This is a genomic window from Vicinamibacterales bacterium, assembly GCA_036504215.1.
Classification (GTDB): Bacteria; Acidobacteriota; Vicinamibacteria; order Vicinamibacterales; family Fen-181; genus FEN-299.
On the sequence record DASXVO010000070.1, the window covers coordinates 115,344 to 173,014 of the forward strand.

General features: G+C 67.7%; 51 protein-coding genes (2 of these 51 cut by a window edge). 20 read left to right on the top strand and 31 right to left on the bottom strand.

The window, feature by feature from the left end; translation table 11 throughout:
- Positions 1-643, top strand: the 3' portion of a protein-coding gene (locus tag VGK32_19515) for an MFS transporter (GenBank protein ID HEY3383958.1). Its footprint begins 518 nt before the window's first position; only the last 643 of its 1,161 coding nucleotides appear in the window; the start codon falls outside the window, past its left edge; its stop codon occupies positions 641-643.
- Positions 644-648: 5 nt separating this feature from the next.
- Here VGK32_19515 and VGK32_19520 read toward each other — a convergent pair whose 3' ends face one another.
- The 3 genes from VGK32_19520 to VGK32_19530 all read right to left on the bottom strand — a co-directional run bounded on the left by VGK32_19520 (position 649) and on the right by VGK32_19530 (position 4,721).
- Positions 649-1,692 carry an amidohydrolase family protein gene (locus VGK32_19520; protein HEY3383959.1) on the bottom strand — a complete coding sequence of 348 codons (1,044 nt, stop codon included), beginning with the start codon at positions 1,690-1,692 and terminating at the stop codon, positions 649-651.
- A gap of 73 nt (positions 1,693-1,765) precedes the next feature.
- Positions 1,766-3,910: a S46 family peptidase gene (locus tag VGK32_19525; GenBank protein HEY3383960.1), complete on the bottom strand. Its 2,145-nt coding sequence runs from the start codon at positions 3,908-3,910 to the stop codon at positions 1,766-1,768.
- A 118-nt stretch (positions 3,911-4,028) separates the two neighbouring features.
- Complete coding sequence (locus VGK32_19530; GenBank protein HEY3383961.1) at positions 4,029-4,721, bottom strand: hypothetical protein; 693 nt, start codon at positions 4,719-4,721, stop codon at positions 4,029-4,031.
- A gap of 170 nt (positions 4,722-4,891) precedes the next feature.
- Here VGK32_19530 and pgm point away from each other — a divergent pair, with 170 nt between their 5' ends.
- The 4 genes from pgm (at position 4,892) to VGK32_19550 (ending at position 9,420) form a co-directional block, all read left to right on the top strand.
- Positions 4,892-6,544 carry a phosphoglucomutase (alpha-D-glucose-1,6-bisphosphate-dependent) gene (gene pgm, locus VGK32_19535; protein HEY3383962.1) on the top strand — a complete coding sequence of 551 codons (1,653 nt, stop codon included), beginning with the start codon at positions 4,892-4,894 and terminating at the stop codon, positions 6,542-6,544.
- The gene (locus tag VGK32_19540) at positions 6,541-6,759 is read left to right on the top strand and encodes a hypothetical protein (GenBank protein ID HEY3383963.1); all 219 of its coding nucleotides are present in this window, start codon (positions 6,541-6,543) and stop codon (positions 6,757-6,759) included. The genes pgm and VGK32_19540 overlap by 4 nt, the downstream gene beginning before the upstream one ends.
- A gap of 5 nt (positions 6,760-6,764) precedes the next feature.
- Complete coding sequence (locus VGK32_19545; protein HEY3383964.1) at positions 6,765-7,430, top strand: HAD family hydrolase; 666 nt, start codon at positions 6,765-6,767, stop codon at positions 7,428-7,430.
- A gap of 352 nt (positions 7,431-7,782) precedes the next feature.
- Positions 7,783-9,420 (top strand): ABC-F family ATP-binding cassette domain-containing protein, encoded by a 1,638-nt coding sequence (locus VGK32_19550; protein HEY3383965.1) that lies wholly within the window; start codon positions 7,783-7,785, stop codon positions 9,418-9,420.
- A gap of 57 nt (positions 9,421-9,477) precedes the next feature.
- Here the strand turns inward: VGK32_19550 and VGK32_19555 are convergent, their stop codons facing one another.
- From VGK32_19555 to VGK32_19570, 4 genes are all read right to left on the bottom strand, one after another.
- The gene (locus VGK32_19555) at positions 9,478-10,197 is read right to left on the bottom strand and encodes a polysaccharide deacetylase family protein (protein HEY3383966.1); all 720 of its coding nucleotides are present in this window, start codon (positions 10,195-10,197) and stop codon (positions 9,478-9,480) included.
- Positions 10,194-11,333 carry a glycosyltransferase gene (locus VGK32_19560; protein HEY3383967.1) on the bottom strand — a complete coding sequence of 380 codons (1,140 nt, stop codon included), beginning with the start codon at positions 11,331-11,333 and terminating at the stop codon, positions 10,194-10,196. The genes VGK32_19555 and VGK32_19560 overlap by 4 nt, the downstream gene beginning before the upstream one ends.
- A 69-nt stretch (positions 11,334-11,402) precedes the next feature.
- On the bottom strand, positions 11,403-12,398 hold the full coding sequence (locus VGK32_19565; protein ID HEY3383968.1) for an NAD-dependent epimerase/dehydratase family protein: 996 nt from the start codon (positions 12,396-12,398) through the stop codon (positions 11,403-11,405).
- Between the two features lie 8 nt (positions 12,399-12,406).
- Entirely contained in the window at positions 12,407-13,366 is a 960-nt protein-coding gene (locus VGK32_19570; protein ID HEY3383969.1) for a phosphatase PAP2 family protein, read from the bottom strand.
- 89 nt (positions 13,367-13,455) lie between these two features.
- On the opposite strand from VGK32_19570, the gene VGK32_19575 reads away from it, so the two are divergent.
- Positions 13,456-14,586: a hypothetical protein gene (locus VGK32_19575; GenBank protein HEY3383970.1), complete on the top strand. Its 1,131-nt coding sequence runs from the start codon at positions 13,456-13,458 to the stop codon at positions 14,584-14,586.
- 32 nt (positions 14,587-14,618) lie between these two features.
- Here the strand turns inward: VGK32_19575 and VGK32_19580 are convergent, their stop codons facing one another.
- Positions 14,619-15,680: a hypothetical protein gene (locus VGK32_19580; GenBank protein HEY3383971.1), complete on the bottom strand. Its 1,062-nt coding sequence runs from the start codon at positions 15,678-15,680 to the stop codon at positions 14,619-14,621.
- A 46-nt stretch (positions 15,681-15,726) separates the two neighbouring features.
- Positions 15,727-16,233: a 3-hydroxyacyl-ACP dehydratase FabZ family protein gene (locus VGK32_19585; protein HEY3383972.1), complete on the bottom strand. Its 507-nt coding sequence runs from the start codon at positions 16,231-16,233 to the stop codon at positions 15,727-15,729.
- A 171-nt stretch (positions 16,234-16,404) separates the two neighbouring features.
- Here VGK32_19585 and VGK32_19590 point away from each other — a divergent pair, with 171 nt between their 5' ends.
- Both VGK32_19590 and fabF read left to right on the top strand, forming a co-directional pair.
- Positions 16,405-16,671 (top strand): acyl carrier protein, encoded by a 267-nt coding sequence (locus VGK32_19590; protein ID HEY3383973.1) that lies wholly within the window; start codon positions 16,405-16,407, stop codon positions 16,669-16,671.
- A 1-nt stretch (position 16,672) separates the two neighbouring features.
- Positions 16,673-17,899, top strand: coding sequence for a beta-ketoacyl-ACP synthase II (fabF, locus tag VGK32_19595; GenBank protein ID HEY3383974.1), 1,227 nt, complete (start codon positions 16,673-16,675; stop codon positions 17,897-17,899).
- A gap of 10 nt (positions 17,900-17,909) precedes the next feature.
- Here fabF and VGK32_19600 read toward each other — a convergent pair whose 3' ends face one another.
- The 4 genes from VGK32_19600 to VGK32_19615 all read right to left on the bottom strand — a co-directional run bounded on the left by VGK32_19600 (position 17,910) and on the right by VGK32_19615 (position 22,218).
- A complete protein-coding gene (locus tag VGK32_19600; GenBank protein HEY3383975.1) occupies positions 17,910-19,196 on the bottom strand; it encodes an aminotransferase class I/II-fold pyridoxal phosphate-dependent enzyme in 1,287 nt (428 codons plus the stop codon).
- Positions 19,197-19,202: 6 nt separating this feature from the next.
- The gene (locus tag VGK32_19605) at positions 19,203-20,990 is read right to left on the bottom strand and encodes a fatty acyl-AMP ligase (GenBank protein ID HEY3383976.1); all 1,788 of its coding nucleotides are present in this window, start codon (positions 20,988-20,990) and stop codon (positions 19,203-19,205) included.
- On the bottom strand, positions 20,990-21,250 hold the full coding sequence (locus VGK32_19610) for a phosphopantetheine-binding protein (GenBank protein ID HEY3383977.1): 261 nt from the start codon (positions 21,248-21,250) through the stop codon (positions 20,990-20,992). The genes VGK32_19605 and VGK32_19610 overlap by 1 nt, the downstream gene beginning before the upstream one ends.
- Positions 21,251-21,327: 77 nt before the next feature.
- Positions 21,328-22,218, bottom strand: a complete 891-nt coding sequence (locus tag VGK32_19615; GenBank protein ID HEY3383978.1) for a lysylphosphatidylglycerol synthase transmembrane domain-containing protein — start codon at positions 22,216-22,218, stop codon at positions 21,328-21,330.
- 89 nt (positions 22,219-22,307) lie between these two features.
- Here VGK32_19615 and VGK32_19620 point away from each other — a divergent pair, with 89 nt between their 5' ends.
- The 3 genes from VGK32_19620 (at position 22,308) to pta (ending at position 27,264) form a co-directional block, all read left to right on the top strand.
- A complete protein-coding gene (locus tag VGK32_19620) occupies positions 22,308-24,797 on the top strand; it encodes a TonB-dependent receptor (GenBank protein HEY3383979.1) in 2,490 nt (829 codons plus the stop codon).
- 91 nt (positions 24,798-24,888) lie between these two features.
- On the top strand, positions 24,889-26,136 hold the full coding sequence (locus tag VGK32_19625) for an acetate kinase (protein ID HEY3383980.1): 1,248 nt from the start codon (positions 24,889-24,891) through the stop codon (positions 26,134-26,136).
- 144 nt (positions 26,137-26,280) lie between these two features.
- Positions 26,281-27,264 carry a phosphate acetyltransferase gene (gene pta / locus VGK32_19630; protein ID HEY3383981.1) on the top strand — a complete coding sequence of 328 codons (984 nt, stop codon included), beginning with the start codon at positions 26,281-26,283 and terminating at the stop codon, positions 27,262-27,264.
- Between the two features lie 85 nt (positions 27,265-27,349).
- Here the strand turns inward: pta and VGK32_19635 are convergent, their stop codons facing one another.
- Positions 27,350-30,076 (bottom strand): serine/threonine-protein kinase, encoded by a 2,727-nt coding sequence (locus VGK32_19635; GenBank protein ID HEY3383982.1) that lies wholly within the window; start codon positions 30,074-30,076, stop codon positions 27,350-27,352.
- 119 nt (positions 30,077-30,195) lie between these two features.
- On the opposite strand from VGK32_19635, the gene VGK32_19640 reads away from it, so the two are divergent.
- Positions 30,196-30,840: a DsbA family protein gene (locus VGK32_19640; GenBank protein ID HEY3383983.1), complete on the top strand. Its 645-nt coding sequence runs from the start codon at positions 30,196-30,198 to the stop codon at positions 30,838-30,840.
- A gap of 58 nt (positions 30,841-30,898) precedes the next feature.
- Here VGK32_19640 and VGK32_19645 read toward each other — a convergent pair whose 3' ends face one another.
- The gene (locus tag VGK32_19645) at positions 30,899-33,856 is read right to left on the bottom strand and encodes a carboxypeptidase regulatory-like domain-containing protein (protein HEY3383984.1); all 2,958 of its coding nucleotides are present in this window, start codon (positions 33,854-33,856) and stop codon (positions 30,899-30,901) included.
- A gap of 623 nt (positions 33,857-34,479) precedes the next feature.
- On the opposite strand from VGK32_19645, the gene udk reads away from it, so the two are divergent.
- Together udk and VGK32_19655 are read left to right on the top strand one after the other, a co-directional pair.
- Complete coding sequence (gene udk, locus VGK32_19650; protein HEY3383985.1) at positions 34,480-35,103, top strand: uridine kinase; 624 nt, start codon at positions 34,480-34,482, stop codon at positions 35,101-35,103.
- Positions 35,104-35,107: 4 nt separating this feature from the next.
- A complete protein-coding gene (locus VGK32_19655) occupies positions 35,108-35,533 on the top strand; it encodes a thioesterase family protein (GenBank protein HEY3383986.1) in 426 nt (141 codons plus the stop codon).
- On the opposite strand, the gene VGK32_19660 is transcribed toward VGK32_19655, so the two are convergent.
- The 6 genes from VGK32_19660 to VGK32_19685 are packed head-to-tail and all read right to left on the bottom strand — an operon-like array spanning position 35,489 to position 41,945.
- The gene (locus VGK32_19660; protein ID HEY3383987.1) at positions 35,489-36,718 is read right to left on the bottom strand and encodes an AMP-binding protein; all 1,230 of its coding nucleotides are present in this window, start codon (positions 36,716-36,718) and stop codon (positions 35,489-35,491) included. The genes VGK32_19655 and VGK32_19660 overlap by 45 nt on opposite strands.
- Positions 36,718-37,617 (bottom strand): 1,4-dihydroxy-2-naphthoate octaprenyltransferase, encoded by a 900-nt coding sequence (menA, locus tag VGK32_19665; protein HEY3383988.1) that lies wholly within the window; start codon positions 37,615-37,617, stop codon positions 36,718-36,720. The genes VGK32_19660 and menA overlap by 1 nt, the downstream gene beginning before the upstream one ends.
- A 2-nt stretch (positions 37,618-37,619) precedes the next feature.
- Positions 37,620-38,450, bottom strand: a complete 831-nt coding sequence (menB, locus tag VGK32_19670; protein ID HEY3383989.1) for a 1,4-dihydroxy-2-naphthoyl-CoA synthase — start codon at positions 38,448-38,450, stop codon at positions 37,620-37,622.
- A 2-nt stretch (positions 38,451-38,452) separates the two neighbouring features.
- Positions 38,453-39,208 carry a hypothetical protein gene (locus tag VGK32_19675; GenBank protein ID HEY3383990.1) on the bottom strand — a complete coding sequence of 252 codons (756 nt, stop codon included), beginning with the start codon at positions 39,206-39,208 and terminating at the stop codon, positions 38,453-38,455.
- Positions 39,205-40,884: a 2-succinyl-5-enolpyruvyl-6-hydroxy-3-cyclohexene-1-carboxylic-acid synthase gene (menD, locus tag VGK32_19680; GenBank protein ID HEY3383991.1), complete on the bottom strand. Its 1,680-nt coding sequence runs from the start codon at positions 40,882-40,884 to the stop codon at positions 39,205-39,207. Before menD ends, VGK32_19675 begins: the two co-directional genes overlap by 4 nt.
- 2 nt (positions 40,885-40,886) lie before the next feature.
- Positions 40,887-41,945: a chorismate-binding protein gene (locus tag VGK32_19685; protein HEY3383992.1), complete on the bottom strand. Its 1,059-nt coding sequence runs from the start codon at positions 41,943-41,945 to the stop codon at positions 40,887-40,889.
- Between the two features lie 124 nt (positions 41,946-42,069).
- Here VGK32_19685 and aroF point away from each other — a divergent pair, with 124 nt between their 5' ends.
- Positions 42,070-42,849 (top strand): 3-deoxy-7-phosphoheptulonate synthase, encoded by a 780-nt coding sequence (gene aroF, locus VGK32_19690; protein ID HEY3383993.1) that lies wholly within the window; start codon positions 42,070-42,072, stop codon positions 42,847-42,849.
- 291 nt (positions 42,850-43,140) lie between these two features.
- Positions 43,141-43,332: a hypothetical protein gene (locus tag VGK32_19695; protein HEY3383994.1), complete on the top strand. Its 192-nt coding sequence runs from the start codon at positions 43,141-43,143 to the stop codon at positions 43,330-43,332.
- A 6-nt stretch (positions 43,333-43,338) separates the two neighbouring features.
- On the opposite strand, the gene VGK32_19700 is transcribed toward VGK32_19695, so the two are convergent.
- A complete protein-coding gene (locus VGK32_19700; protein ID HEY3383995.1) occupies positions 43,339-45,279 on the bottom strand; it encodes a sulfatase-like hydrolase/transferase in 1,941 nt (646 codons plus the stop codon).
- Between the two features lie 110 nt (positions 45,280-45,389).
- Between VGK32_19700 and VGK32_19705 the strand changes: the two genes are divergently transcribed.
- Positions 45,390-46,553 (top strand): pyridoxal phosphate-dependent aminotransferase, encoded by a 1,164-nt coding sequence (locus VGK32_19705; protein HEY3383996.1) that lies wholly within the window; start codon positions 45,390-45,392, stop codon positions 46,551-46,553.
- On the opposite strand, the gene VGK32_19710 is transcribed toward VGK32_19705, so the two are convergent.
- Genes VGK32_19710 through VGK32_19720 form a run of 3 tightly spaced genes read right to left on the bottom strand, consistent with a single transcriptional unit; the run spans position 46,550 to position 49,022 of the window.
- The gene (locus tag VGK32_19710; GenBank protein HEY3383997.1) at positions 46,550-47,371 is read right to left on the bottom strand and encodes a hypothetical protein; all 822 of its coding nucleotides are present in this window, start codon (positions 47,369-47,371) and stop codon (positions 46,550-46,552) included. The genes VGK32_19705 and VGK32_19710 overlap by 4 nt on opposite strands.
- A 9-nt stretch (positions 47,372-47,380) precedes the next feature.
- On the bottom strand, positions 47,381-48,406 hold the full coding sequence (locus VGK32_19715; GenBank protein ID HEY3383998.1) for a carboxypeptidase regulatory-like domain-containing protein: 1,026 nt from the start codon (positions 48,404-48,406) through the stop codon (positions 47,381-47,383).
- A 16-nt stretch (positions 48,407-48,422) separates the two neighbouring features.
- A complete protein-coding gene (locus tag VGK32_19720; protein HEY3383999.1) occupies positions 48,423-49,022 on the bottom strand; it encodes a hypothetical protein in 600 nt (199 codons plus the stop codon).
- Between the two features lie 129 nt (positions 49,023-49,151).
- Here VGK32_19720 and VGK32_19725 point away from each other — a divergent pair, with 129 nt between their 5' ends.
- Entirely contained in the window at positions 49,152-49,538 is a 387-nt protein-coding gene (locus tag VGK32_19725; GenBank protein HEY3384000.1) for a BlaI/MecI/CopY family transcriptional regulator, read from the top strand.
- Positions 49,539-49,651: 113 nt separating this feature from the next.
- On the opposite strand, the gene lpxB is transcribed toward VGK32_19725, so the two are convergent.
- The 5 genes from lpxB to VGK32_19750 are packed head-to-tail and all read right to left on the bottom strand — an operon-like array spanning position 49,652 to position 55,467.
- Positions 49,652-50,803, bottom strand: a complete 1,152-nt coding sequence (lpxB, locus tag VGK32_19730) for a lipid-A-disaccharide synthase (protein ID HEY3384001.1) — start codon at positions 50,801-50,803, stop codon at positions 49,652-49,654.
- Positions 50,804-52,312 (bottom strand): pitrilysin family protein, encoded by a 1,509-nt coding sequence (locus VGK32_19735; protein ID HEY3384002.1) that lies wholly within the window; start codon positions 52,310-52,312, stop codon positions 50,804-50,806.
- 21 nt (positions 52,313-52,333) lie between these two features.
- Entirely contained in the window at positions 52,334-53,704 is a 1,371-nt protein-coding gene (locus VGK32_19740) for a pitrilysin family protein (protein HEY3384003.1), read from the bottom strand.
- A 7-nt stretch (positions 53,705-53,711) separates the two neighbouring features.
- The gene (gene lpxD, locus VGK32_19745; GenBank protein HEY3384004.1) at positions 53,712-54,755 is read right to left on the bottom strand and encodes a UDP-3-O-(3-hydroxymyristoyl)glucosamine N-acyltransferase; all 1,044 of its coding nucleotides are present in this window, start codon (positions 54,753-54,755) and stop codon (positions 53,712-53,714) included.
- Positions 54,756-54,771: 16 nt separating this feature from the next.
- A complete protein-coding gene (locus VGK32_19750) occupies positions 54,772-55,467 on the bottom strand; it encodes a hypothetical protein (GenBank protein ID HEY3384005.1) in 696 nt (231 codons plus the stop codon).
- 107 nt (positions 55,468-55,574) lie between these two features.
- On the opposite strand from VGK32_19750, the gene VGK32_19755 reads away from it, so the two are divergent.
- Positions 55,575-56,648, top strand: a complete 1,074-nt coding sequence (locus VGK32_19755; GenBank protein ID HEY3384006.1) for a metal-dependent hydrolase — start codon at positions 55,575-55,577, stop codon at positions 56,646-56,648.
- Positions 56,649-57,578, top strand: coding sequence for a deoxyribonuclease IV (locus tag VGK32_19760; GenBank protein HEY3384007.1), 930 nt, complete (start codon positions 56,649-56,651; stop codon positions 57,576-57,578). It abuts the gene before it with no gap.
- Here the strand turns inward: VGK32_19760 and amrA are convergent.
- A protein-coding gene (gene amrA, locus VGK32_19765) for an AmmeMemoRadiSam system protein A (protein HEY3384008.1) crosses the window boundary here: on the bottom strand, positions 57,511-57,671 show its final stretch. 373 nt of this gene lie beyond the right edge of the window; 161 of the gene's 534 nt are visible here — the last part of the coding sequence; its start codon lies beyond the right edge, outside the window; the stop codon is at positions 57,511-57,513. The two genes, VGK32_19760 and amrA, sit on opposite strands and share 68 nt — an antisense overlap.

The following is a 57,671-nucleotide window of genomic DNA, read 5'->3' on the forward strand; positions in this document are numbered from 1 at the left end:
GGTGGTGCTTCTCGTCTCGTTCCTGCACCGCATCCCCGATGTCCGGCTGACGCACGGCAACGCGCCCGCAGGTTTCGGGGCGCTGAGGCCATACGCCCTGCCGCTGGCGCTGCTGTGGACAGCCGTGGTCGTCCGCACGATGGTCGCGCTCGGCTTCTCGACGTTCCTTCCCGTGCTCATGACCGGTCGTGGCCTGTCGGTGTCGCAAGCCGGTCTCGCCGTGGCCTTGTACCTGGGCGCTGGCAGCTTCGGCGGCCTGGCCGGCGGGCCCATCGCCGATCGGTTCGGCCCGCGCCGCGTCATCGCGTGGTCGCTCTTCCTCGCGGTCCCGCTGCTCGCCCTCGCGCTCATCATTCCGGGCCCTGCCGCGATGGTCGTCCTCACTGCGGGCGGCTTCTTCCTCGGGTCGACGCTGCCGGTGAACATCACCTACGCGCACGCCATCGCCCCGGTTGCGACCGGCACGGTGTCGTCGCTGATGCTCGGGGTCGCCTGGGGAGTCGGCGGCCTGGCCGTCCCCCTGGTGGGCATGCTGGGTGACACGATCGGCCTGCAGCCGGCGCTGGGGATGCTGGCATTCCTCCCGGCGATCGCAGCGCTTCTCACGCTCCGCCTCCCGGAGCGCGCTTCGCACGCTTTGTGATCCCGTCAGAAGCAGGGCGCCACGTTGCTGAAGATCTGCGTCAGTTCCTTCCTGGCGATCGGAAGTTGGCGCCTCATCGCGTCCTGCGCGTCGAGGGGGGACATGCCCGGCCAGTCGCTGCCGAACACGATGCGGTCCACCCCGATCTTCCGGATGTGCCGCACGAGGCGTTCGTTGGCATCGGGAAGATCGCGCTGCGCATCGGCGAGCGAGCGCAACGACGACCCGGGGGTGGCATCTGCGGCACCGGCGGGTAGCACGGTGAAGGCCAGGTCGAACAACAGATGCCGGCACACGGGTGATCGGGCAGCACACGCCGCCGAAAAGGCGCCGAGCGACCCGTCCGTTGCACGGTCGAAGCCGCCCCACCCGCTCATGTGCGCGAGAACGACAGGCACGTCCGGGGCGGCAGGCAGGACCTGTGCGAGAACGGTCTCGGCTTCCCGTGCGCCGTAGCTTCTGGCGCGCGTGCGCATGTGAACGAGCATCGGCAGCCGATTGGCGTTGGCGGCCGCGAACACGCGTCTCACGCGTTTCACGTGATCCGCGTCTCGCAGGTCCACCGCCGAATTGGTGAAGTGGAGCTTGAGACCACCGAGGCCGATCGCCGCGCAGCGCGACACCTCGACCTCCGCATAGTCCTTCAGCGGGTTGACGCTGCAGAACCCGACCAGACGCCCCGGATAGCGCCTGGCCTCCGCAGCCGTCCAGTCGTTCTCCTCCTGCACCGCCTGGTATTCGTCGGCGACCACGATGTCCGACGTACCGAGGAGATAGGCGGCGGACACGACGACACCCTTCCGAATCAGCGCCGCATCGAGCGCGCCAATCGCCTCGGCGGCGCCCACGACCATGCGATCGCCTGGCTCGACCGGTTCCTTGAACTGCAGCTTCAACCGGACCAGCACGTCGGCCGCCCTTCGGCTCTGCAGGTGCAGGTGATGGTCGGCCGCTGGAGCGACCGGCGCCTGGCTCTCCACGCAACCGGCGGTGAGCAGTCCGATCAGCGTGAGCAGAATTGGCGGGAGGAAGAATCCGCGCGGGCACATGGCCGGAAGGATACCATCGCAGGCATGCGGCCGGGAGGCGTGAACCTCCCGGCCCCACGCGACGCTGGCGCGTCTACTTCTTGACGGGCTTGGCGGCCGGCTTCGTCGTCTTCCCGACAATCTCGTCGACCAGACGGTCGGCCTTGTAGACCTTCCTCATCGCCTCGAGGATGAGCCGTGAGTCCACCGACACGGCGCGGTTGATGGTCTCTTCATAGATGAAGTAGCCGGGCAGCATCTGGATGTTGCCGTCGAAGATCAGCCCCACGAGTTCGCCCTTCTTGTTCACCATCGCCGAACCGCTGTTGCCGCCAACGATGTCGTTCGTGCTGACGAGGTCGAACGGCACCTTCGGATCGAGCGTGGCCTTGGCCTCGGCCCAGCGCGGCGACAGGTCGTAGGGCGGCTGGCCGTTGTGCTGTGCCGACCGCTCGTAGAGGCCCCCGATGTAGGTATAGGCCGGGATCGGCTTGCCGTCTTCCACGTAGCTCTTCACGGCGCCGTACGACAGGCGCAGCGTGCCGGTCGCATCCGGATAGGCCTTGGCGCCGTCCACCACGAACACGGCCTGGCCGATCTTCGGATACGCCGCGGCCTGAACGGCCGTGACGTCGTCTTCATACTTCTTCGTCACCGCCTGCGCGTCGGCCTCGAGCGACCGGGCCAAGACGATCATCGGATCGGTGGAGGCGTCGATCGTCGCCTTGCCGCCGGCCTTCAGCAGGTTGGCGATCTCCGAGTCCGTGATCCGGGTTGCGTCCACGAGTTCGGCGGCACGGGCCTCGGGCGTCTTGTCACCGAGGATCCGCTTCACGATCGCGTGGTCGGCGCCCAGGTACTTCTTCATGAAGGCGAGCGACTCGGTGAGATTGACCTTCTCGCGCGCCGGGGTGATGGCCTGCTGCTGCCCGCCACGGGCCATCGGGCCGCCCTGGGCAGCCGGAGTGCCGGCCGGCGGCGGCTGTCCGCCGCGAGCGCTCGAACGGCCGCCGCGCTGCCCTTCGTCCGGAGCGGGGCTGTACGCCGCCCGCACCAACTGCCGCGCCTGCTGGAACAGCTGGGAGTTCAGACCGGCGGCGTTCGCGATGAAGTTCCGGTCGGCGTCGAGCTCGCGGGCGCGCTGGATGGACTTCTCGACGATGTCCCATGCGTCGCCCAGCTCTTTCTGCTTCGCGGGGTTCTTCGCCAACTCGGTACGCAGGCGCTTCTCGGCCGCTTCCTTCTTCGCCATCAGCGCCGCGTCCTGGAGCCCCTTCACGCGGCCGCGATTCGACTTGAGGCCGTTCTGGACGCCGAACAGCTCGCTCGTGGTCTGGCGCGCGTTCTCGGCGCTGATCGCCGCCCATTTCTTGATTGCCGCCTCTCGCATCTCGGCCTGGGCGATCGAGAACGGCACGGCCACGTCGCGCTGGTATTTCAGGTGCGCGACGGTGTTCAGCCGCTGCGTGGAGCCCGGATGGCCCGTCGTGAAGACCAGTTCGCCTTCCTTGGTGCCGGCTGCCGACCACTTCAGGTAGTTCGTCGTCTGGGCCGGCTTGTCGTTCTCGTAGAGCCGGAACATCGACACGTCCATCGCGTAGCGCGGGTACGTGAAGTTGTCCGGATCTCCGCCATAGAACCCGGTCTGGTATTCGACACCGAACACCAGGCGGACGTCCGTGTAGGTCTTGTAGATGTAGAGGTTGTAGATCGCGCCCGCATACAGCGATACGACCTGCCTGGTGACGCCCGTCTGCGCCTCGCCCTGGATCTCGACGATGACTTTCTGCCGCGCCGCTGCCGCGTCCCGCGGCGCCATGGCCGGCGTCACCGCCGCGTTCACCCTGGCCGTGACATCTTCAATCGACTGCAGCACGCTCAGCGACATCCCCGGCACTTTGAGTTCGTCGGCTGCCGTCGCCGCGTAGAACCCGTTCTTCACGAAATCCTTCTCGGGCGTACTGAGGCGCTGCAGGGAGCCGAGCCCGATGTGATGGTTGGTCAGCACGAGGCCGTCGGGCGACACGATCGACCCTGTGCCTCCGCCGAACCGGACGGTCGCCGTCTGGAGGTGGTTCAGCCAGGCGTCGGTGGGTTCGAACTTGTACTTGGCCTTGATCGCGGCCTTTGGAATGCTGTTGTACGGCCAAAAACCTTCATCGGCGCGCGTGGCGACGCCACAGGCGAACGCCACGAGCACCAGCGCCAGCAGGGGCGCGCGGAACTGTTTCACTGTCATGCACGGCCTCGTCATCAACGGTTGAGAAAGATGCCAGATGTACGCGGAGGACACCAGGAGCCAGAGCCAACGGCTGACTCTATGTGCGGCAGCGTGTCGTGTCAAGCCGGCCGCCGGGCTACTTCTTTCCAGCCATCAGCTTCATGGCGTCGAAGTGCTGCTTGGCGAGGATGTCGGCATATTTCAGGACGGCGTCAGCTGACTTGTCGCCATATTTCTGGCGGATGTCGAGGCCGTCACGGACGCTCGTGAGGCTCTTCGTCATGTCGGCCATCTGCGCGGCGGCGGCCTCGCGCTGAGCCGCCGGCAGCGCGGCCAGCTGCTTCTTCGCATCGGCCTCCATCTTGGCAAGCTGCGCATCGCCGCCCATCTGCTGGTACAGCATCCGGCCGTTGGCCACGGTCTCCGCCGCGTCCTTGACCGCTTCGAATTCCGCGTCGCCCAGGCCGAGCGCCTGTCGCTTCGCCTTGAGCTTGTCGTCCATCTCCTTGCCCAGCTTGTCGTTGATGGTCACCTGCTGGAGCATCTTCGCCGTGTCGCCCTTCGCCGACTCGATGTTCTTCCTCGTCTCCTCGACGAACTTCGTCACGAGCACCAGATTCTCCTTCTGGTACTCGACGTACTTGGTGACGAGGTCCTCGGTGATCTCCACCTTCTTCGGCTCGGCCGATGCGGCTGGCACCGCGGCTGGCTGCGCGGCAGCAGCCGGTTGTCCGGCAGGCTGGCTGGCGGTTGCACCGGAATCGGCAGGTTTCTTCTGGCACGCGACAACGAGGATCAGGCACGCGGCGGCGATCAGCAGGCGCTTCATATCGGTCTCCAGGTTGTGAGTCGGCGACTGAGCGGCGAACGAGCGAGACTAGCTCCGCCAGCTGGCGACGTCAAGCGAGGATGGGCCACGTGGATGGGCCACGTGCACAGACTCCTTGCGCCTGCCGTCGTGCGGTGGCAGATTGGAGGGAACGCTGAACAGGAGGATACGTGCCGACCAGCCCCCTCGCCGGTCAACCGGCACCCGCATCGACGCTGGTGGATCTCTCTCGCCTGGTTGCCGCGTACTACGACGAGAGGCCGGATCCCGGCCTTCTGGAACAACGGGTTGCCTTCGGCACGTCGGGCCATCGAGGCTCGTCGCTGAACCGTTCGTTCAACGAGTGGCACATCCTGGCGATAGCCCAGGCGATTTCCGACCACCGTTCGGCGACGCGGACGGACGGGCCCCTCTTCCTCGGCATCGACACGCATGCCCTGTCGCGCCCCGCGTCCCAGAGCGCGATCGAAGTGCTGGCGGCCAATGGCGTCACCCTGATGCTGGCCGAAGCCACGGAGTACACGCCCACCCCGGCGGTGTCTCACGCGATCCTCACCTACAACCGGGGGAGACGCGACGGGCTTGCCGACGGAATCGTCGTGACGCCGTCCCACAATCCTCCCGAGGACGGCGGCTTCAAGTACAACCCGCCGCACGGAGGCCCGGCTGGGGCGTCCGTCACGAATGTGATCGAAGCGAGAGCCAACGACCTGCTGGGGCAGCACCTGCGCGGCGTCAGGCGAATGCCCCTGGAACAGGCCCTGCAATCACCTGTCGTCCGACGCCACGACTTCCTCGGCGGCTATGTCGGCGACCTGCCGAGCGTCATCGACCTCGACCTCGTCCGCGCGTCCGGACTCGAGCTCGGCGTCGACCCGCTCGGGGGCGCCGGCGTGGACTACTGGCCGGCCATCGCCGACCGGTATCACCTCGACCTGAAGGTGGTCAACGAGGTCGTCGACCCCCGGTTCGCCTTCATGACGATGGACTGGGACGGCCGAATCCGCATGGACCCGTCCTCGCCGTATGCGATGCAGCGGTTGATCGGCCTCAAGGATCGGTTCGACGTGGCGTTCGCCTGCGACACCGATCACGATCGCCACGGCATCGTGACGAAGACCGCGGGGCTGCTGCCGCCCAACCACTACCTGTCCGCCTGCGTCCAGTACCTGTTCGCGAACCGGCCCGAGTGGCGGAGCGACATGGCCGTTGGCAAGTCGGTGGTGAGCAGCTCGATGATCGACCGCGTCGCCGCCAGGCTGGACCGGCGGCTCCACGAGGTGCCCGTGGGCTTCAAATGGTTCGTCGACGGCCTGCTGAGCGGATCGCTGGGCTTCGCGGGCGAGGAGAGCGCCGGCTCGTCGTTCCTGCGCCGCGACGGCACGGTGTGGACGACCGACAAGGACGGCATCATCGCGGCGCTGCTGGCGGCTGAGATGACGGCGCGCACGGGCCGTGACCCGGGTGAAGTCTACGCGACGCTCACCGCCGAATTCGGCAGCTCTTCCTACGAACGGCTCGACGCGCCCGCGACGGCCGGAGAGAAGCGGACGCTGCAATCGTTGTCGAGCCGGGACATCGGCGCCACCCGGCTGGCGGGCCAACCGGTCCAGGTCATCCTGACGCGGGCCCCCGGTGACGGCGAGCCTCTCGGCGGCGTGAAGGTGGTCGCCGAGGGCGGCTGGTTCGCCGCCCGACCCTCGGGCACCGAGGAGATCTACAAGCTCTACGCCGAGAGTTTCGTCGGGCCAGATCACCTCGCCCGGATCCAGCACGAGGCTCAGGCGATCATCTCGGCCGCGTTCGGCAGGCAGCCCCGATGAGCCATCCCACCTGCAGCCACGGGCCTTCGGAAAGTGGCGCCCATTCACATGCGCACATGGCGGGCCCGCCGGAGCTCTTCGAGGTGGTGGTGACGGCACTCGCGCAGAACGGGCTCGCGGCCAACGCCCGCCTGGTCATCGAGAAACCGTTCGGCCGCGACCGCGTCGGCGCGGGTGGCCCCTGGCTGAATCCGCAGCCTCCGATCGCGAGGTAGCCCCGATGGATGACGTCGCGTTCCTGTTCGACGTCGACAACACGCTGCTGGACAACGACCGCGTGCAGGCCGACCTCAGCACGCACATGACCCACTGCTATGGGGCCGCCGCTCGGGACCGGTATTGGGCGATCTTCGAGGATCTACGCCGAGAACTCGGCTACGCCGACTACCTGGGCGCTCTCGAGCGCTACCGCATCGAGGCGACCCGCGACCCGCGCGTGCTGAGGATGTCGAACTGGCTGGTCGACTATCCCTTTGCCGACCGCCTCTACCCGCACGCGTTGGACGCGGTGCGCCGCGTGCGCCAGCGGGGCAGGCCGATCGTCCTGTCCGACGGCGATGCCGTGTTCCAGCCGCGCAAGGTGCTGCGGTCCGGGATCTGGGAGGCGGTCGACGGCGACGTCCTGATCTACATCCACAAGGAGCAGGAACTGCACGAGGTCGAGCGTCTCTATCCCGCGAGGCACTACGTGCTGTTCGACGACAAGCTTCGGATCCTCAACGCCGTGAAGAAGGACTGGAAGACACGGGTCACGACGGTGTTCGTGCGGCAGGGGCACTACGCCACGGACCCGGGGATCCTGTCGGCGTACCCGCACGGGGATCTGGAGATCGATCGGATCGAGGACATCCTCGATCTCGACCTGCCGCGTCTCGAGCAGGGCTGAGGGCGCTGCCGGAGGTCCGGCGGCTCGGCGTGGGCTGGATCACCGGGCGCCCATGAAGCCCCGAGGCGGTTACCCGGCTTCCCATACCGCGGGCGCCACCGATACTTCCTGACCATTCGCGCCAGGCGAGCGGAAGCGCCGCCAGGTTCGCCGTCGGCTGGCATTCGACCAGGGTGGCGCGGCGACTCCGAGGCCGATGGTCAACGGTTGGAGCCGGGCTTCAGCGCCTGCTCGCCGGTGACAGCCTGAACGCGATGCGTTGCAGTTCGGAGGAAGTTGTGATCGCGCCCGGCCCGACGAATCCTGGCGGACGCCGCTCAGCGACCCGGCGTGATACGCTGGGAGATTCGTCATGATTGCCTTTTCGCGCATCAGCAAGCAGTACGGCCGCCAGGTCCTGTTCGTGGACGCCTCGTTCCAGCTCAATCCCGGTGAGCGGGTCGGTCTCGTGGGGCCCAACGGCTCGGGGAAAACCACGCTCTTCCGGATGATCGTCCGCGAGGAGTCGCCGGACGAAGGTGAGGTGTCGGTCCCGAAGCGGATCACGATTGGCTACTTCCGGCAGGACATCGAGGAGATGTCCGGCCGATCCGTGCTCGACGAGACCATTGCCGGCTGCGGACGGGTCGGACTCCTCCATCACGAGCTCGAGGCGCTCCAGCACGCGATGTCGGATCCCGATCAGGCGGACGACACCGACGCCATCCTCGACCGGTTCGGCGAGGTACAGGAGGAGTACGACCACCTCGGCGGCTACGCGCTCGAGGCGCAGGCGCGCGAGGTGCTGCACGGCCTCGGCTTCGATGACGACTGGATAGACGGCGATGTCGGCGCACTGTCCGGCGGATGGAAGATGCGCGTGGCGATGGCGCGCACGCTGCTCGGACGCCCCGATGTCCTGCTGATGGACGAGCCGACCAACCACCTGGACATCGAGTCGATCATCTGGCTCGAGTCCTTCCTCGAGTCGTTCAGGGGCGCGCTGCTGATGACCTCGCACGATCGCGAGTTCATGAATCGGATTGTGACGAGGATTGCCGAGATCGACGACGGCGAGATCACCGTCTACTCGGGCAACTACGACTTCTACGAGCGGGAACGCGCCATCCGCGAGGCCAACCGCGAGGCGGCCTACGCCCGCCAGCAGGCGATGCTGGCGAAGGAGCGCCGGTTCATCGAGCGCTTCGCGGCGCACGCCGCCAAGGCCGCGCAGGTGCAGAGCCGCGTCAAGGCGCTCGACAAGATCGAGAAGATCGAACTGCCCAAGAAGCGGCGCGCGGTCAAGTTCGACTTCCGGACGCCCCCGCGCTCCGGCGATCTCGTGGCCACGCTGGAAGGCGTGTCCAAGGCCTACGGCCGACGCGTGGTGTACGACGGCCTGAACCTGACGATCCGGCGCGGCGAGCGCTGGTGCGTGATGGGGCGCAACGGGGCCGGCAAGACCACGCTGCTGAAGATGGTCGCCGGTGTCCTGCCGTCGGACGCAGGTGAGATCCGGCTCGGGGCCAGCTTGAAGATGGGGTACTTCGCGCAGCAGGCGCTCGATCTGCTCGATCCGGACCTGACGATTGAAGAGCAGCTCCAGCAGGACTTCCCGCACGAGTCGATCGGCATGCTGCGAAACCTGGCCGGGGCGTTCCAGTTCTCGGGTGATGAGATCGACAAGAAGATCCGCGCGTTGTCGGGCGGCGAGAAGACCCGCCTCGTGATGGCCGTGATGCTGCTCGATCCGCCGAACTTCCTGGTTCTCGACGAGCCCACGAACCACCTGGACCTGGCAACGAAGGAGATGCTGGTGGACGCCCTTCGAAACTTCGACGGCACCATGCTCTTCGTCTCGCACGACCGGACGTTCCTGCGCGGCCTCAGTAACCGCGTGCTCGAACTCGGCGGCGAGAGCGGGCACGACACCCACCCCCATCTCTATCCGGGCAGCTACCTGGACTACGTGCAGCGTACCGGCCACGAGGCACCCGGCGTGCACTCGTAGGCCCGCGGCCACGGTCTGCCCCGCCGAAGCCAGGCGGCGAAGGCTGAGGGGCGGCGACTACCGTGGCGTCTCGATGTCGCGCATTCTGACGAACCGCGGCGCGCGGCGCTTGAGCACGCGGATGGTTTCTCGCAGGCAGTCGCGGGCCGGTTCACCGGTCTTGAAGCGGCAGTCGAACCGCAACCGCTCGCCCGTCAGATCGACGAATTCCCACGGATGCACGAACACGACGGCCGGTTCCCGGAGTCGCGCCAGCAGCAGGTCGCGCGGCCACGCCGGCCAGCGCAGCGTCGAAGAGGTGACGGAGGCGGGCACCCGGATGACGCCGCCCTCTCGCACGACCGACGCCCCGGGATACTTGTAGCGCGCGGCCGACGAATCCAGCCGGTATCCGCGCTCCTCGAGCATCGGCACGTATCCGGCGGGAAATGTCAGGTACGGCGCCCGAAAGGACGAGACGTCGCAGAACTCCCGGAGCGTCATCGTCGAGCGGGCGATTTCCTCACGCGCGGCGTCCGAGCCGATGCGGCCGAAATTGGCGTGCGTGTCTCCGTGCGATCCGACCTCGTGACCCGCGGAGAGGATCGCGCGTACCGCGTCGGGGAACCGCCGCGCCAACTCGCCAGTGACGAAGAAGGTGGCCGGTACCTGCTCCTCGGCCAGCAACTCGAGCAGCCGTGGCAGGCCCTCGGTCACGCCACGCCAGGTATTGAGATACGGCGGGCAGTCCTGTTCCATGTCCACCGTCACACACACCGTGGTGGCACGTCCCGTCATGCCGCCGCCTCGCTACGGCCGCGAGCCCGGCGTGCGATCGCCAACCGGTAGACCTCCTCGTGCCGCTCGCACGCCGCGTCCCACGAGAATTGATCGATGCCCTCGCGCGCCCCGGCCGCCAGCCGCTCCCGCAACGCGTCATCGTCGATCAGGCGCACGATGGCCGCCACGAACCCAGATCTCGTCGACGTCAGCAGCCCGTGGCGATCGTGCTCGATGACCTCCGACACCCCGCCGCCGTCAATCGCCACGCACGGCACGCCGGCCGCCCGGGCTTCGAGCAACGCGAGGCCGAACGCCTCGGCGCGCACGGGTGAGACGAAGATCGAGGAGTCCGCCAGGATGCGATCGACCTCCGCGCGGGACCGCTCGCCGCAGAACTCGATGTGTTGCCGAAGTCCGAGCAGCGCCGCCAGCCACTCCACCCGCCGCCGCTCAGGGCCGTCCCCCACGACGGTGAATCGGACGCGAGACGGATCCGCGGCCCGGGCAAGCACGCGAGAGAACTCCCACATCAGATGATAGGGCAGCTTCTTCAGCTTCAACCGAAGCACGCTCGTGATCCGGATCGGGTCCTCCGCGCCACGGCGGCGAACCGGGACAGGGCCCACGTCCATCCCGTTGGGCAGCATCAGCACTTCGTCGCGACCCGATGCGCGCCGTGCATCACGGGCTGCCGCCGCACTCACCGCGGTGACGACATCCGCGTGGTGCGACGCGAGCACGTAGACCATCCGCGCGAGCGGCAACGACGCCACCCGGATCAGCGAATGGTGCGTCGTCACGCTCGGAATCCCCAGCGCATGGGCCGCCAGCAGTCCGCCCATCGCCAGCGTCGAGAACAACCCGTGGACGTGCACCACGTCGGGCCGGTCGGCTGCCAGTTCCTCGACGAGCCGGCGGTAGTTGGCGAGCGACGGCACGCCGACGCGCGTCCGGGGCACATACGCGAACGGGAGGCGGACGACGGTGAGGCGATCGCCGGGGATCTCACCGCGGGAACTGGTGATGACGCAAACGCTGTGCCCTCGCCGTTCGAGGGCGCGCGCGAGGCCGTGCACCTGCACCTCGACCCCACCCACCGCAGGCGGGAAGAAGTCGGTCACGAGCGCGATGCGGAGCGGACGGTCGGGCATGTCAAAGGGCTCTCGGCTCTGGGCTCTGGGCTCTGCGCCCTGGACGCTTTGCGGCGGGTCCACTGTGGCTCAGATCATCCCTGCTGACTTGTACCATGCAAACGCATCTCGAAGCGCGCCGTCAATCGGCGTCTGCGGGAGGCCCAGATCTCGCACGGCCTTCGCCGCGCTGTAGTAGTGGTCGGCGTAGGCCAGGCGCGCGACTTCCGATGTGAGCGAGGGGTCGCGTCCGGTCAACCGGCCCACGGCGTCGAGCACGTACCCGGCGGCCACGGCGGCCCCGAGCGGGATGGGCACGCGCCACGGCCGACGCCCGAGCGCCGCCAGCGCCCGCGCGAACAGGTCCTGGTAGCGCAGGTTCTCGTGGCCCAGAATGTAGCGCTCACCGGGCCGCCCGCGGTCGAGAGCGGCGAGGGCACCGGCCACGACGTCGCGCACGTCCACGAAGTTGTTCCCGCCGCGCGTCGGGTAGGGCGACGCCCATCCGCGCGCCAGCGGCAACAGCAGCCGACCGCTGGAGGGTTTCGGATCGTACGGCCCGAGCAGGAAGGCGGGGTTCACAATGACCGTCTCGACCTCCGCCTGCCGCGCGACGTCCTCGGCGAGACGCTTCGTCTCGGCGTAGATGTTGTCGATGCGGCCGGGTGTCCATGCCGTGGTCTCGTCCGCGATCTGACCCGGCGGCGGCAGTCCAATGGTGTCAACGGTCGAGACGTGCAGCACGCGCTCGACGCGTTCGGCCGCCGCCGCGCCGAGCACCCGCCGGGTGCCTTCCACGTTGATGTCGACGATCGCCTGCCGAGCGCGGGCGTCCCGGCACCAGAACACGACCGCGGCGGCCGCGTGGACCACGTGGCGGCATCCACGCACCGCGGCCCGAAGCGCCGCCGCGTCGCGCACATCGCCTTCGGCGATCTCGTAGTCACAGCCTTCGAGCGCGACGGGTCGCTGGCGGCCGCGCAGGAGCACGCGGACCCGGTCGCCCCGCAGCGCCAGGCCTCGCGCGAGGTTCCCGCCCAGGAAACCGGTCGCTCCGGTCACGAGCACGGTCGAGGAGGTCAACATGTCGGTCGCTACAGCCCGAAGCCGGCGACGAGCCCCCACGCGGCCAGCGCCGTCACCACGCCGGCGATGGCGTCACCGCTGTAGTGATACTCGCCCGCCACCGAGCCCACGGCAATGCTGATCGCCAGCAGGAAGAAGACCACACCGCCTGCCGGCCAGACGCCTGCCACGGCCAGTGCCGTCGCCAGTGCCCCTGCGGCATGACCGCTCGGAAACGTGTTCGCACGCGTGGACGCGTACTGAATGAGGAACCTGTTCACTCGCCGCATGAACACGTCCCTGTCGTCGAGTGCGCTCCGCTCCAGCAGCGCCCAGGGGGGGCGCGTGCGGATCCAGGGCAACACGCCGTAGCACCCGAGCTCGGCCATCAGCACGATGCTCCAGTAACGATTGGCATCCGCTTCGTGCCCCGCCAGGACGTAGGCGATCAAGCCGGCCGGTATGACAACGTAGCAGGAAAAGTAGGCGGTCTCCAGGCACTCGATCAGCGCTCGAGGAGCGCGAGTGGCGAAGCCGGTCAAGCCGAAGGCACGCTGGAGACGCTCATCGAGGCTCGTGAAGCGCGCTTCGTACGACGCCTGAGGGTCGACGAAGAACATCCCCGACAGCCAATACCCGAGGAGCAGGTACGGGAGCGGCAACCACGTCCGGACGTGATGCACCACGGGGGTGAGCGGCAGGCGCGAGATCAACACGACGAGTGCGACGAGCGGCAACGCGCCCGCCACGACGCACACCTGCCGGGCGCGGGACAGACGGCGCAGCGGGAGAATCGCCACGAGATACGTCAAGTAGACGACGAGAACCCACTCCGAAAACCGCACGGACGCTCCTCGATGGTGCCCCAGCCGACGGCCGCGGACCTTGTCGGTCGACAGCCCAAACCTCACAACGATATCATTTCCCTGGGTGCGCCCCCCGAACGGTACCAGGAGCCGGCTGCCCTTCGGCTCGGTTGTGCTGCGCATCGGCCCGGCTGCTCCGCCGCGGTGCCGGGGCGCCCCGCAGGGTTCTGGCCTGCTCCACACCAGTGAGCTCGGGGTTCAGGAATTGCGCGATGATTGACGTCCGTCCTGTCACCGACCGCCGCTCGACCCGACGATTCATCGATGTCCCGTACCGCAAGTACCGCGGGCATCCACATTGGGTTCCTCCCGCCCGGCTGACGGAGGCACCGATGTTCGACCGGCGGCGGAATCCCTTCTTCGGCTATGCCGACATGGATCTGTTTCTCGCGTACGAGGGGGACCGGATCGTCGGCCGGGTCGCGGCCATCGACGACCATCGGCACAACGAGGTGCATCAGGACAACCTCGCGGCCTTCGGCTTCTTCGAGGCGGACCGTGAGGAGGTCGCTGCGGCGCTCCTGGCCGCCGTCGAACGATGGGCCGTGGCGCGCGGACGCACGGCCGTCCGCGGGCCGCTCAACCCGTCGCTGAATCACAGCGGCGGCCTGCAGATCGACGCCTTCGACACCGACCCGTATCTGATGATGCCGTGCAACCCGCCGGAGTACGCCGGGTGGATCGAGGCGGCCGGCTATCGCAAGGTCAAGGACCTGTGGTGCTGGCTGGTCCAGATCGCGGCTGCTCCCGAGCAAAAAGTGGCGCGGATCGCCGCCCACGTCCAGCGCCGCCACGGCATCACCGTCCGCTCGATGAACCTCCGGCGCATCCGTTCGGAGACCGACAAGCTGTACGAGATCTACTGCAGCGCCTGGCAGAGCAACTGGGGATTCGTCGCGCCCACTCGCGAGGAGTTTGGTGACATCGTCAAGGACCTGCGGTGGGTCGGCATGACCGATGGGCTCCTGATTGCGGAAATCGACGGGCGGCCGGTGGGCTGCACGACTATCGTGCCCGACGTGAATCAGGTGCTGAAGGGGACCAACGGCCGGGTCTTCCCCGCCCTCTGGTGGCGGATGCTGAACATGCGACGCACCGTGACGCGGGCGCGCGCCATCATCACCGGCGTCATCCGCGAACACCAGAATTCCGGCGTGGTGGCCGTACTGATGTACCACTTCCTCCGAGTGTCGGCGAGGTACGGGCTCAAGGAAGCGGAATTCTCCTGGATCCTGGAAGACAACGCCGCCGCAAACGATCCCCTCGAACGGTACGGCGCGAAGATGTACAAGACGTACCGGCTGTACCAGAAGCCGCTTGCGGAGAAGGACTCCAGGCTCTAGGCTCGGGGCTCCGGGCCTCCAATGATCGCTCGTCAGTTCGTCCGCTCGAAATACAGCCGCAGGTACGACCTGACCTCCAGTTCCCAGGCGACCGGTGCAACTGGTGGCGTCTGCGGGTCGTCGCGAACACGGGCAGGCAATTCGGCCCACAGTCGGAACTCACCCGGGTCGGAGTCCGGGTTGAGGATGCGGAATCGCAACTGGAAGACATCGGCGGCGTCGTGCACGAGGCCGCGGCCGACGAGCGGCCGGCCGCGCGACGGGTCGCGCGACGCCGACACGAGCTCGAGCCGCCGCGTGGTTCCGTTGTGCGTGAACGCGATCTGCGTCGCGCCGGCCCGCAACGGACGGTCGCGGTGGACGGCCGCCGACCGCAGGCTCGCTTGCAGGGCTCCGAGGAAGGCCAGCGCCGGGAGCGGCTTGGCCTGGCTGCCGGCCTGCTGTTGCCGGTATCGGGGCGGTCGCGTCTCGAGTTGCGGCCGCAGCGCCGCCCACAACTCGCCCGGGTTCGTCATCCGCTGCTCGGTGGACACCCGAAACACCGACGAGGTCGTCTCGAGCGGTCCCGCAAACCCGTCGATGGCCTCGTACGTGTTGGGGCGCGGACCGTCGAGCGCCTTCTTGGCGTCGTTGTAGGTCTGCTCGGGCCACCAGGTCATCGCGCCAAAGTAGGCCGTCCACGACGGCCCGACCGGCGTCAGGCGGATCGCCTCGCGGAAGAACCCGAGCCGATCGAGGCCCCGCGCCCGCTCCGGCTTCGACGCAGAAAACAACTCGTACGCCCGCAACACATCTCCGGCGCCTGCCGCACAATCGCGGTAGCTGGCGATGGCCACCCCCACATCCGGCCTCGACCAGATCTCCAGCGAGGTGAACCCGAGGGGCAGCAGCACGTGTGCGTCGACGCGATACCTGACGTGCAGGCCCCGGAGTTGAGGCGTGGCAGGGTCGAACACGCCGGCGGCGCGCGTTTCGATCCACGTGGCGTACTGCGCACCATCGACCGTTCCGACGGGGCGATCTCCCCCCAGTACCGCCTGCCGCACCGCGAGGACGGATGCCACGGGCACAGCGGCCAGCAGCGTGACGGTCACCGCGGCGCGAGCGGCTCGTCGCCACGGGGCACCCCATGCATTCTCCCTACGCCTCATTCGGCCCCGTTTCCAGCCCGTCCGTCATCTCGCGCCAGGTCTGCTGGCCCCAGTCGCGGATGACGGCGAGATTCTCGACTCCGATACCAACCACATCGTGGTCGAGGCCAACCAGCACGTAGGTCACCGTGGCAGACGCGACGAGCTCGCCGTCGATCTCTGCTGTGGCCGATACGCGGGCACCCGAGCTGCGAATCGACAACACCTCGGCGCTCAGATCGAGCCTGGAGCCTGGACGCGCCGGACGCTTGAACTCCGCAGCGTTCACCATCGCCAGCATCGGCAGCACCTGCCGGCCGGACTCGTGCTGCACCGACTGCTGGACGAGCCGGCCTCCGAGTTGAGCCATCGACTCGAGCAGCAGGACGCCGGGCTCCACCGGGTAGCCGGGCATGTGGTCCCGGTAGTACTCGGCGTCCGGCGACAGCATCCGGTACCCCCGGGCCCGCTTGCCGGGTTCGAGTGCGACGATCTTGTCCACCAGAACGAATCGCACGTCCGAGATCCTCCGCTTGGCGTGGAACGGTTTGGAGCAGCCACCAGGGCCGCCGGCGGAACAGTCCTCGACAGAGGGGACCGGTCGATCGTAGCACACTGTACCGATTGACTTGTCCGGCCGCGTCGGTCAGAATTTAGCGTTCGGATCGTTGACGGGGTTCTCAGACCTATGACTGAACTTGATCAGCTCGAGCGCACGGTGATCGAACTCATCGCGCAGAAGAAACGCATACCGGCCGAATCCATCACCCTCGACTCGACGTTTCTCGATCTGGGCATCGATTCGCTCGATGGCATGGACCTGCTCTTCAACTTCGAGGAGACATTCAAGCTCACGATTCCGGACGACGTCGCGCAGCAAATGAGGAGCGTGCGCCAGGTGACCGAGGCGCTGCGCACCGCCCTGGCCAACAATCCACAGCCTTCAGCCAACTGACATGCGTCGGGTCGTCATCACAGGACTCGGAGCCGTCTCCGCGCTCGGCGTTGGTGTCCCAGCTCTCTGGGAGGCGCTGGCGGCGGGCCGCAGCGGCGTTCGCCCCGTCACGGTGTGCGACACGTCGCTGCTGACACGGCCGATTGCCGCCGAGGTGCCTTCCTTCGACCCGGCCGCCTACATCACTCCCGATCAGCAACTGCTGTTCGATCGATTCGCGACCTTCGCGACGGTGGCCGCCAACGAGGCCTGGAAGCAGGCGGGGTTGATGCTGACCGACGAGGAGCGGACCCGGACCGGTGTCGTGATCGGCACGGGCGGCGGCGGCGTCACGCGGCAGGACGAGGCCTACCGCGATCTGTACGACAGGAAGCTCAGCCGATCGCATCCGTTCACGATCCCGCGGGTCATGAACAACGCGGCTGCGTCACACATCTCGATGCAGTATCGCATCCAGGGACCGACGCTGTGCATTTCCACCGCCTGCTCGTCGGCCTCGCACGCCATCGGCGAGGCGTCCGAGATGATCCGAGCCGGCCGTGCCGACATCATGGTGGCGGGCGGGAGCGACGCGCCGATCACGCCGGGCGTGGTGAAGGCCTGGGAAGGCATGCGCGTGCTCGCGCCGGGCGGGGACGATCCCGCGGCGGCCTGCCGGCCGTTTTCGCTCGACCGCCAGGGCCTGGTCCTCGGTGAAGGCGCCGGCGTGGTCATCCTCGAAGAACGAGAGCGCGCGATCCGCCGCGGCGCGGTGATCTTCGCCGAACTGGCAGGGTACGGGGCGACGGCTGACGCCGGCCATATCACGGCACCCGGTGTCGACGCGCCGGCGCGCGCGATTCGGCAGGCGCTCGACCAGGCGGGGCTGCTGACGACGGATATCGACTACGTCAACGCGCACGGCACGGCCACGCGCCTGAACGACTCGACCGAAACGACCGTCCTCAAGACGGTGTTCGGCGACCACGCGCGGCGGTTCGCGGTGAGTTCGACCAAGTCGATGCACGGCCACATGATGGGAGCCTCGGGCGCCGTCGAACTGATCGCGACGATCATGGCGATCCAGAAGGGACTCGTGCCGCCGACGGCCAACTACCGTCAGCCGGACCCCGAGTGCGATCTCGACTACGTCCCCAACCGGGCGCGCGAAATCACCGTCAGCGCCGCAATCTCCAACTCGTTTGCCTTCGGCGGGTTGAACGCGGTGCTGGCCGTCAAGCGGGCGTAGCGGCAACGCGCTAGCCGGACTTCCCTACCTGCGCGTTCGCTTCCAACTCGGCCAGATACTGCAACGCGGCTTCCGCGATGTCGGTGTCGCGCGTCTGGGGAATCGTGGCGGGATCCTCGCGCGGAATCGGCAGGCGTGTGATGATGTCCGCAAAGACGTCGAGCGCGCGCTGCAGGTGTTCGCGCGTGTGCGCCGGCGTCACGCTGGTGCGAATGATGGCATGCCCCTTCGGCACCGCGGGATACATCGCGGGCGTCGTGAAGAGTCCCATCTCGAACGCCTCGCGGCACACCTGGAACGCCAGCGTTTCCGATCCGATGAACAGCGGGACGATCGGCGTCCGGCTGCCGAGCGTGTGATACCCCAGCGCCTCGACCCCCTCCCTGAAGAAGCGCGCGTTGTCCCACATCTGATCGAACAGGTGGGAGTCACGGCGCATCACGTGCAGGGCCGCCAGTGCCGCCGCCGCCGATGCCGGCGGCAGCGCCGCCGAGAAGATCAGCGTGCGCACGCTGTGTCGCAGGTACTCGATCACGGCGCGGTCGCCCGCCAGGAAGCTGCCGATGCTCGCCAGCGACTTGCTGAACGTGGCGAATAGCAGGTCCACGTCCTTCGTCACGCCCTGGCTGTCCGCCGTCCCGCGGCCCTGGTTGCCCAGCACGCCGAATCCATGGGCGTCATCCAGGTACAGGCGGAACCCGAACCGGCGCTTGAGCTCGACGATGGCCGCCAGGTCGGCCACGCGGCCGGTCATCGAGAAGACGCCGTCGGTGACGACCAGCGCATTCTCCCATGTGGACCGATACGACAGCTTGCGCTCGAGGTCGGCGACGTCGTCGAACAGGGCGATCCGGGCGTGCGACAGTCGCGCGCCGTCGAACAGGCTGGCGTGATTCTCCGCGGCCAGGAAGATGATCGAGCCCGCCGGGGCTCCGAGCAGGCCAAGCGTACCGATGTTCGCCAGGACACCGGAGGAGAACACGACGGCTTCCTCCTTCCCGGTGAACTCAGCCAACTCCGCTTCGAGTTGCTCGTGCAGGTCGAGGTTGCCGTTGAGGAAACGTGACCCCGTGCAGCCCACGCCGTAGCGGTCAATCGCGTCGTGTGCGGCCTTGACGACGTCCGGATGGTGTGTGAGGCCGAGGTAGTTGTTCGATCCGAGCATCACGACACGCCGTCCGCCCACGTCGACGACCGGACCGTCGGACGAGCGCACGACGCGGAAGTACGGATAGAATCCGGTCGCTTTGCCCAGCATCGACTCGAGGTAGTTCAGCGCCGGTTCGAAGATGTCCATCCGGTCCTACTCCGAGTGGGAGTCGGCGCCCGAGAGCCCGCGCAGCACGCGCCCGGCCCGGGCCCGCGCGTAGATGAGCTGCGATTTCACGAGGTGACCGATGAGCTTCGCGCGCGTCGTCACGCCGCGGGGGCGCAGCAGAATGCCCGCTTCATAGTACTCCCGGACGCGCACACGCTGCAGCTTGCCACTGGTGGTCTTGGGAATCGTCCCCGTCGGCGCGACGATCACCTCGTCAACCGGCACCCCGGTCAATTCGAGGACGCGGCCCCGCACGCGGCGGGCCAGATCCTCGACCGGCTGCCCGTTGGAGGGCTCGACCACCACGACAATGCGGTCACCACCGTCGACCGTACGCGCGCCAAAGGCGACGACGCGCCCTCTCTTCACGTCGCCCACATCGGCGGCCGCCTGTTCCAGATCCTGCGGGTAGTAGTTGCGGCCGTTGATGATGATCGTATCCTTCTGCCGGCCGCAGACATACAGCTCGCCGTCTGCGAGGTAGCCGAGGTCGCCCGAATGCAGCCACCCACCCGCCAGCGCCTCCATCGTCAGTTCCTCGCGATCGAGATAGCCGCGGAAGACCGACGGCCCCTTCAGGAGGATGTGACCCACGTGACGGTCGGGCAGCGGGCGGTCGTCCGCATCGGCAATCCTGATTTCATGACCGGGAAACGGACGACCGCAACTGACCAGGTCGATGCGCCCCTGGCGGCCGCCAGTCGCTGCCACCGCCACTCGCTCCGACGACAGCCGGGGGCCGTCCACGTGGTCCACGCGGACGCCACGCCCGACCGGGGGAAACGATACCGCGAGCGTGTGCTCGGCCATCCCGTAGCAGGGAAAGAACGCATCGGCGTTGAACCCCACTGCGGCAAACTTCTCGGCAAATGCGGCAAGCGTGCGGGCGAGTACGGGCTCGGCCCCGCAGCCGGCGACCCGCCAGCTCGAGAGGTCCAGGCCTTCCATCTCGCGCGGCTGCACCCGGCGGACGCACAGTTCGTACGCGAAGTTCGGCGCGAAGCTGATCGTGGCGCGGTCCCGGGTGATGGCCCGCAGCCACGACGAAGGCCGCTTCAGGAACGCGAGCGGCGACACGAACGTCGTGCGACAGCCGGTGTAGAGCACCGTGAGCGCCATCCCGATCAGGCCCATGTCGTGGAACAGCGGCAGCCAGGACACACCCCGGTCCGACGATGACATGTCGAGGCCGCCCGGTCCGCTGATCGCCAGCACGTTCTCCGCCAGATTGCGGTGCGTGAGCACGACGCCCTTCGGATCGGACGTCGACCCGGAGGTGAACTGCAGGAAGGCGGGGGCGTCGAGGTCCACGCGGGGCGGCGATTCGAGGCGCGGTCCCCTGAGGCGGTCGACGGCGAGGACGGTCCTCACCGACGGTGCGTCGGCCTGCAGGCCACCGAGCACGCGCCTCAGCTGACCGGTCGTGACGATGGCGGCGGCCCGGCTGACCCGTACCGAGGGCGCGGTCGACCGGAGATAGGCGTCCAGCTGGTCGGTCCGAACCGGTGGATAGAGCGGAGCGGGAATCAGGCCGGCGCACGACGCACCGAGAAACGTCGTCAGGAAGGCTCGCGCCTCGGGAACGATCACCGCGATCGTCTCTCCGGGACGGAGTCCGGCCTCCCGCAGGGCCCCTCCCACCAGGAGCGCCTCGTCCCGCAACTGCGCGAACGTCTGGCGGTCCTCCTCTTTCAGGTCTTCCGTCAGGTATCCGTAGCTGCCGGCGGTCTCGGCCGCCGCGACCAGGGCTTCAGGTAGCGTTGGCAGTGACATCAAGGCCGGGACTCGGCGAGAAGCATACGCACGCAGGCCACCGCCTCGCCAACCGTCTGAATGCGCGGCACCTGCTCGATGGGCACGGTGATGCCGAACTGGTCCTCGAGTTCGGCGACGAACTCGAGCGTTTGGAGCGAATCAAATCCCAGGTCAGCCGCCAGGGCGCTCTGCGCTCCAAGGTCCACAGGCCGGCGGCAGACACGGCGGAGCACCGTCAGCACTTCGTGGCCGATGGTATCAGTCTCCGGATTCGTCATCGATATTCGAAATCCTAACGGAATGCGCCCATTCTCGCAACCGCGGTGGCGGCTGGACGAGCCGGGCGTCCACGCTGTCACGGGGGGAACGCACCTGATGTGCGACGCGATCTGGAAGCGGTCCACAACGAACGCCCGCCCAGCAAGGCTACCACGACTGCGCCGGCCGCGGTGCCAAAACCGTACGAAATCGCCCGTTCGGCTGCCGTGACGGCTGCCGCCGTCGGACCGTCGACGCCGAACGCGAGGAGCCCGGCCACCAGCCCCCCCTCGACCGCGCCGAGGCCGCCCACGGTCGGCACGAGGCCCCCGAGCATCGTCAGGATCGACAGCGCGGCGACTTGGGTCGGTGTGAGCACCACGCCGAACGCGAGCGCGACGCACAGGAGCCGCAGCACGTCCTGCAGCCACAGCAGGGACGAATAGCCGACGCCGGTGGCAAACACGCCCAACGTAATCCGGTCGAGCGCCAGGCGCTCGCGCCATCCCGCGAGCCAGCCTCTGGCCTTCCGGAGTTGGCGAAGGCCCAGGATAGCGAGCGCGAGGACGAACACGATGACGAACGCGATCGCGAGGGTCCGCGACCGCGACGACAGGTCCCGCACGGCAACCAGCGACATGACGGCGAGCACCGAGATCGGTGGAACCTCGGACAGACGGTCCCAGACGGCCGCGATCGTCGCCTGCTGCCACGTAGTGGCTCCGGCCGCGCGCACGAGCGCAATTCGGCAGACCTCACCCCCGACCCGACTGGACGGCGTGAGGTTGTTGACCGAAATCCCGCCGAGCGTCGCCAGCGTCGCTCGCAGGACGCTGACCCGGCCGCCCACCGCGCAGAGGAATCCCCGCCACCGCGCCCCGACCATGAAGAGGCTGACGATGTAGAGGCCGAGCGCGGCCAGTATGTACACCGGCCGGGCGGTGCCGAGTTTCGCAACGCTACTGACGATCGTCTGCCACAGTGCCAACCGAGCGCCTCCCGTCGGCCGGGGAAATCAGCAGGCCGGCCAAAATGCTATCATTGGAAGTTCGCCCTGCCGAGCGAAAGGCTGGATACTTGAGTTTGCTGCGGCCCCGGTTCTTCGTAGCCCTCGTTGGCCTGCTGGTTCTGCTCGCGTCCCCGCGTCATGCACACGCCCGAGTCCCGCCTGCCCCGGATGGACCCGCCACGGCGATTGCAGGAACGATCACGACGCTCGATGGCAAGGTGCGCCTGCCCGGCGTCGTCGTGTCGGTCTCGACGCTGGCCGGCGTGGCCGCGGGTGAGGCGGTCACCGACGAGAAAGGTCAGTTCCGCATCGAAGTTCCGGCCGCCGGGCGCTACCGGGTGAAGGCGACGATTGAGGGTTTCCACCCGGGCGAGCTGACGATCGAGATGACCGCGGGTGCGACCCAGAAGGCTGACTTCGATCTGCGATTGTTCGAGATCGAGCAGCGCGTGGATGTCACGCCGACCGACGACACCCCGATGAACCTGGCCAAGCCCCTCAGCCCGGCCGAACGGATCGATGGCAAGGACATGGCCGGCTCATCCATCAGCGCGGGAAGCGTCGCCGGCGAGCTGCGGTGGCTGCCCGGCGTTTCGCCGTACGGACGCGAGTGGGCGATCAAGGGTGGCCGGCCCAACCAGATTGGCCTGCAAGTCGAAGCCGCACAGGTCGTCGATCCGGCGGCGGGGACGAGCCCGGTCCAGCTGCCGGGGGATGCGGTCAGCTCGATCCAGGTATTGGCCAATCCGTATTCGGTCGAGTTCGGTCGCTTCTCATCAGGCGTCATCGTCGTCACCACGCGGACAGGTGCGAACAAGTGGTCGGCGACCGTCAACAACTTCATCCCGGGCCTGGTGATCGACCGCAACAATCCTTTCAAGCCGATCGGCTTCGAGTCGATCGACCCGCGGGTGGCGGTTGGCGGTCCGATCCTCAAGCAGAAGCTGTTCCTCGCGCAGAGCACGCAGTATCGCTACATGTCGAACGAGGTGGGAAGCCGGCCGCAGGACGAGCGTTCGGTCAGCAGGAGCCTGAGTTCCTTCACGCGCCTGGACTACGTGCTGAGCGACCGTCACACGCTGACGGGCACCTTCGCGCTGTCGCCGGAGAACTCCGACTGGGTGAACCTCAATACCTTCACGCCTCCCGGGGCGACGGCCAACCTGATGCAGCGCGTCTACCGCGGAGGCTTCAGCACGATGTCGCAGCTCCCGCACGCGCTGGTGCTCGAAACGCTGGCTCACCTGACCAAGTATCGGTCGGGGGTGGAGGGCCACGGCGCGGCAACCGAGATGACCACGGCGCCGAGCGGGATGTCGGGCACGTATTTCGGGAAGCAGGACCGGGAGTCGGATGCCTGGCAGGTGAGCAGCATCATGTCGGGGTTCGTCAACGGCTTCACGGGGCAACACCTGCTGAAGGCGGGCATCGACGTGCTCCACGCGGGCTACACCGGGCTCCACGAGATGCTGCCAATCAACGTGCTCCGCCAGGACGGCACGCTGACGCGTCGTCTGACGCAGGCGCCGAGCCGGCTCACGTACGAGGCGACAGATGCCGCGGTCTTCTTCCAGGACCGCTGGCATCTCGCCAACCGCCTGCTGCTCGAGCTGGGCGTGCGGATCGAGCGCGACGGCGTGTTCGAGCGGACGAACCTCATCCCGCGCGTCGGCGCGGCGTTTGCGCTCAACAAGAGCCACAACGCGGCCATCCGTGGCGGCTTCGGGTACTTCTTCGAGCGCACGCCGACGCTGGCAGGTGCGTTTGGACAGCAATCGGACCTCGTCGAGACCCCGTTCTTCGCCGACGGCCGCAGTCCGGGCGTTCCGGTCACCTACGTACACGCGCTCGGAAGCAACCCCAAGACACCGCGGAGCACGACCTGGAACCTTGGGTACGAACACCGCGTCAAGCCGTGGCTGTCGATCCGCTTCAACCACCTGCAGCGTGAGGGGAGCCACGAGCTGATGCTCGACTCCGGCCAGCAGGGCCCCAACGGATGGATTCAACTCGAATCGAGCGGACGGTCCCGCTACCGCGACACCGAGGCCGGCGCGCACATCAAGCGTGGGACCATGTTCGAAGTGGATCTGTCGTACACCCACTCGTCGTCTGAAGCCGACCTGAACGATGCGTACGGCTACTACCTGAACACGATTCGCGATCCGTTCGTCCGCCCCAACCAGTACGGGCCGACCGACACGGATGCTCCACACCGCTTCGTGATGCGCGGGCGGGCGATGGCGGGCGACAACCTGTCGTTCGAGTGGGCTGGCGAGCTCAGAAGCGGGCGGCCGTGGTCGGCCGTGAACGAGCAGATGGAGTTCGTGGGAACGCGAAACGGCAGCCGATACCCCCGCTACGGCACCCTCGACGTGGCTGTCGAACGGAGGTTCCGGATCGGCAAGTTCCAGCCGTGGATCGGCGTGATGTTCATCAACGCCCTCGACCGGTTCAACCCGGTGGACGTCCAGCGCAACATCGGCTCGCCAGATTTCGGCACCTTCTACAGTTCGAGCATCCGGCAGATCCGCTTCACCGTCCACTTCCGGCCGTAGGACCCGGATTCCGCCGAAATGTAGGGGGGGCGACGACCGCATTCGATTAGAATAGGCGGAGTCATTCCTGCCCCCTTTTCAGGATGCCATCATGAACGTATTCGTCCTCAACTGCGGCAGTTCCTCGCTCAAGTTCCAGATCATCGAAACCGATGCCGACCTGATCGAGAAGGACGGCGACCGGCAGCTGGCGAAGGGCCTGGTCGAACGAATCGGAAGCGAGGCGATTATCAGCTTCCAGATCGGCGACCAGCCGGCGTTCAAGGGCGCCGCGCCGCTGCGCGACCACAAGGCGGCGCTTGCGTACGTCATCAAGTGGATGACGGCGCCCGAGACCCACATCCCGGGCATCAGTGGCCTGGAGGACATCCACGCGATCGGCCACCGCGTGGTGCACGGCGCCGAGCGGTTCAAGGGCTCGCACCTGATCGACAAGGCCGTCATCGCCGGCCTGCAGGAATGCATCGACCTGGCGCCGCTGCACAACCCGGCGAACCTCAAGGGCATCTACGCGGCAACCGAACTGTTCGGCGCGGCCATGCCGCAAGTGGCGGTCTTCGACACGGCCTTCCACTCGACGATGCCGGAAACGGCGTATCTCTACGCGATCCCCTACCAGCTCTACCGCCGGTTCAAGATCCGCAAGTACGGCTTCCACGGGACGTCGCATCGCTACATCGCGTTCCGCTACCGCAAGCTGTCCGGCAAGCAGCGGAAGGACACGAACATCATCACCGTGCACCTGGGGAACGGCTGCTCGGCGTGCGCGATCAAGGGCGGCAAGTCGGTGGATACCTCGATGGGCATGACGCCGCTCGAGGGCCTCATGATGGGCACGCGCAGCGGCGACATCGACCCGGCGGTCATCGAGTTCCTGATGCACAAGGAAGGCACGAGCATCGACGAGATCTTCTCGACGCTCAACAAACGGTCGGGCCTGCTCGGCATCTCGGGGCTGACCAACGACATGCGCGACCTCGAGTCAGAGGCCGAGGAGCACCAGGACCGGCGCGCGCTGCTCGCCATCGACATGTTCTGCTACCGGGTCAAGAAATACATCGGGTCGTACATGGCGGCCATGAACGGCACCGAGGCGATCTGCTTCGCGGGCGGTATCGGCGAGAACGGGCCCATCATCCGCAAGCGGATTCTCGCCGACATGGATTGGCTTGGCATCGAGATCGACGACGCGCGGAACGAGAAGGCGATCCGCGGCAGGGAGATGTTGATCAGCTCCGACAAGAGCCGCGTCCCGGTCTACGTCATTCCGACCAACGAGGAGTTGATCCTCGCGCGCGACACCGTGCGCGCCGTCAAGTCGCTGCCGTTCCCGTGCTAGCCGGACGCTGTCGCGTCCGCACTGGAGGCTGTCGAAGGGGGAATCGCCCTTCTCCCTTCTCAGTTCCCGGTTCTCGATTCTCACTTCTGAATTCCGGCTTCTAACTCCTAACTCCTAACTCCTAAGTTCTAAGTTCTAACTCCTATGGAAAACGCCTTCACCAAGGGAATCCGCACGAACGCCGCGGCCAGGTGCCTGAAGGCCGCGCTGCCGGATGCCGAGGACGTGCGCGTCCTCCAGACGGCCGTCATTCTCCGCAACCAGAAGATCGCCCAGCCGGTGCTCGTCGGCACCGAGGCGAAGCTCCGGGCACTGGCCGCCGCCAGTGCGATCGACCTGGCCGGCGTGGAAATCGTCGACCCGCAGACCAGCCCGTGGCGCGAGGAGTTCACGTCACTCCTGTTCGAGAAGCGCAAGGCCAAGGGCATGACGCGCGAGCAGGCGGCCGCCCTCGTTGCGACACCGCTCTATTTCTCCGGGCTCATGCTCGAGACCGACAAGGTCAAGGTCACCGTCGGCGGCAACATATCTTCCACCGGGGATGTGATCCGCGCGGCCATCTACACCGTGGGCGTCGCACCCGGCATCTCGATTGTCAGCAGCTACTTCATCATGGTGCTGACCGACGGCCGGATGCTCTGCTTCGCCGACTGCGCCGTCAACCCGGACCCGAACGAGGTGCAGCTCGCCGATATCGCCATCAGCTCGGCGAAGAACTTCCAGGCCGTCACCGGCCTCGAGCCTCGGGTGGCGATGCTGTCGTTCTCGACCAAGGGCAGCGCCACGCACCCGCTCGTCGAGAAGGTGCAGAAGGCGACGGCCATCGTCAAAGAGAAGGCGCCCGACCTGATGGTGGACGGCGAGATGCAGGCCGACGCGGCGCTGATTGCCTCGATCGGCGAGCGGAAGTGCAAGGGGTCGCCGGTGGCCGGACGCGCGAACGTCCTCGTCTTCCCCGACCTCAACGCGGGCAACATCGGGTACAAGCTGACCGAGCGGATTGCGGGCGCCGAGGCCGTCGGTCCGGTCGTGCAGGGGCTCAAGAAGCCGTACTGCGATTTGTCTCGCGGCTGCAGCGTGGATGACATCGTCAACGTGGTGGCGATCTGCAGCCTGATGGCGGACTAGGGACAACCACAGCGGCGGCGCACCCAGTGGTGGCGGGCCTCCCCGCCTTCGCCGAACGGCTTCGGCGAGGCAGGTCGTGCCCGCCTCACTCCGACAGCAACTTCCCCACCAATGCCCGCACGGGCGTGGCTCGCCAGAGCGCCAGCAGCGCGACTCCGACCACGACGCCCATCACGAGATAGCTCAGCGCTGAGTACCAGTGCGACGTGTCGAATGTGAGGGCGAACGAACCCGTCAGGTTCGTGGCCAGCACGGAAGCCACCAGTGTCAGCAGACCCAGGCGGACGAGGCCGAACAGCAGCAGGCCGACGATCGCCGCCCCCACGCCCACCTGCAGCCCGTTCCCGACCACGCCGCCCGCATTGTTCAGGCCGAAGAAGAGCGTCACCAGCCCGACGGCAATCCACCGGCGCCGCACGAGCAGCGTGAGAAAGAAGAGCCCGAGGAGAACCCCCGTACTCAACATGACCGCTTCGGTCGAACGGGCGAACATGACGGCCACGGCAAAGCGGAGTCCGTCGAGCGAACCGGTCTCGATGTCGGTCGGGGTGTTGGAGAGCTGTGCATTGACCGCGAACAGGACCTGCGCGAGCACGCCCAGTGCGCAACCGACGAGCACGTCGCGTCCGACGAGCGGATCGCGCCAGCGCCCGGCGAGGAGCCGGTTCCATGAGATCAGGGTGTGCGGCCACTGCCGCCGGACGTACGGCTCGAGGGCCAGGTACCCCACCCAGAAGAGCGCGGCGAAGAGCAGCGCGCGCGACAGCGTGTAGAAGACGAGAATGAGGATGGAGTTGAGGCTGGCGTCGACGTCCGATCCGATGAGCCCCTTGACGAAGACCAGCCCGACCAGGAAGAAGGCGACCCGGAACGCGCCCCGCCGATCGCCGCGGCCGAGCCGCGCGTTCCGGACGGCCAGCAGCCCGGCGCCACCCATGAGGGCGAAGAAGACCACCGGCACCACGACGTCGTTGAACCACCGGCGCTGAGGCACCGATGGTCGGGTGTGTTCGGTCCAGGGTTCGATGGTTCGGAAATAGACGATCCGTCCACCGAGCGAGGCGGCCTCGAGCCGCACGCGTGTGCCGGGCATCTCCGGATAGGAGCCAACCCACGCCACGCGCGTGTCGGCAAACGACGGTGGCGTCCATTCGGACGTCGCCGCCGTGAACGTCGCGGGGTCGAGGGCGGCCTCCCGGAACAACGGCGACCAGTCGGTTGGCGGCGCAATCGCCGCGCCTTTGTCCGCCTCGGGCGGCACGACCGAGAATCCACGCAGCCGGCCCATCGGGTCGAGCACGACCTCGATCATGCCGGGAACGACTGGCGCGGGGTCGGACGGCGTCACCCGCCCGCCCGTCTGGAAATCGCTGGTCCGTAGCGGCACCGGGCTCTCCCGGTACCAGAAGAGGACGACCGGCGGCCGCCCCTTGCGCACCTGGTCGCGCGGGAAGGTGCCTTGGCGTTCGAGGTGCACCATGTACTGAGCGTGCCCGAAGCCGGACGAGACATGGGCAGGCAGACCGGGATACCCGAGCGCCTGCGACACCTGCCGCCCGCGATCGCGCAGCACCTCGGGCGGCCTCGGCATCGGCACGAGGCGAACGACCTGCGTATCGGCGAAAAGGAACGTCATGGCGATCAGGCCGGCGACCACGACGCCCACGAGGCCGAAGCCGGCCAGCGGCGGGAGGAAGCCGATCTCGCCGGCGGCGGCCACCAGCTCGGGCGACGGCGTTTCGCCGCGAGCGATCGCGGCCGCCAGCGGGTCTCCACCAGGCAGCGCGGCGGAGACGGACAGTGCGGACGCCGGTCGATCGACGGGGTCTTTCTCCAGGCAGCGCCCGATCGCCTTCTCGATGGCGGGATCCAGTTCGCCGACGAGCGTGGTCATGCTGGAAGGGCGCTGCTCACGGTGCTGGCGGGCGAGTTCGGCGACCGTTCGGCCGCTGACCACCGGCTTCCCCGTGAACAACTCGTAGAGGACGAGACCCAGAGCGTAGATGTCGCTTCTGACGCTGGCCGGCACGCCCTGGAACTGCTCGGGCGCCATGTAGGCTGGCGTTCCCGCCAGCTCGGCGCCATCCGCTCCGCCGGCCGCCGCCCCGGCCAGGCCGAAATCCGCCAGCCGCACGTGCCCCCGGCCATCGATCATCACGTTGGCGGGCTTGAGGTCGCGGTGGAGCACGCCGCGGTCGTGGGCAGCCGCCAGCCCCGCACACAGCTGCCGTGCGATTTCCACGCCCTTGTCCTGGGGCAAGCGGCCGATGCGCCGGAGCAGCGAGGCGAGGTCCTCGCCATCGATGTACTCCATCGATAGGAAGTGGTCGCCCGCCACCTCGCCGATGTCGTACACCCGGCAGACGTTGGGATGCGACACCTCTCGGGCGGTCCGGACCTCGTCGCGAAACCTGGCAAGGCGTCCGGCGTCGCGCGACAGATCGACCGGCAGGAACTTGAGGGCGACCGGCTGCGCGAGCATCAGGTCGTCGGCGCGGTACACCTCGCCCATCCCACCGCGGCCGAGCAGGCCGATGATGCGGTAGCGGCCGGCCAGCACGGTGCCAGGCACGAACCGGCCGGCGGCGATCGGGCCCGAACCCGACCTCGGGGCCGGGCCGGTGACGGCCGGCTGGGATGGCGAAACGCACGGGGCGGCGCCAGCGCCCATTGTGAGCCCCTCATCGTCTCCCAACGCTGCCGCGGCGGCCGCCGGTGACGGGGTGGTGACGGGCAGCACGTGGCCGCACGACGGACAGAACCGGGCCGACTCGACGTTCAGCGACGAACAGGACGGACAGGTTCGAGACATCCCGCGAATTCTAGTCGCACGGCGTGGGCCAGTCGAGCGCCGACTGATCTGATTCATCGACTGACTCAGTTCATCGACTGACTTGCCTCGCCGACCGACTCGGTGTGAAGATCCCTCCAATGTCCTTCCGGCTGCTGAGCGTCGTCGTCCTGTGCTCGTCACTCGTCGTGGGCGCCTGCGGACGTAACTCGTCGCCGTCTGCCCCGTCGTCCACCTCCGGGCCGACCACTCCCCTGCCGTCGCTCGAGTCGATGCTGGCCGACAAGGTGCTCGGGCAGAGCCAGGCCCCGGTGACGATCATCGAGTACTCGTCGCTCTCCTGTCCCCACTGCGGCGACTTTCACGTGAACACGCTGCCGCTGCTGAAGACTGGCTATCTGGACACAGGGAAGGTGAAGCTGATCTACCGCGACTACCCGCTCGACGGCGTCGCGCTCTCGGCGTCGATGATCGCCCGATGCAGCGGGGACCGGTATTTCGGCGCCCTCGAACGGCTCTACCAGTCTCAGTCCACGTGGTCGCACTCAAACGACTGGGTTGGCGCGCTGAAGCAGACGGTTGCGCCGATCGGCATGACCTCCGCGGACGTCGATGCCTGTCTCGCCTACCGGGAGTTGCAGAACGGGATCCTGGGGATGAGCGATGTCGGGACGAACGAATTCGGCGTGCGCGCCACGCCGACGCTGATCATCAACGGCCAGAAGTATGAGGGCGCCCCGGCATGGTCGGACCTCGAGGCGATCCTGAGGAATCTCGGGGCGTGAAACGGGGCGAGGGGCCGTCCCCTCGCCCCGGTCCAACGGCCGAAGTGCCGACCCTTCTCTAGAACCGCACGCCGAAGTTCAAGCGGAACGTACGCGGCGTCTGGTAGGCGTTAGCCGACAGCGGCTGACCGAACGCCACTGGATTGCCTGCCAGGTCCTTACTCGTCGTCCCCGGATCCATCACGTAGTTCACGCCCGCGACCGGGGTCGTGGAGAAGGCGTTGAACGCCACCAACCCTTTGATGGTGCCAGCCGACGCCGCGGTGAACACGTTCTGGTTCAGGCTGCCCGTGCCCGTCCAGGCCGCCCGGTTGAACACGTTGAGCAACTGGCCCTGCCAGAACGCCTCGACCTTACCGAAACGATACGAGTAATTGAGGGACAGATCCGTCCGGATGTTCCAGTCGCCACGGTACGCGTCGCGCGCCGTGAAGAAGTACGTCACCGTCGACCCGCCCTGCGGGGTCGAGTAGCCGGGGTTCGTGACGAACGGCCGCATGTCGATGCCGGCCGATGCGCCCCACGGCGACCCGCTGTTGACCATCTGCAGCACACCGACGCCGAGCCTGCCAAAGCGGCCGAGTGGCCTGTCGTAGTTCGCGTAGATCCGGCCACGATGCCGCTGGTCTGAACTGAGGTCCCCTTCGGGATAGTTCCACGTCGGGTCCTTGTATTCCATGTACTGATTGGCGCCGGTCCGGATCGGGCCGCTGCCCGAGTTCTCGCCTTCGACGGTGCCGCGGTTCTCGGCGATCGTCCAGTTGCCGCCGAGGTTCAGACTCCGATTGACGCGCCAGGACACCTGGGTGTTGATGCCCCAGTACCGACGCCACACGGAACTGGTGTTCTGCACCAGCGTGAGGTCGTACTTCGCGCCGCTGACCGGATTGGTCGCCTTGCCGGTGACCATGCTCGTGAAGTTGCCGTAGAAGTTCGAGGCGGGGCGATACGACCCGTCCACCCGCAGCAGCACGCGACCGAAGTTGTGACTCATGCCGGCCATGAACTCGGTCATGTACTGCGCCTTCAGGTCCCCGCCGATCTTGGTGCTCAAGCCCGGAATCGTGACCGCCACGAGGTTCGGATTGTTCGCGCCGCCCTGCGCATCCCACCACGCGAAGAGGGTCGGCAGCGCCTGGTCCGGGGTCAGGTACGGTCCGCTCGCTGCCGTGTTGACGGTCGATCCCTGGTAGTACCACTGGTACAGCGCGGGCTGGCCCCCGGCCGAACCGGCATCCGCGACGCTGTTCGCCATGCCGGCAACGTACCGCGCGTACGCGCCAAACACCGTCGTCTTGCCGTCACCTTTCGGATCCCATGTCATCGAGAGCCGTGGGCTGAAGGTCGCATCCTTCGCAACCTCCGCGCCGCTGCTGTCGATGCTGCGGTTGCGGTCCCACCGGAGCCCCAGGTTGAAGCTGATGTTGTTGTTCAGGCGCCACGAGTCGTTGAAGAACCCGGAATAGGTCCAGATGTTCGTGCCCTTGGTGGGAACGAGAATCGGCCGGTAGCTGATGGTTGTCTGGCTTGCCGCCGTCGTGTTCGTGAACACCGGGTAGAAATCGCCGCCGTTCTGGATCGACCGCGGCACCGACACGATGAAGTCGCTGCCCGACTGGTGGTTGTTCGAGAAGCGATAGTCCTTGAACACGTCGACGCCGAACACGATGTTGTGCGAGCCGGCCTTCGCGGTGGACAGGAAGTAGTTGCCCTTCGCGAGGATGTCCTGGTTGTCGCGGCTCTCGCCAGTGCACACCCCGCAGAAGGTTGGTGACCAGAACACCGTCTTGGTGCGGTCCGTGAGCTGAGTGCCGAAGATCCGATCCGTGAAGCGCGACCCGTCGTTCTCCCACGCGAGATGGCGCTGCGAGTACTGCAGTTCGAAGAAGAACTTCGAGGACATGATCCCGTTGTAGTTCAGCGAGTACATGCTTTGCGGCAGACGCCGGTCGTACATCAGCCGCGGATCCATGCCGCTGAACCAGTAGTTGTGCGCGGTCGTCGCGAGGTGGAACGCCGTGCCGCGGATGTTGTGGTTCGGCGTGATTGCATAGGTCAACTTCTCTTCGAGGCGGTATTCCTTCGACGTCTGATCGTAGGGGAGCGCCGAATACGCAAACGTCCCGGAGGTCGCCGTCTTCCGATATCGGCCGTCGTGGAAGAACCAGAGCTTGTCCCTCAGGATCGGCCCACCTATGGTGTAGGTGTAAGTTGGCACAGTCACGTTCGACTTCGGTTCGCCCCACGGCGTCGTGCTGCGCCACGAATCGTTCTCGAGATTCACGCGGACCGACCCGCTGAACACGTTGCCGCCGGACTTCGTGATGGTGTTCACGACCCCGCCAGCAAACCGGCCGTACTCGGCCGACACGCTACCGGTCGTGGTGGTCGTCTCCTGGATGGCGTCCTCGACGAACAGCCCGAGCGGCTGGCCCCGCAGGTTCTCGTTGATGACGACGCCGTTGAGGAGGTAGAGACCTTCGTAAGAGAGGGCGCCCGATATGGTGACGTTCCCGCTCGGCCCTGTATTGTTGACGCCGGGCGCCAGCAGCACCGTGTCGGTCAGCGATCGGTTGGTCGGCAGCTTCTGGATCAAGTCCGACTTGTAGCTGATCGATGCGGTGGCCGTCTGCGCAAAGTTCTCGACCTTGCCGATGACCGTGACGGTTTCGCTGACCGACGCGAGCGCCAACTTCACCGCGGCGAGCACGGTTGTCTCGCCGGGTGATACGCGCTGTTCGAGCGTCGCGGTGTTGAAGCCTGCCAGCTCGAACGCGATGCGATAGTCGCCGGCGGGCAGTAGCGGCAGCACGAAGTCGCCATTGGCCGACGACACGACCGTGCGAACGCCTTGCATGTTGGCTGACGAAACCGTGATGGTGACTCCCGGGATCGCCAGCCCGTCCGGGTCGATGACCTTCCCGGAGAGAGTACCCATGGTGTTGCCCTGGCCGAAGGAGACTCCTGCCCAGGCCAGGCAACACGCAAGCGCGAAGAAGAGCACACGTTTCGACATAATCAACCCTCAACCCTCTCCACTACGTGAACAGCATTACACGACGCAAGTACTCACGCGAACGGTGCGGTCTGGGGGCTGCAGAGCGGACGGACGACAGCGGGAAAACGCGTGTTGGGCCTGGGGGGCAGCGACCGCCTATGCAAGGTGAATGCTGACGGGCGTGCCCTGGCAGACGAAAATGATACTCTTCGAATCAGGCTGAGATTCTCCGATCGCGGTCGAAATGCGCCTGAACAACTTGCCAACTACGCCACGAGAATCCCATTTCCTGAATTCGGACATCCAAACTGCCGGATCGACGCCGGTAGTAGGGCAAAGCAGGATGGTGGCGCATGCCGATGCCGCAGGGGATGTGCCGGGTATTCGTGATCTATGTCCGTCGAACAGTCAATTCCTGCCGACGTCCCCAGAATCGATGATCGCAATAATCGCCACGACTGGGGTAGAGCGGCACTTCCGGAAAAGTGGTCGATCGTTCCAACTCTCGTTCGCGGCCGCGCGTTGGTAAACCCTACCACGGCTTCTCCCACCTCGCAACTGGAGAGCAACCAAGCAGTTAGGGGGCAGGATCCGACGCCGGTGATATGCTGTCGGGCGAACGGCACAGCCTGGGAGGGACGATGGCGAGCAGTCCGGTGGTGATCGGGGTGGCGGGCGGTTCGGGTTCGGGCAAGACCACGGTCGTGAGCAGGATCATCGAGAGCCTCGGCGACGAACACGTCATCGTGCTCGAACACGATCGGTACTACCGCGACCACCCGGAGCTGCGGCTCGAGGAACGCGCCGCGCTCAACTACGACCATCCCGACTCGCTCGAAACCGGCCTGATGGTCCGGCACCTCAATGAGCTGCGCGCCGGACTGGCGGTCGAGCTTCCCCTCTACGACTTCGCGCGCCACGCCCGCCGGCATACGACGGAAACCGCCCACCCCAGCCGCGCGATTATCGTCGAAGGCATCCTGATCTTCGCGGACTCGGCACTGCGCGACCTGATGGACATGAAGATCTTCGTCGATACCGACGATGACACGCGGTTCATCAGGCGGCTGCGGCGCGACGTCGCCGAGCGCGGTCGCACGATGGAGTCGGTAATCGAGCAGTACCTCAGCACCGTGAAGCCGATGCACCTGGAGTTCGTCGAGCCGACCAAGCGCTACGCCGACATCATCGTCCCTCGCGGCGGGCACAACGCGGTCGCCATCGACATGCTGCTCACGATGATTCGGAGCCTGGCGAGCCGGTAGCCATATGCCCTTCTCACGCCCCGTCACCATCCGGTTCGATGAAGCCGATGCGCGCGGCATCCTCTTCTATGGCCGCCTGCACACGGTGGCGCACCGCGTGTTCGAGGAGTTCGTCGTGGCGGAGGTGGTGGACCGGTGGGACGACTGGTTCCTCAACGACCGCTACGTCATGCCGATCAGGCACGCGGAATCGACGTTCCACCAGCCGCTCAGGCCCGGACGAACGTATGTCGCCGAGCTGGAGGTGTCTCACCTTGGCGAGTCGTCGTTCGAGGTGGCCACACGCTTCGTCGACCGCACCGGTCCCGAGCCGGTGGTGTGTGCGGAAACGAAAGTCGTGCACGTCTTCGCCGACGCGCGGCAGTTCCGGAAGACGCCGATCCCGTCAGAGATCCGGGCCCGCCTGGAGGCCCACCTCGCGCGCCAGTAGCGCGCGCCGGCACTTGCCGAGCGGTGTCCGCGGGATCCGGTCCACCCAGACGACGCGTTGGATGCGCTCGAAGGGCAGGAGCGCTTCTTGCTCGAACTGGTCGAACGACGGCCACAATCTACCGGTGGTGAGGGGCTCGAGTCGATCCCTGCCATCGCTCGACAGCACCAGCACCAACTCGTGGCCGGCGCGCGGATGCGGCAGCGCCACGACAGCCAGATCGAGCGCCATCCCCGCAAACAGCGCTTCGCCTGCGGCCCATCGTCGCGCGTGCTCCTCGACGCGCGGCAACGAAACCACCTCGCCGAGGACTTTGACGGACTCGGATGTCCGGCCGAACACTTCCACGCCCAGAGCATCGACGCGCCCGAGGTCCTCGGTTTCGAGCCAGGCGTCCTGCTTCGGATCCCATGCGCGCACGTCGTCGCCATCCAACTCCGCGTAGCACGTCAGGAGTGACGTCCCGCGAATCGAGAGCCGCTGCGCCTCGTTCGCCCTCATCTCCGCGTGCCCGAGCACCGGAAGGACCGTCGGGACCTCGGTCGAAGACAGCGTCGCCAGCGACGCCGTGGCCACCTGCGAGCACGTCTCGGTCAGGCCGTAGCTCGGCAGGCACGGCCAGCCGAGGGCCCGGGCCCGGCGATAGAGGTCGGCATCGAGGCGTGCCCCCCCGACCACGATGGCCCGCATCGACGGCGGGGCGGCCAGACCGGCCTCGACGAGATCGTGGATCTGCGACGGGACGAGCGCGCTCAGCGTTGCCCGCGTGTCGCCAGCCTGCAGGTGGAAGTGCCGCGCGTCCCAACGCGCCGCAATCGCCGGGACCACCCGCGAGCCGGCCAGCCGGGCGCGTGCCAGAATACCGACTCCGCCGACGTGAAACATCGGCAAGGCATGCGCCCAGACATCGACGGCCGTGGCGCCGAGATGCGCGTTGACCGCGGCGGCCGAAGCGAGGAGTGCGGCCTTCGACAACGCGACCCAGCGGATCCGGCCCGGCCGATCCCGGCTGGCGCCGGAGGTCGAGATCCAGACGTGGCCGTCCAGCGTCGGCAGCCGGCGACGGGCCGCATCGAACGACTCGGGTTCGCGCCGTCGCCATTCCGGGTTGACGAGTATCAGCGAGTCGCCAGCCCCCCAGTCGATCGCGCGGTCCGCCGGATCGAAATAGAAGCCGTCGCCCATCACAGCACCAGGCCGAGGGCGACGAGGGCGCTGAACGTCAACTGCAGCAGCGACGTCTGCGCGAGGAAGATGTTGAACCGGCGGCTCGGCGGCTCGCGCCACACGCCGACCACCAGCCGGACGGCGAGCGGCAACGTCAACACCGGGAGCATCGCGGCCCACGGCCGGTCGATTCGCAGCCAGCACGCGCCGATGAGGTAAGGAAGCGCGACCAGCCCGGCAATCTCCACCCGCGCAAAGCCCTGGCCCCAGCGGGCCGCCAGCGTCCGCTTCCCCGCCTTGCGGTCGCCCACGATGTCGCGACAGTTGTTGACGGCGAGCAGCGCCGAGCTGTGGAAGCCCACCTGGAGCGCTCCGAGTTCTGCCCAGGGCGAGAGCGACTGCCCCGTCAAGACGTACGCCATGCCTTTCACGGCGGCGACGCCGAAGAACAGCAGCACGAACACTTCACCGAGGCCAAGATACGCGAGCGGGAATGGCCCGGTGGTGTAGGCGTAGCCGGCCACGATCGACAGGAGGCCGATGATCACGACGGGGGGGCCGCCGGCCACGACGAGCGGCACGCCCAACAAGATGGCCATCAGGAAGAAGAGGGCGGCGCCGAGCATCACGCGCCCGCCGTGCAGCAGGCCGCTCTGGGTGACGCGCGTCGGTCCGAGACGTTCGGCCGTATCGGCGCCTCGTTCGAAGTCCGCCGCGTCGTTGACGAGGTTCGTGGCGATCTGGATGCACAGCGCCGACGCGAGCGCCAGGGCGGACAACCAGAGCGAGACCGTCCCGGGAAGGAGCCCGACGGCCAGGCCGGTGCCGACCATGACGGGCGACAGGCTCGCCGTCAGCGTCTTCGGCCGCGCCGCGAGCAGCCACGGCCGCACCGCCCCCGTCTCGATGGCCACCATGACTACGGAAGCCTCGGGAACTTCTTGAAGTCCGGTTTCCGCTTCTCGAGGTACGCCTTCTTCCCTTCCTGCGCCTCCTCGCTCATGTAGTAGAGGAGCGTCGCATTGCCAGCCAGATCCAGCAGCCCGATCTGACCGTCGCAGTCGGCGTTCAACGCGGCCTTCAGGCAGCGAAGCGCGAGCGGCGAGTGCGCCAGCATCTCGCGGGCCCACTCGAGCGCGACCTTCTCGAGATCCGCCAGCGGGACCACGGTATTGACCAGGCCCATGTCGAGCGCCTGTTGCGCGTTGTACTGCCGGCACAGGTACCAGATCTCCCGGGCCTTCTTCTGGCCGACGATCCTCGCGAGATAGCTGGAGCCGAGTCCGCCGTCGAACGACCCGACCTTCGGGCCGGTCTGGCCGAAGATCGCGTTGTCGGCCGCAATCGTGAGATCGCACACGATGTGCAGGACGTGTCCGCCGCCGATCGCGTAGCCGGCCACCATCGCGATGACAGGCTTCGGCAGGGCGCGAATCTGTTTCTGCAGGTCGAGCACGTTCAGGCGCGGCACGCCGCCCTCGTCCAGGTAGCCCTGGTCGCCGCGCACCTTCTGATCGCCGCCCGAGCAGAAGGCCTTGTCCCCCGCGCCCGTCAGGATCACCACGCCGATCGACGGGTCCTCGCGGCACAGGGTGAAGGCGTCGATCAGTTCCGTCACCGTTTTCGGCCGGAAGGCGTTCCTGCGCGCGGGCCTGTTGATGACGACCTTTGCGATCCCGTCGTCCGTCTTGAGGAACAGGATGTCTTCGTACGTCTTGATGGCCTGCCAGCGCTCGTCGCGTGTGCTCATCGTCATGCTCCCGTCACACCATCGATCCACTCGGTGACAACCGCCGCGAACCGCGCCGGATTGTCCCACGGGACCCGATGCCCGGCATCCTGACACGAAACGAAGCGGGCGGGCACCCCGTCGCTCTCGAGGCCCCGCGCGACCGCATCGAACTTCGGGTCGTTCGCGCCGGACAGCCACAGCAACGGCCGCTGCCACGCGAGCAGCCGCCCTCGGAAATCCGGCTGGTCCGCCAGGGAGAACGCGCCGAGCGCGGCCGCCAGCACGCCTCGCGGTGCGGGCAGGTCTCCTGATCGTTGCGGCGCCGCCGAGCCAGCAAACACCGGCTGCGCGTCCCATGCGCGCCAGAGGTCCTCGGCTGGCAGGTCGCGGATGCGCTGGGCCCAGCGTTTGTCGGCTGTTCGTCGGGTCGATCGAGCAGCCTCGTCCTCGGCGTGGAAGCCCGGCTGACACGAGATGAGGCAGGCACCGTCAACGAGCGTGCGGCCGGCGCCGAGCGCGTCGATGGCCAGCGCGAGCCGCGCGCCGAACGAGTACGCGACCAGGTAGGCCGGCAGCGCGACCTGGCTCCGGGCCTGCGCGAGGCGCGCCGCGAGGACCGGGCCGACCGACGACCAGCCGGACGCCTCGGACACCACGGGCCACAGGTCGATAGCCGTGAGCCGCGCCGCGGGGAAGCACGGGACGAGCGGATCCCAATCGGAGGCGCGTCCCAGGAAGCCGTGCAGGGCGATGAGATGGTAACGAGACCCGTTCACGCGCGTGTCTCCGCCGTCAGCCGCACCCAGAACTCGCGCGTCTGGTCCTCGTCCGGACGCAATTCGATCAGAACGGCCTGGCTCTCCAGCGCAGGGGCCGAGAGATCGCACGCGTAGTCGAGCCCCCACATCGCGGCCCACGCCTCGAACCCCACGGCGTGTCGATTCTGAAAGCGCTCGCTCCGGAACATCCGGTCGAAGATCCGGCCGCCGCCGTTGTTCATCACGACGAGACGCAGGCGGTGCCGTGCGAGGTGACGGAGCGCCCAGAGGGATGGCAGATCGTAGAGCGCCGTGAGATCCCCCACGAGCGCCCAGTTGTCCCCGCCCGGGCGGGCCATGCCGAGAAACGTGGAGACCTGTCCGTCGATCCCGTTGGCGCCTCGGCTCTCGCCGATGGTCCAGCCGCGATCGTCGAAGGTCGCGAACCGATTCCACTCGCGAATCGGCTGGCTGTTGCCGACGTAGACGAACGACCCGGGCGCAACCGTCTCCGACAATCGCCGGACGAGCGCCGGCTCGCTGTCCGGGAAGGTGTGCAGCAACGCGGTTGTCGCCTGCTCGATCCGGCGGTCCCATTCGATGATCCGGCGTGTGCCCGGTCGGCCCACCGGTTCGGCGCACACGTCGGGTAATGGCAGCGGAACGTCGGAGGGAATCCTGAGGTGCGTGCCGTGGGTCAGTCCGCGCCACTCGGTGCGCGACATCGACAGCGTCGGCAGCCGGTATTTCGCCTCGAGGTCGCGCCAGACGCGCCACGACGGGATCTCCCCAACGCGGATGACGGCGTCGAACAGGCCGGCGCTCAGGCCGCGCTCGGCGGCGGCGTCGCCGCTCCGGAGCGCGATCGCGCCGAGGCTGTGCCTCAGGTGCGAACTCGCCTCCGCCAGGACCGGCGCCTGCAAACCGGTGGCGAACGCGTGGACGCGCTCGCGGTCGTCCGCCCGGTGCAGCGCACCCAGCATCACCAGCGGCGCGCGGATCGTCGAGAGGAAGCCCTCGACCTGACGAACGTGTGCCTCGCACGGGCGAGACGCCCGAGCCACTGGCGCTGCCGCGGCCTCGCACGGGCGAGACGCCCGAGCCACTCGCGCTGCCGAGGCCTCGCACGGGCGAGACGCCCGGGCCACTCGTGTCTCAGTGGCCGCGGGCACCGACTCGGCAGCCGCCGGCCTCGGTGCCCGCTGACTCGGCTGCCAGCCGCCCAGCAGCGGCTCGTCGAAACAGACGTTGACGTGCGCCGGCCCGGCGCACGTGTCGATCGGCCAGTTGTCACCCGGCGCGTCGAGATCGACGAACGTCCGTGCGTACACCCCGAAGAGGCGCGCCTGCTCGATCGTCTGCGGCGCCCCGGTCCCGCGGTAGATCTTCGGGCGGTCGGCGGTGACGGCCACGAGCGGAAGGCCCGAGTAGGAGGCTTCGACCATCGCCGGCAACAACTCGGCAGCCGCGGTTCCAGAGGTGGTGACGACCGCCGTCGGCGTCTCGTCGCGCCGAGCGCGCCCGAGCGCGAAGAAGGCGGCGCTGCGCTCCTCGAAAAACGACAACACCTCGGCGGGCACGTGCTCGAGCACTTCGACGAGCGGCGCGTTCCGCCCGCCAGGACACAGGCAGAAGGTGCGGACACCGGCGGCCAGCAACCGCTCGACGACCTCGAGCGCCAGCGCCTGGTTCACGCCTAGACCTCCCACAGCGCCCTCACGGTCTCGACCTTGTGCAGGATCTCCTCCCACTCGTCCTCATACCGGCTCTGCGGCACGACTCCGCACCCCGCCCAGATCTCCAGCCGCCCATCACGGTACTGCAGGTTCCGGATCGCGACCAGGCAGCGTCCTCCACCCGACGGCAACCGCAGGCCGAACGGCGCGCCAAAGCGGCCGCGTTCCCTGCGCGGATCGATCCCCTCGAGCCAACGCGCGCCGACCGGGGTCCGCGGATAGACCCCCAGCGCCGGCGTCGGGTGCAGCTTCCGGGCAACCGTCTCGAAATCGAGGGCGCACGCCGCGTCGAGACGGATTTCGGCCACCAGATGCTGAAGCCGCCCGAAGCTCCGCACCTCCGTGGTCGAGGCGACCGGCTGTCCCCACTCACCGAGTTGAGCGAGCAGGTCTTCGACCACGCTCTGGTGCTCGTCGCGTTCTTTGGGGCTCGCCTCGAGGCCGGCCGGCCCCGCCGCCGTCGGTCGCGTACCGGCCACGGCCATTGTGAGCAGGCGCGTCGGTTCGTCCAACTCGAAGAGCAGTTCCGGCGTCGCGCCGATCAGGAACTCCAGGCCCCGGTCACCCTGCGGCGGCTGGTAGAAGCCGTACGCCATCAGGCTCGCCGGCAGCGCGGGGACGCACGCGAGCGCCTGGCGGAATACCCGCGCGGCTTCCTCCCCGCCGACATCGGCCGTGATGACGGATACCGGCACGCCTTTGCGCAGTTGACCGCTCGCCAGGTATCCCTGGAGCGCGCGGAACCCGCGGGCGAAGCGCGCTTCGTCCGCCGACTGCCACGCGGGCCTCACACGCGACCCTGCCACCGGTGGGAATTGTTCCGACCACTCGGTCCGCGTCAGCGTACGCAGCGGGGCCCCGCCGGGAACGAACCACCACGGGTGCTCGATCGACAGCGAGAAATCGGGAGCGAGGAACGCCGGTGACCCGGCCGTCGGATAGGCGACAGGATGGAGCTGCCCTTCGACGCACGCGAGGGCGTCTGGGCCGGTTTGCAGGAAGGCCAGCGCGGTCAACATCGATATCTGGTGATTATAACGGGTGGCGCGCCCGGACTCGCATTCCGCCTACTGACTCGGCGCCCTGATTTGATAGGATCGAGCGCTGGATGTCCGCACACACACCCGACACGGCGGGCGGCCGATGAGCGGCACGGTTGCGGTCGGCGCCAGTCTGATCGGTGGCTCCCGCTTCACGGTCATCGCGGGTCCCTGCGTGATCGAATCCCGCGAGCAGTTGCTCACCATCGTCCGCTCCATTCAACGCGAGGGCGCAACGGCCGTGCGGGGCGGCGTGTTCAAGATGCGGACCGACCCGCGAAGTTTCCAGGGCCTCGGCCAGGAAGCGCTGGCGTTGGTGGATGAAGTGCGGCACGACACCGGGCTGCCGTTCGTCGTCGAAGTGATGGCGGCCGAGCAAGTCGACCTGCTCGCCGGCCACGTGGACGTCCTGCAGGTCGGGTCGCGCAGCATGCACAACACGGCGCTGCTCAAGGCCCTCGGCGAAACGCGGACGCCGGTCCTGCTCAAACGCGGCCTGGCGGCCCGGCTGAAGGAGTGGCTGCTCGCCGCGGAATACGTCGTCGAGGGCGGGAACGAGTCCATCATCCTCTGCGAGCGCGGGATCCGCACGTTCGAGACCGAGACCCGCAATACGCTCGACCTGGCCGGCGCCGTGTGGGCGCGTCAACGGTCCCGTTTTCCCGTGCTGGTGGACCCGTCCCACGGAACCGGCCAACCGGATCTCGTGACGCCCATGTGCCTGGCAGCGGCCGCCGCCGGCCTCGACGGCGTGATGGTGGAAGTCCACCATGACCCCGCGCATGCCCGCAGCGACGGCTTTCAGGCGCTCACGCTCGACGGATTTGCCGAGATGATGCAGGCGCTCCGGCCCATCCTTCCCGTCCTCGGGAAGACCGCATAGCGCTTCGCGTCCACATCTGGTATCCCGCCCACCACAGTACGGCACAGCTTGTGCTTTCCGATTGAAGTGAACGGTCACTGCCGTGCGGCCTCCGCACAGACCTCTCCATTGAGGAGCATTTTCGGGGGTGAACACGGCGCTGGCTGGGGAGGGTGACCGGAGGCGAGGTCACCCTGTCGGCGTTCTGACAGCTCGAAAATGGCGGCGTTGTTAACGGGCCCGAAATCCTGACTTGATAGGAATGGAATAGGGCCGATACAGAGCCGGCCGCAGGAAGATCAAGGAGAGGTCATGAAGAGGCCAAACGCAAAGGCAGTCAGACTCCAGGAGTTGAGGACCATCTTGAGCGCCTACCGACACATGACCGTCGAAGAGGTCGAATCGGAGGGCTGGGGCGACCTCGAAATCGAACTGGAAGGCGAAGTGTGGCGCCTCGAGCAGGAGCTGCACGACGAGCGGCGGCGTCGCCCCGAGGCGGCATAGCGGTCGTTACTTCCGGGATCGCCACACGCGGTCCTTCTCGATGAGGTAGGACCAGAAGACGACTGCGCGGTCGATGCGGGTCAGCTCGTCCCGTGTGAACGGCGTGCCGTCGAGCGTCGGCCGGAACGTGTCGCGCTGCTGAAATGGAGTGAACGCCCAGACGTGATCGACGCGGCCCGGTTCGAACAACACCGCGGCCCCGCCACGGTCCACGCGGATCCCGCCCTCGCGGATGGCGATGGTCGTCGGAGCGGCCTCGCCGTGCAGAAGGTCCTTCCCCATCGCGGCCGTTGGTCCCCGATCACCCGCCAAACGAAGAATCGTCGGCATCAGGTCCACGTGGCTGCGGACAGCCTCGACCCGGCGCGGCGGTCCCACGAGCGACTCCGGTCCGGCAATCACGCCGCCAGTCCATTCCAGCGAGTCAATCGGCATGCCCCGCAGCTGCTCCGGGTACTCCTCGCTCGTGAAGTGGGAGTGATCGCCCACCACGATGAGCACCGTCCGATCGCGGCGAGGCCGCGCGTTCAGGGCCTCGGTCAGCCGGAGCAACTGGGCGTCCAGGTTTCGGATCACGATGTCGTACCGCTGTTGCGGATCGGTCATGCCCCGGGTATCGACGCGATTGGCATCCCCGGCGGCCGACAACGGGACGAAGTACGAATCCTCCGGCGTGTAGGGCGTGTGGGTGCCAGCCGTGAAGGCGCACAGCAGCAGGGGCGTGTTCGGCGCCTCGCGGTCGTGGCCCTGGATCTGCCCGATCATCCGGTCGACGAGTTCCCGGTCGCTCATTCGCCGGGTGTAGACCCACTGGTTCCCGGCGATCTCGAAATCCAGCCGCCGGTACCACCGGCGCAGCCACAGCATCATGTTGTCGAAGTTCGGATTCGAGCCGGACACAAACGTCGTCTCGTACCCGAGCCGGCGAAGCCGCAGGGGAAAGGCGTCGGTCCCGACGTCGGTGAGGTCCGCTGCCAGCAGCCGTTCGCGATGCGTCCACATCGACGTGTGGAGCGTCATGAACGAGGAGGCCGTGGAGAACCCGTTCGCGATGTACCGCGGGAAGGCCACGCCGTGCGCCGCCAACGCATCGAGGTTCGGCGTCACGCTGGGGGTCCGCCCCGACGAGAACCCGAGGTCGTGGCCGCGAAGCGATTCGACGACGAGCAGGACGATATCGGGCCGTTCTGCTGCCGACGCAGGCGGCGGCTCCGGCGGCGGCGGTTCCTGGCGCACGAGCGGCAGGCGCGGGTCGAGCCAACGCGTGCCGGCCGGCGCGTCGACGAGCGCCCGGAGTTCCTCCACGGCCTGCCGTTCATCGGCTGGCGCAGGCATCCCGTTGAATCCCGCGATGCTGACGGCAAACGCCAGTTCGGGGGGACGGGGGGCGTCGCGGAACAACCCGACCGTCAGGCAGGCCGGCATCAGCGCGAACAGGACGACCGCGAACCAGGACACCTGCCGACCGCGCGCCGTCCGCACGGCGCGCCAACCGCTCCACGCAGCCAGAAGCGTGGCAAGCGCGATGATCGTCAGAGACATCGCGAGGTGAGGCCAGTCCATCGACAGTGGACCGAGCACCTCGTCTCCGAACATCGACGAATTGAAGTAGGTCTGCACGGTCGCCAGCGTGAAGCCGTGCCCCAGGAACCGCAGCATCTGCCGGTCCGTCTCCCCGGTGAACGTGAGCACGGCCGTCAGCGCCACCGCGGCCACCGCGACGAGCGGCCTCAGCCGCGGCAGCAGGTTCCAGGCGAGCAGGGCCGCCGCCGACACACCACCGAGCACGCACACGTGGTAGGGCAGCACGACGACCAGGCTCGAGATGGGTGACGGCGTGGTCGGGTGACCGGCCGGATCGGATGCGAGGAAATACGACACGAGGCCGACGACGCGCGCCAGCAGCGGGACGAGTGCGGTGAGAAGGAACGGATGAAGCCGTCGCATGGAAACAACCGATCTTAGCATGCGGTTCGCCGTCCCGGGCGGGCCACACCCCGGCGAAGTCGCGCACAACGAAAGGCGTCGGTGCCAGGCCGGGCGGGTGATAATGGGCCATGCGCGACGTCAGACGAATGCTGGATGTGCAGGCGCCGATCATCCCGATCCTCACCGACCTGATCCGGTGCACGCCGGGTACGGTGTCTCTCGGGCAGGGCATCGTGTCGTACGGCCCCCCGCCAGGCGCGCTACGCGCGCTCGAGTCGTTCGGCGGCGCCGCCGATGACCATCGCTACGGTCCGGTCGAGGGGTCGCCGGCGCTGGTCGACGCGGTCAGACGCAAGCTCGCCGAGGAGAACGGCGCCCTGATCGGCGACGAGCGGCGGATCGTGGTGACGGCTGGCGGAAACATGGCGTTCGTCAACGCGGTGCTCGCGGTGACCGATCCGGGCGACGAGGTCATCCTCCAGACGCCGTTCTATTTCAACCACGACATGGCGATCGTCATGGCTGGCTGTCGGACGGTCGCCGTGCCGACCGACTCCAACTACCATCTGCAGCCGGGTGCCATCCGCGCGGCGATCACCCCGCGCACCCGCGCCGTCGTCACGATCTCGCCCAACAATCCGAGCGGCGCCGTGTATCCCGAGGCGGCCGTCCGCGACGTGAACCGCCTCTGCGCGGACCACGGCCTGTACCACATCCACGACGAGGCGTACGAGTACTTCACCTACGGCGGCGTCCGGCACTTCTCGCCGTGCTCGGCGGCCGAGGCGGCCGCGCACACGATTTCGCTCTTCTCCCTGTCGAAGACCTACGGCATGGCGAGCTGGCGCATCGGCTACATGGTGATTCCCGGCCGGCTCTTCGAGGCGGTCAACAAGATTCAGGACACGAACCTGATCTGCCCGCCGCTGGTGTCGCAGGCGGTGGCATGCGCCGCACTGGGGATGGGGTCGGGGTATTGCCGGGGACAAGTCGGGAGCCTCGCCGGCGTGCGCACACTCGTGCTCGAGGCGTTCACCACGGTTCGAGATATTTGCGCCGTGCCGCGACCCGACGGAGCGTTCTATTGTTTCGTGCGGGTCGCGTCCGACATCGACTCCCTGACGCTCGCGCGGCGCCTGATCCTCGAGCACCGGGTGGCGACCGTGCCCGGCGTGGCGTTTGGCCTGGCCGAGGGCTGCTACCTGCGCGTCTCGTACGGCGCGCTCGACCGCAGCAGCGTCGCCGAGGGCATGCGGCGCCTGACGACCGGCCTGCGCGCGATCGTCGGCTAGAACGCCGCCACGATGCCTGCGCCGAGCGCGGCCGTCTTCGGCTTTCGGCCGTCGAAGCTGAAGCCGCCGTTCATGATGTAGAGACGCCCGTCCACACGCACGCCAAGCCCCTTCACCAGACCCTTCGGGCGCACGCGGAAGAAATACTTCAGGCCTCCGCCCACATGGTAGACCTGCCCGGTCTCGGCGGTCAGATACCCCGCCATTGGGCCCGTTTGGCCGTGTAGCTGACGGAGATACCCGACGCCACCTTCCGCAAACATCCGTACCTTGCCGCCAGCCAGCGTGGCGCCCGGGATGTAGGCGATCGCGTTCACGTCGAGGAAGAACTGCGAGATCGACTCTCCCGTGGCCGTGAAGCCGGGTACGCCCTCGACATCGTTCGCGATCGTGAAGCTGACACCTGGCCGGCTGTACGTCAGGCCGCCTTCAACGGCAAACATCCGCGTGAGGTTGTAGGTGAACCGCGTCTCGAGGCCAGCCGCCGACTGCAGGTCGGCGCTGGCTGTGAAGTACAGGTATGGCGACCCGGACGCGTCGTTGGTGACCATGCGGGCGGTGCTGGACCCGAGCGAAGCCGGCGCCATCCAGACGACCGACGCCGACACCTCGATCGACCGCGCCCGCCCGAGCCCCCTCGGACCCGCGCCCGACCTGGCGGCCGTGGCCGCGATCGCCGGCCCCCGCTGCACGCTCCCTGCATCGCCTGGGCTGACATCACCAGCCGTATTGGGGCTCTGCGCGCGAACCGCACCGGTTGTCAGGACGAACCCCAGGCCTGCCAAGGCCGCCAGAAATCCGAGCTTCTTCGTCGTCACGCGCGCCTCCTATTTCGCCACGACCTTGACCTCGAACGTGAGCGACCCGCCGCCCGCGGGCACGACGACGAAGCCCTCGTAGTAGGCGATGCGGAAGTTGAGGTCCACCTTGGGGATGCTCGCGTCATCGAAGAAGCTGTCGAGGTCCGCATCGTCCACCGGTTCGACCCGGACGATGTACGGGCCCGGTGCCAGGCTCGCAATCGTGAATCGGCCCTCGCCGTTCCCCGTGAATCCGCCGACCAGGTTTCCCGTCCGCGGGTTGAAGGCCGCGACGTGCGCGCCGAAGACGCCCTGCCCGTTCTTGGTCACGCGCCCGCTCATGCTGCCGCTCTCCGACGTAAACCCGGTGCGCGGATAGAGTTCCGACAGGCCGGCGATGTCGTCGGCGAACGGCGTCCGATCGGTGATGTTCCCGGGCGAGAACGCGATGGGGAACAGCACCGCGTCGGCGGCGATCACCCGGCGTCCGCCGCCGGACCGCAACTCCGTCTCACCGAGCGCGGAGTGGCCGAGGCCGAACATGTGCCCCGTCTCGTGCAGGATGATCGACTCGAGGTCGAAGGATCCCGCTGAGCCCCCTGCCGCCACCGACCACGGGAACGCCGTGTTGAAGAAGATGTCCGACTCGAGGAGTTCGCCGGTCGTGTCGTCGATGAGGAAGTTGGTCGCGCCGAGCACGCGCTGGAGGTCGGGCCGGCTCATGAAGCCGAGCGTGTTCTGCCCATCGTCGTCGCCCGGGTTGGCCGACGTGAAGCCGGCGAACTGCGCCGACACGCTCGCCGTCGGCACGCTGGCCCAGGTGGCGAAGGCGCGTCCCGCCGCGTCGCGGAAGCCGGCTGCCGACACGCCGGGCGCGCTGCGATCGGTGACGTAGTAACGGACGGGGAGATGGGGCCATTTCAGCTCGACAACCCTCCCACCGACGCTCACGCCGAACGTCTGGTACGCCTCGACCTGCCAGGCGTGTCCGGCGGCCACGAGAAACGAGAGCGCGATGGCCAGTCGTCGGCCGACTGCGCTGAAGCGTCGCATGATCGGTCCTTTCGGTCTACCGGAGTCCCTTGGTCGCCCGCGTCTGCTCCCGCCGTTCCTTCGCGCGTGCCGTTGAGAGGACACCGCGGAGCATGGCGGAGAAGGCGTCGAGCGACTGCGCCGGGCGTGAGGGATCGCCGCGCTGAACGGTGACCGGCCCGGCAGGGTCGGACAGGAGTGCTGAGGGCTTCACGCTCGTCTGGCCCGTGCGGGTGTCCCGCTCGATGCGAAATACGCCTTGCCCGAGGCCGAGGACGTAGGGCAGTGCCGGCGGCTGCGCCCCAAGGAACCACACCGCCTCGTCGCCTTCATGAAACGTCGGCGCGCCCACCATGATGCTGCGGTAGCGCCCCATGAGGCCGCCGGGCACGGTGAAGCTGACTTGACTGCCCACTGGCCCCTTGAACGTCTCGTCCACCGCCACCGTCACGATGGTGACAACGCGACGACGGCCGTCAGCCCAGTCCGTGCGCACAGCCACCACGCGGCCTCGAACGACGACCGCCGCGCCGCGAGCGAGATCGCCGAGATCGCCGGAGATCAGAACGGTGGCAGACACGGCGGGTGAGAGCGCGAGGCACAGGGCACCGATGCCAATCGCGAAGAGGAATCGCATCTTTCACTTATACCATTTTCCCTTTTGCGCGCCGTGACATCGATCTGCGGGGGGCTTGTCCGAGGGGCCGCAGGCACCTGGCCCGAAGACCGCTTGAGCACTACGAATTACTTCGTATAACCTGCAGGAGTGCTGACCACTCCTCCCCGCCCCACCGATGCCGAGCTGGCCATCCTGCGTGTCCTCTGGGCCCGCGGCCCGAGCACCGTCCGGCAGGCGGTGGACGTCCTCCGGCGCGATCGGCCGACCGGCTATACGACCGTGCTGAAGCTCTTGCAGATCATGTTGGAGAAGGGGCTCGTCGTTCGCGACGAGTCGGACCGGACGCACGTCTACCGCGCGAAGCTCTCCGAGGAACAGACGCAACGTCAGCTGGTGCGCGATCTGCTCGACCGGGCGTTCGACGGATCGGTGGTCAGGCTGGTGACACAGGCCCTCGGCGCGCGCCGCCCGAGCCGAGAAGAACTAGTCGAGATCCGACGACTCGTGGACGAGCGGCTGAAGGAGATGCCGTAGGACGGCCGGACGGGACCCTCGAACACAGAGCCCACAGAGCTCGCAGAGGGACGGTCCTGGGCGTGTCTCGGCGTGGTCTGTGTCGGACATCCTGCGTGCCGGCCTCTCGGTGGCTACCGCCGCCGGGCGGTCTCGAGCACGATTTCCGCGGCGCGTCGCGTGGCGCCCGAGCCGCCGAGTCTCTCCTTCACTTCCCGGAGGCTGGCGACCGTGCGCTCGCGCAGCGCGCGATCCGTCAGCAGCCGGACCGTCTCGGCCGCGACGGCCTCGGCCGTGAAGCCGTCCTGGATCAACTCGGGCGCGACCCGCTCGCCCGCCACCAGGTTCACCATCGCGAACGTGTCCACGTGCACGAGCCGCCTGCCGATGGCGTACGAGAGCGGCGCCACCCGATAGACCACCACCATCGGACATTCGTGGATGGCCGCCTGGACGGTGGCCGTACCCGAGGCCGTGATCGCCACATCGGAGGCAGCCAGCACGTCGTCTGTCCCTGCCTCGACCACCGCCACCGGCCACGCGCTGGCCGACAAGGTCGAGAACAGGTCGTTCGGCAGCCCCGGTGCGCGCGCGAGGACGAACTGCGCGTGCGGCACGCGCGCGGCGATCAGGGGCAATGACTCGACCAGCGTGCCGAGGATCTCGCGGACCTCGTTCGGCCGGCTTCCGGGAAGCAGGGCTACCACTGGCGCATCGGGAAGCAGGTGGTGGGCCTCGAGGAACGCGCGGCGGTCCGTTGTCGCGCGCGCCAGGTCGACGAGCGGGTGGCCGACGAATGTCGCCGGCGTTCCAGCCTTGCGGTAGATCTCGGGTTCGAACGGAAAGATCACCAGGATGCGGTCGGCAATTCGCCGCAGCGTCTTCATTCGCCCGCTGCGCCACGCCCACAACTGCGGCGGGATGTAGTAGACGATTGGAATGCCGAGGTCTCGGATCGCGGCCGCCAGCCGGAAGTTGAAATCAGGGAAGTCGATGGCGACGAGCGCATCGGGGCGTTCGTCGCGGGCTGTCCGCACGAGGCGTCGGTACATCGCCCACGATCGGGGCAGCACGCGGATGGCTTCGACCAGTCCCGTCACGGTCAGTCCGTGATAGTCCCCGACCAGCTCCGCGCCAGCCGCACGCAGGCACTCACCGCCAAAGCCGACGACGCGGACGCCGGGATTGAGCGCCCGCAGTGCCGAGGTCAGCGCCCCCGCGTACAAGTCGCCGGACGGTTCTCCGCACGAGATGAGCACAGTCGGTGCGTCGGAGCGGGTCGGCATCTACTTCGGCCTGGAAACGGAGGTCATCGGTGGCGCCAGATCCTTCTTCTTGAAGTCGGCCGTCGTCAAGTCCAGGTCCGCGAGCCGGACCACTTCCACTTTCGAAAACCCGACACGCCTGAGCTGGTCGAGAAAGACCGAGGCGTTGCCGACCAGCACGATCGAGAGTCGATCCGGCTTCAGGTACTTCAACGTGGCCCGGGCGATGTCGTCCACCGACACGGCATTCACGCGCTGTCGATACGTCTGCAGTTCCTCGATCGGGAGATCGTAGAAGAGGACGTTCAGGATGTGGGTGGCGATCTCGTCCGGCGTCTCGATGGTCAGCGGAAAGGCCCCGGTCAGATACGCCTTCGCGTCGGCCAACTCCTGCTCGCCGACGCGCTCGCGCCGGAGCGTCGAGAACTCGTCGACCATCAGGCGCAACACCTCCCCGGTGGTCTCGGATCGCGTGTTCGTCTGCGCCATGAACTCGCCGCTCCGCTTCAGCGTCTCGGCATCGGCGGACGCGCCGTAGGTCAGCCCGCGCTCGGTGCGGAGCACCCGGTGCAGCCGATTCGCCCCGTCCCCCCCGAGGATCTTGAGCGCGAGATCCACCGCCATGTAGTCGCCGGTCCTGCGCGGAATCCCGATCTGTCCCATGCGAATTTCGGTCTGCACGGCGTCGGGTTTGTCGATCACGACGACGCGCCGGGTCGGTTCCGGCGGGTCGGCCGGCAGGATGTCCGGCACGTCGGCCCGAGGCCAGTCGCCGAACGCCTTGGCCACCGCGGCCATCCCCTCGTCCACGGTCAGGTCTCCGACGACCGCGAGGATGCAGTTGTTCGGCGCGTAGTACCTGTGGTGAAAGGCGATGAGATCGTCGCGCGTGATCCTCGCCAGTGACTCCGGTGTGCCGCTCCCCGGGAAGCCGTACGGATGGAAGCCGAAGACGAGCCGATCGAACACGGCGTTGGCGACGTACTCCGGATCCTGGTACCTCACCTGCAGCGCGGAGGCCGTCTGCTGCCGCTGGCGCTCGAGTTCCTGCGGCGCGAACGCGGGGTTGCGCACGACATCGGAAAGCAGCTCCATCGCCAGCGAGAGGCTGTCCTTCATCACGACGGCGTGAACGACCGACAGGTCGCGCCCGGCGCCGGTCCCGAGTTCTCCGCCCACCGAGTCGATCGCGTCGGCCACCTGCTGTGCGTTCCGCGTCGTCGTTCCCTGGTCGACGAGCGTCGCGGCCATCGAGGCCGTGCCCAGCCTGCCCGGCGGGTCCTGCGCGCCACCAGCCCGCACGAGCAGGCGCAGGCTGACGGCCGGCTGTTCGTTGTGGACGACGACCACGACCTGCAGACCGTTGGGAAGCGTCCGGAACTCGTAGGGTGGGAACCTGACGTCGCGCGCGGCCAGCGGCCGCGGCGGGCTGCTGGACGGCCACTTCGCGGCCTGCGCCGCCAGCATCGACGGCCACAGGCACGCGCACGACGCGGCGACCAGGGCGGCTCGAACCTTGTGGGTGCTCATGCCTCGCTTCTTGCCCACGACCTACCGCGACACGGACAGAGTCCCGGCCGGCTGACCCGGCAGGATCGTGAGCACCGTCCGGTTCTGCGGCGTGAAGTACGTCCGGGCCACTCGCTGCACATCGCCGGTCGTGGTCTTCATGAAGATGTCGAACTCACCGTCGGCCGTCGCCACGTCCCCGTGGTGGATGACGATGGCGTGCGCCAGTTGCAGCGCCTTCTGCTGGTTGGACTCGCGCCCCACGACGTAGTCGCGCGCGAACTGGTTCTTCGCGCGCTGCAGTTCGTGCTCGGTCACCGGTTCGGTGCGCAACCGGTCCAATTCGGTGATGAGGGCCTGCTCGACCTCGGCAGGCGTGTGCCCGGGCTGCACGATCGCCACGGCGAAGAACAGGTTCGGATCCTCCATGATGTTCCCGCCGCCGAACGCGGTGAGCGCGCACCCCTTCTCGTAGACGAGCGCCCGGTAGATGCGCGAACTCTGGCCGTCGGACAGCAGCTTCGACACGATGTGCAGCGGATACGAGTCCGGGTGGCCGTCGTACGTCACGTGGTAGGCCACGACGACGACCGGCAGCGGCCACCCTTCCTGGAGCGTCACGCGGCGCTCCAGCTTCTGTTCCGGTTCCCTCGGCAGGTCGCGCGGGATCGCGCGATCCGATACCGGCACCGGCTCGAAGTACCGCTTCACCAGCCCGATCGCCTGGCCGGCGTCGAAGTCGCCGACCAGCGCCAGCGTGGCGTTGCCGGGGACATAGTAGGTCCGATAGAAATCGCGAACATCCTCGACCGATGCGGCATCGAGGTCCTTCATGCTGCCGATCGTGGTGTGCTTGTAGGGGTGCACCGAGAACGTCTGATCGTAGACGACCTCGGAAAGGCCGCCGTAGGGCTGGTTGTCGATCCGCATCCGGCGTTCTTCCTCGACGACCCGCCGTTCGCGCCCGAACGTCTCCCGGTCGATGCGCAGCGATGCCATGCGGTCGGCTTCGAGCCACAGGATGAGCGGCAGGTACTGCGACGGAACCGTCTCCCAGAAGACCGTCGCGTCTTCCGTCGTGTAGGCGTTGCTCTGTCCGCCGACGCCCGACACCATCGACGAGTGCTGGTCGGGTTGGACGTTCTTCGACCCCTTGAACATCAGGTGTTCGAACAGATGGGCGAAGCCGGTGCGCCCTGGCCGTTCGTCCTTCGACCCGACGTGATACCAGATCTGGCCGTGCACGATCGGCGTCGAGTGGTCCTCGAGCAGCACGACGGTCAGCCCGTTCGACAGCCTGACCACTTCGTAGTTCAGCTTCGGCGGGCGGACCGCCGCCGACGCTCCGACGGCAGGCGCAAGGAGCAGCCAAGCCGCGCAAGCGGCGACAAGGCCGCGACCGGCAGCGGACATAGCGCGATTATGGCATATCGGGCGGGCGCCCCTGTTTCTGCTCGAGCGCGGCGAGGCGGGACTCGATGTCGGCAAGGGCCCTCTTGAGCTCGGGCAGTCGCCGGAAGACCGCGGAGGCCTTGAGCCAGTCGCGGTTGGGGATCGCCGGATATCCGGACACGAGCGTGCCGGGCTCGACCGAGTTCGGGATACCGGTCTGCGCGGTGGCGGTCACGCGGTCGCCAATCTCGAGGTGGCCGGCGACGCCCACCTGGCCGGCCAGGACCACGTCGTTGCCGATGCTCGCGCTGCCGGCGATGCCGACCTGGGCACAGAGCAGCGTGTTGCGGCCCACGTGGACGCCGTGCGCGACCTGCACGAGATTGTCGATCTTCGCGCCGGCCCCGATGCGGGTCTCCCCGATCGCCGGCCGATCGATCGTCGTGTTCGCGCCGATCTCGACGTCGTCTTCGATCACGACGCGGCCGGGCTGAGGGATCTTCTCGTACGTCCCGTCCTCACGCTTGGCGAACCCGAAGCCGTCGCTGCCGATGACCGCACCATCCTGGACGACCACGCGACGGCCGATGCGGCACCCTTCGCGGACCGTGACCCGCGAGTGAATGCGACAGCCGTCGCCGATCGTCACACCCCGCCCAATCGCCACGTGCGGGCCAATCACCACACCGTTCCCGATCGACACGTCGTCGTCGATGGAGACGAACGCCGCAATCGACACGCGTTCGCCCAGTCGGACGGTCCGCGCGAGGACGGCCCGCTCGTGCACTCCGGGCGGCGGCACCACCTCGGGCGTGAAGACCCCGACAGCGCGCGCGAACGTTAGGTAGGGATTCGGCGACCGCAGCGTCGCACAGGGCGCAGCCGGCGCGTTCTCGGCGAGGATCACCGCCGAGGCGCGCGTCGAGGCGAGCGCTGCCGCGTAGCGCACGTTCGTGAGGAAGGTCAGGTCGCCCGGCCCGGCCTGTTCAATGGGGGCCAGCCGCTCGACAACCGTCTCGCCATCCCCATCGAGACGGCATCCGAGGCGCTCCGCAAGGTCGCTGAGTTTCAAGGTGCGGGCGAGTATATCACGCCGGATCGACGGTGGTCCGCTCGACGAATCGGGCCAGTTTCGACAAGCCCAGTTCGCGGGCGATCGCCTGCACGCGCTCGGCGCGATCGGCCGGCGGGAGGCCCTCAGTCGCGCACAGCCCGGCGAGCAGCGAACTCGGTTCCAGTTTCCACGCGACCGCCCGCAGACCATGGTGGGCACCTCTCCACGCGAGGAAGTGGCCCACGACGCGGAACGTGAAGTAGTAGCCTGGCAGGTTCGGACCCGGCAGTGGCGTCAGCAGGAGCGAGAACAGGAGGGCGATCGTATCGACGCCCAGCCACCATCGATGCCGATCGGCGTCGCTGCGGAGATTCAGGTGAATCAGGGCGTGCGCCCGCCCTTCCTCGATCGAGGTCGGAAAGAACGCGCGGACCGACTCGCGGCCCTGCAGCCGCCACAGCAGCCGCTGTTCGGCAATCTTCTCGGCGACCCAGCCGATCACTCGGACCCGCATCCGCCCCGTCCAACCCTCGGGGGGCGGCGCCGGATCGTCGCCGCGCGTCCGGTGGTCGTGCTCGCGCTCCACCGCTTCCACGACCGACCTGAACGTGTCGAGCAGGCGCCGCCAGACACCGGACGGCTGAGCGAGCGTCGGCGCCACTGGTTCGTTGGCAGACTCGCAGTACAGCTCGTACCGCGCGCGGCCGACAGGAACCAGGTAGACGTCCATGATTGGTACGATACCATCTCCCGGCCGGGCGCTGGACCGGAGCCGAGTGGCACAGGCGTCTCGTTCGTGCAGGCGGGCGTCCCTGCCCGCGCTATCATGAAGACGACGTGGACAACATCACCCACTCGCTGTTCGCGCTGACGCTGGCGAACGCCGGGCTCCGGCGGACGGGGCGCGGCAGCGTCGCGACGCTGGTCATCGCCTCCAACATCCCGGACATCGAGATCCTCACAACGGTGACGGGTGGGCGCGTGGCCTATCTCGCCGCTCACCGCGGTCCGACGCACGGACTCCTCGGGCTCGCGCTGGCTGTCGCGACGGCTGCTGTCGTGTGGGGCGTGCAGCGGTGGCGCGGCCAGCCGCGCGACGATACGGCGTCGTTCCTGTCGCTGACCGGCATCGCGGCGATTGGCGTGCTGGGGCACATTGCAATGGATTTCTGCACGTCCTACGGCACGCGGATCTTCAGTCCGTTCGTGAACGCGTGGTTTGGCGTCGATTGGCTCCCGATCTTCGACATCTTCCTGCTGCTCATCCTCGGCTCGGGTCTGGTGGCATCCTACGTGCGACCCCAGGCTCGCGCCCGCATTGCGGCCGTGGTGCTGCTGCTCGCGGCCGGCCACTACGCGTTCCGCGCCGCGCTCCATGTCGCCGCGCTCCAGGAGGCGCAGGCCCGGCAGAACGCGGCGTTCGGCGCAGTCGCGTCGAACGGTCTTCCCCGAACGGTGTTCAGCTACCTGAATCGCGCGCAGCCATCGGCACTCCCCGCCGCGCTTCCCACGCCGTTCTCTCCGTTCCGCTGGCGGCTCATCACGCGCGCCCCGGGCAGGTACGTCGTGAGCGAGGTGAATCTGCTCGCCGGGCGAACACGGCACGGCGGGGGCGGCGTGATGCCCACGGACGATCCCGACTCGATCTGGTTCCCGGATGAATCGACGCCGATGGTCCATGCGGCGGCCACGGCCCCGCTCGCGCGGGTATTCCTCGATTTCGCCCGCTTTCCAGCGGCAGAAGTCATCCGTCATCGGAACGGCGACGCCACGGTCCATTGGTACGACATCCGTTTTGGGGAGAGGCCCGCATTGCCGGGTGACGGCCGGCGTCACACGAGCCCATTCGGCGTCTGGGTCCGCCTGTCGCCTGCCGGGGCCATGGTCGGCCAGGGATTGGGGCCAGGATAGATGCCGCGGCTCGGTTCGCACATGTCGATCGCCGGTGGCCTGCCGCTCGCCGTGGATCGCGCCCGCCTGCACGGCTGTGACGCGCTGCAGATCTTCTCGAAGTCGTCCAGCCAATGGCGCGCGCGGCCGCTCCCGCCCGACGAGATCGCCGCCTTCCGACTGCGTGTGGCCGTGTCCGGCATCGCTCCCGTCGTGGCACACGCCAGCTACCTGATCAATCTCGCCACGTCCGATCCCCGGTTGCGCGACCGCTCGATCGCGTCGCTCGGCGAGGAGTTGGATCGTGCCGACGTCCTCGGCCTCATGGGCGTGGTCGTCCATCCAGGATGCGCCACGGGTGGACCCGAAGCGGGGGCCGTGCGCCTGGTGGCGCAGGCCGTTGGCGAGGTGCTGCGCGCCCGTCCAGATGGCCGGACGATGGTGCTGCTCGAACATACGGCGGGGCAGGGCACATCGGTCGGCTGGCGATTCGAACAGCTGGCCGCGATGCTCGAGCAGGTGGACGGACATCCGCGCGTCGGCGTCTGCCTCGACACGTGCCATCTGTTCGCGGCCGGCTACGATCTGTCGACGGCGCGTGGGTACGCGAGCACGTTCGAGGGCTTCGAGCGCCTCGTGGGCCTCGATCGACTGCGGGCGATCCACGTGAACGATTCGAAGAAACCGCTGGGAAGCCGCGTCGACCGCCACGACCACATCGGGCACGGGCTCATCGGACTCGACGCGTTCCGGCGGCTGCTCGGTGATCAGCGGTTCGACGACCTGCCAATGCTGCTGGAGACGCCGAAGACGGAGGGGCGGCGGGCGACGAGCGTCGAACTCGATCCGCTGGACGTCGCGAACCTGAAGACGCTGCGCGCCCTCATTCCGAGAACACCTCGGCCTGGAAGCGCGAAACGCGCGCACCGGACTTCCACGCATCGGGCCTGAGTCCGGCCTTCAGACACGTGTGCGCCAGGAACGTGTCGCGGTTCCAGCGGTGCTCGGTGGCAACCTGCGGCAGGAGCAGGCCTCGGCGGAATC

Coding starts and splice junctions, on each gene's coding strand:
- VGK32_19520 (HEY3383959.1), bottom strand. CDS start 1,692: ATGTGCCCGCGCGGATTCTTCCTCCCGCCAATTCTGCTCACGCTGATC.
- VGK32_19525 (HEY3383960.1), bottom strand. CDS start 3,910: ATGACAGTGAAACAGTTCCGCGCGCCCCTGCTGGCGCTGGTGCTCGTG.
- VGK32_19530 (HEY3383961.1), bottom strand. CDS start 4,721: ATGAAGCGCCTGCTGATCGCCGCCGCGTGCCTGATCCTCGTTGTCGCG.
- VGK32_19540 (HEY3383963.1), top strand. CDS start 6,541: ATGAGCCATCCCACCTGCAGCCACGGGCCTTCGGAAAGTGGCGCCCAT.
- VGK32_19545 (HEY3383964.1), top strand. CDS start 6,765: ATGGATGACGTCGCGTTCCTGTTCGACGTCGACAACACGCTGCTGGAC.
- VGK32_19550 (HEY3383965.1), top strand. CDS start 7,783: ATGATTGCCTTTTCGCGCATCAGCAAGCAGTACGGCCGCCAGGTCCTG.
- VGK32_19555 (HEY3383966.1), bottom strand. CDS start 10,197: ATGACGGGACGTGCCACCACGGTGTGTGTGACGGTGGACATGGAACAG.
- VGK32_19560 (HEY3383967.1), bottom strand. CDS start 11,333: ATGCCCGACCGTCCGCTCCGCATCGCGCTCGTGACCGACTTCTTCCCG.
- VGK32_19565 (HEY3383968.1), bottom strand. CDS start 12,398: ATGTTGACCTCCTCGACCGTGCTCGTGACCGGAGCGACCGGTTTCCTG.
- VGK32_19570 (HEY3383969.1), bottom strand. CDS start 13,366: ATGCGCAGCACAACCGAGCCGAAGGGCAGCCGGCTCCTGGTACCGTTC.
- VGK32_19575 (HEY3383970.1), top strand. CDS start 13,456: ATGATTGACGTCCGTCCTGTCACCGACCGCCGCTCGACCCGACGATTC.
- VGK32_19590 (HEY3383973.1), top strand. CDS start 16,405: ATGACTGAACTTGATCAGCTCGAGCGCACGGTGATCGAACTCATCGCG.
- fabF (HEY3383974.1), top strand. CDS start 16,673: ATGCGTCGGGTCGTCATCACAGGACTCGGAGCCGTCTCCGCGCTCGGC.
- VGK32_19600 (HEY3383975.1), bottom strand. CDS start 19,196: ATGGACATCTTCGAACCGGCGCTGAACTACCTCGAGTCGATGCTGGGC.
- VGK32_19605 (HEY3383976.1), bottom strand. CDS start 20,990: ATGTCACTGCCAACGCTACCTGAAGCCCTGGTCGCGGCGGCCGAGACC.
- VGK32_19610 (HEY3383977.1), bottom strand. CDS start 21,250: ATGACGAATCCGGAGACTGATACCATCGGCCACGAAGTGCTGACGGTG.
- VGK32_19625 (HEY3383980.1), top strand. CDS start 24,889: ATGAACGTATTCGTCCTCAACTGCGGCAGTTCCTCGCTCAAGTTCCAG.
- pta (HEY3383981.1), top strand. CDS start 26,281: ATGGAAAACGCCTTCACCAAGGGAATCCGCACGAACGCCGCGGCCAGG.
- VGK32_19635 (HEY3383982.1), bottom strand. CDS start 30,076: ATGTCTCGAACCTGTCCGTCCTGTTCGTCGCTGAACGTCGAGTCGGCC.
- VGK32_19640 (HEY3383983.1), top strand. CDS start 30,196: ATGTCCTTCCGGCTGCTGAGCGTCGTCGTCCTGTGCTCGTCACTCGTC.
- VGK32_19645 (HEY3383984.1), bottom strand. CDS start 33,856: ATGTCGAAACGTGTGCTCTTCTTCGCGCTTGCGTGTTGCCTGGCCTGG.
- udk (HEY3383985.1), top strand. CDS start 34,480: ATGGCGAGCAGTCCGGTGGTGATCGGGGTGGCGGGCGGTTCGGGTTCG.
- VGK32_19655 (HEY3383986.1), top strand. CDS start 35,108: ATGCCCTTCTCACGCCCCGTCACCATCCGGTTCGATGAAGCCGATGCG.
- VGK32_19660 (HEY3383987.1), bottom strand. CDS start 36,718: ATGGGCGACGGCTTCTATTTCGATCCGGCGGACCGCGCGATCGACTGG.
- menA (HEY3383988.1), bottom strand. CDS start 37,617: ATGGTGGCCATCGAGACGGGGGCGGTGCGGCCGTGGCTGCTCGCGGCG.
- menB (HEY3383989.1), bottom strand. CDS start 38,450: ATGAGCACACGCGACGAGCGCTGGCAGGCCATCAAGACGTACGAAGAC.
- VGK32_19685 (HEY3383992.1), bottom strand. CDS start 41,945: ATGTTGACCGCGCTGGCCTTCCTGCAAACCGGCCCAGACGCCCTCGCG.
- aroF (HEY3383993.1), top strand. CDS start 42,070: ATGAGCGGCACGGTTGCGGTCGGCGCCAGTCTGATCGGTGGCTCCCGC.
- VGK32_19695 (HEY3383994.1), top strand. CDS start 43,141: ATGAAGAGGCCAAACGCAAAGGCAGTCAGACTCCAGGAGTTGAGGACC.
- VGK32_19700 (HEY3383995.1), bottom strand. CDS start 45,279: ATGCGACGGCTTCATCCGTTCCTTCTCACCGCACTCGTCCCGCTGCTG.
- VGK32_19705 (HEY3383996.1), top strand. CDS start 45,390: ATGCGCGACGTCAGACGAATGCTGGATGTGCAGGCGCCGATCATCCCG.
- VGK32_19715 (HEY3383998.1), bottom strand. CDS start 48,406: ATGCGACGCTTCAGCGCAGTCGGCCGACGACTGGCCATCGCGCTCTCG.
- VGK32_19720 (HEY3383999.1), bottom strand. CDS start 49,022: ATGCGATTCCTCTTCGCGATTGGCATCGGTGCCCTGTGCCTCGCGCTC.
- lpxB (HEY3384001.1), bottom strand. CDS start 50,803: ATGCCGACCCGCTCCGACGCACCGACTGTGCTCATCTCGTGCGGAGAA.
- VGK32_19735 (HEY3384002.1), bottom strand. CDS start 52,312: ATGAGCACCCACAAGGTTCGAGCCGCCCTGGTCGCCGCGTCGTGCGCG.
- VGK32_19740 (HEY3384003.1), bottom strand. CDS start 53,704: ATGTCCGCTGCCGGTCGCGGCCTTGTCGCCGCTTGCGCGGCTTGGCTG.
- VGK32_19750 (HEY3384005.1), bottom strand. CDS start 55,467: ATGGACGTCTACCTGGTTCCTGTCGGCCGCGCGCGGTACGAGCTGTAC.
- VGK32_19760 (HEY3384007.1), top strand. CDS start 56,649: ATGCCGCGGCTCGGTTCGCACATGTCGATCGCCGGTGGCCTGCCGCTC.